This window comes from Desulfobulbus alkaliphilus (assembly GCF_016918545.1).
GTDB classification, from domain to species: Bacteria; Desulfobacterota; Desulfobulbia; order Desulfobulbales; family Desulfobulbaceae; genus Desulfobulbus; species Desulfobulbus alkaliphilus.
The window spans coordinates 57,672-115,342 of the sequence record NZ_JAFFQC010000004.1; the positions used below are offsets into that span (position 1 = coordinate 57,672).

Consider the following 57,671-nt stretch of genomic DNA (forward strand, 5'->3'; position numbering starts at 1 on the left):
TGATTTTTTGCCGTTCCGCACGATCAGGAATTCATTGGTAACCGGTGGCGGGTTGCATTGCAACGGTCCGGGATCAATGCCCCGTGGTTCATGATGGAGTGCTTCGATCAACTCTGTGTCCACCTCTTCCAGACAACGGCAACCTGTGTACAAGGTGTTAAGATCCTTGACATGATCGGTGGTGTAATCCTCTGCCATCAACCCGATCGCCTTGGCTTTCATCCTCAGATTGACATCCTTGGTCACCAGAACGAAGCGTCGAGAGGCCTGAGCTTGAGCCAGATGGTAGCCGATGTTGAGAATCTGATGGTCTGGCTTGCCGGGAGTGGCCGGAAAATGGTGCTGCAGGTCGTGGTGCAGGGTCTGTTCCAGCTTGATCGACACCATCCCCTTGCCCGGTCCGATGTGCACACCGCCATTGAGAAGTTTCCTGGCGCTCAGGCTGTCAAGGGTTCGGACAAACTCCCGGGCATGAAAATGCAGCGACTGATTGCCTTTCTTGAAATGATCGAGTTCCTCGAGAACAGTAATCGGAATGACGACATCATGTTCCTGAAAATTATTGATACAGGTGGAATCATGCAGGATGACATTGGTGTCCAGGATAAAGGTCTTCTTCACTGAAACGGTGGTCATGGGCGGTGGGTTCCTCGCGTCCGGTAGACATGGGGGCAAAGGGGAACTGCTGCAGACAACGCATGGGCTGGCCGGAAGGCGGTTCGACAAAAAGACAGAGTCCATCGATCAGCAAAGGGGCGGCTGATAAGGGAGAAAAGATCTCTGTCAGTGCTGCATGAATCAACTCTTTTTCTCTGCTCTCGACAAGACGGTTTGTCAGGGTGAAATGAAAACGAAACTGCTCGAAAACATAGGGATGCCCCCAGATCTCGAGGTTTCTTTTTTCCTGGCCACTGAGCACAGCCGTCTTTCGGCGAGCCAGTTCACTAGGTGACAAAGGCGCTCTGCAGTGATCAAAGGCACGGATGCAGAGCGAGGCCAGAGTCTGCAGAAGTGAGGAGTACCGGGTGGGCTGCAGACAGAAAAAGCCGTTCATCTGCGCAAGTTCCAGGCCTGGGATGGCAAATGGTCGTTGCTTGGAAACAAAATCCGACAAAACTTCAACAAGCTGACCCTCGGCTGTCTTCTCATGGAGACGAAATGGCGGGATCATGGTGGCATGAAAACCGTAATGCCTGGGGATTCTGGTCAATTCCACCATCCGTTCTGGATCGATACCACGGAGTCGTGGCGGTGTCAGGGGCTGCCCGCTTCGGGCATCCCGGCCAAGCCAACGGCTTCCCCATTGCCAGAGAGGTGAGGAGGCGGGAGGAGCGTAATAAATGGCATAACGCATGGGCACAACCAATATTGAGATTCGTTTTTCCGGCTGATCCGCGGGGAGGAAATAGAAAAGTATTTGTATATGATCATTATGAGCGCATCATTTTAGCTCCTGGTTACAAAACCATTACATTTTGATCACATTCTCAGGCTGCCGTGCACAGGATGATCAGAGTTGGCCAGCCTGTTTATCCCCTGAATCCGTGCGGACGGACGACCCGAAGGGCGGTTGGTGAAGGTCATTGTCAAGAATTCCACTACAATTATAATCTGATTACAGCAAGATATATCCAAAAAAGAACCCAGCCGTCACGGATTGAGGAGAACGACACATAGAATTTGATCAAATCATAATCAGGGGTTAACCGACCTGTAACAACTTGGGAATATATTCAAAAACAAAGAATTACGGCAGATATCCCGTTGGCCGGATTGTACTCCTCTTGATCCAACCCCGTGAAGGAATTTCACCATGTCCAAGCTGCTCTGTGTCCTTATTGATGGCCTGCGTACTGATGCCATGGCCTGCGCTCATCTCCGCTGTTTCGACCGGATCGCCCGCGAAGGGCTTGTCCGGGGCATCGAACAGCTGCCACCTTGCCTGCCACTGCCGACTCTCGTTTCCTTGTTTACCTCCCAGCTCCCCGAGGAGCACGGGGTATTGAGCAACAACGGCGACTTCAGGATTGCTCCGCGGGCTGTTTCCCTCTTTTCCCTGCTGCGTTATCGGCATCAGAATCTGTCCGCCCTCTATTCCAGCGACAACATCCGTCTGCTTTTCCCCCTGGGCTGCCTGCAGACCGGGATGTTCATCAATTCACAAGGCATCCGCAATGTTGACCGCGAACTGGCGCAGCTTGCCGGCAGGCATCTGCAGAAGGAACAACCTGATTTCTGTTTGCTGCAACTGCAGGGAGTCGCTATCTGCGGCACCCATTTCGGCTTTCATTCAGAACCATACCTGGAAAGTATCGAACAGGCTGATCAATCGCTTGAACTGGTTCTCGAGCACCTGGCTCTTGTCGGCCTGTTGCAGGACTACACCATCATGGTCTTAAGTTCCCACGACGGACACCGGCAACCAGTCAGCAGCACCCGGACCCCATCTCTGTTACCACTGCTATGCAGTGGACCTGGTATCGTCCATGATCCGGATCGAGATCAGTCTGTGTCACTGCTTGATCTGGCGCCAACCATGGCGAGAATGCTCGGTCTGGCTCCACATCCGGACTGGCAGGGCGATGCCGTCGAGGCAATGCTTCGCCAGCCGGTTCTGGAATTGATTGCTCAAGAACGGGAGATTACGACATGGCAGGCATCAAGACATCAAGACCTGGTTGACTGAGCAGGCTATACGATGAACTCTGTTGCATAAGCGATATTCAGCACCAGAACATCACTGCAAGGATGAAGCGCATCGCATCCAATATCGGACACCTTTCGAATCACCCGAACAACCTGCACGACAGGACAACACGGCACGATAGACCAGCCTTGGACCTGAATCCGTGACGGCTGGAGTCTTGTTTGGAGCACATTTTATTGTAAATAGGTTATAAATGCGGCGATTATCTTGGCAATATGCCGTCACCCGCTGCCCTTCGGGGCGTTCGTCCGTACGCCATCTTTATTGCCCGTAACCGTCCGATAAAGTTTACTTTAATCGAACGGTCACGAACAACAAAGCTGACGCACGGACAAACGCTCACGGATCCAGGTTGGAGAACAGAATCCATGATCAACATAATGACAATTAATGCCGGCAATGCAACCGGCCGCATCATCGATCAACAGCCCACATGCCTTGAGCCCTGGTATCGGAACACTCCAGATATCGTTTGTTGCCAGTCTGTCCATCGATCAGCGGAGGGCATTGTCGACACCAGTTGCCTTCCTCCCGGGTCGGCAAACATGACCTGTGGTTGCTTTGTGGCCGGCAAGCAACACGCAAACAGAAAAAAAGTGAGGAAAAAGTGCATGGAAGGTTTGGCCGTGTTCATCGGCACCGGTACATGGATGCTTAACAGCGGCAGTTTTGAGGTTTCCGGCAGCCAGGAAGATGACGAGTTGACCATCCAGTTCGCCCTGATCCGAAAAGAAACCGTGGCGATTCTGGTCATCAATCTTCAGTTTCCCACAGTACTGCGGAGCATGAAAACACAGATGCGCACACTTTTCTCTCACCCCCTGTTCAAGCAACGGTACGGGGCAGTGGTGGTCTGCGGCGACCGACAGCCTCCCTTCAACAACAGGGAACTTATAAAAATCACCACCCCTTCCAATTATTTCCTTTATGGCCGACAAACGCGGTCCGCCACCGCTGATAATAAAGGCATGCTGTGGTTACTTGCCCCCAGAGAGCAAAATATTGCCGTCACCTTGCCCCATCATCCAAGGCAAAACGCGCTCCTCCCAGGGACAGGCCTACGCCAGCCATCCAGCTTAACCATGGCCTTTGAGGTGACCAGAGCCATAGCCGATACAAACAATCGCCATTATTTGCCTTTGTCTTTCAGGGAACAATGTTTGGGCGGGAAAGAGACCGGTCGCCTCTTCGCTGCACCCTGAATTCGGTCAATATATTTACCGCAGGTTCTTGACGTAAAGTTCCTCCAAAGGCGGCGGTGGCCAGATGGAACGCCGGGCCACCACCTTGCCTTGTGTTCTACGAAAGTGCCGCGACCAACCGGTGACCAAATCACCGGTCACACGGACTGGTCAAGTCGGAGCAGCAGATCCGGGAGTTCCGCGACCGTGTCTATCACATATTGAGCTCCGGCGGTGCGTAACATCTCCGAGGCAGTCGCGCGCAAGGCCTGCACCTGCTTTTTTGACATTGATGCGAGCTCCTGCGGTGTGCGGCCCAAAATGTTGCCTGACAATGCAACCCCGATGGTGAGACTGCCGGCATTGACCCCCTCGGCGATGCCGGGCTGTGTATCGTCAACCTTCACGACGGCCGCGGCCGGCCACACCTGCAGATCGATGAAGCACTTGTACATTTGCAAAGGGCCGGGCCGTCCTTCGGGCAGATCGTCTGAACAGACAAGAGCATCCGGGGCGTAACCCTGCGCCGCTGCAAGGGGTAGTACTCGTTCCATGATCGAACGAGTGTAGCCTGTCGTTGAGCCGATTTTGAGGTCCCAACTGCGCAACCGTTCTACTGCCTCGGCACAGCCGGGCACCAGGGTAGCGTAATCGGCCACAACCTCGATGTTCATCGGCACGAAGACCTCATAGACGCGCTCGACATCGACCTCGGTGGGGGCAGCGCCATGTACCCGGGCCCATTCCGCGGACAACCGCGGCGCGGTCAACATTGCACGGATATGGTCGCGCTTCGGGGCCCCCATCGGCCCGCGGGCTTCAGCAATGGTGGCCTCGATGCCAAAACGGCGAAACGCCTCGACGAACACGCCCGTTGGCGCAAAGGAACCGAAATCGATGGTGGTTCCGGCCCAGTCGAACACTACGGCCTTGAAGTGTTTCATCCTGTCTCCTCATTTGTTGGTGTTGAAGCGCTTGGCAGCGTCATGAAGCAAAGGGTGGCAATGGTTGCAGGGGCCGCCTGACAGTGCCAATGAAGTTGCGGCCGCGTGCACCGACCGTCGCCTCGTTGAAAATAGCCGCCCATTCCTCCGTGTCGATTCCATAGTCTGCCGGGTCGAGACCGACGCCTAGTTGGTCAAGGGTGTCAGCCAGTCTCCGGGCGCCGACACGCAAATCCGGCCCGAAAATTTCGCGTAAACCCTGACCGGTCAGTCCTTCGATTTCGGCCAGGCTATCGAGGATCATCGGCAGAGTGAAGGAGCACGCAATACCGTGCGGGACCCCGTAACGCAGGGTGACGGGATAGGAAATCGCATGGGCGATCGCCGTGCGAGTGCAAGAAAAGGCAAGGCCCGCTGACAGCGACGCCGCCGCCATCCGACTGCGTGAATCGAGGTTCTCCGGATCGGCTACCAGCGCCGGAAGCGCCTCGAGGATAACGCGGGCTGCCGCAACAGCATGCGTAGCTGTGATCGAATTGACGTTGCGATTCCACAGGCTTTCGAGCGCATGGGACAGCGCGTCGAGGCCGGTTGAAACAGTCAGCGCGCACGGCATCGAGTGCATCAGGTGCGGGTCGATGACGGCGGCCTCGGGGTAGAGCATCGGATATTCGAGTGAGCGTTTGATCGATGCCTTTCGGTCCCAGACGGTTGCCCAGCAGGTGACCTCGCTACCGGTTCCGGCGGTTGTAGGGACAGCAATCAGGGGGAGCGGATTCCAGCCGGATGACGGCTTGCCGCCATCCAGGAGCGTCTCGACCGTGGCGAAGCCCTCTGCAGATGCCGCCAGAACTTTGGCACTATCGATCACCGAGCCGCCTCCCAAAGCCAGAACAACCTCGGGCTGAGTTTCGAGCATCGCAATTCCAGAGGATTGTCGCGCGAGATCAACAATGTCGGGGTCCGGAGAAACATCGGACACCATTCCTGCCGGTGGCCCCAGAAGCTCTGCCAACCGGCTGGCCAATACGGCAAAATGCGCGTCAGGATAGGTAACCAGCAGATAGGGTCGCGCGGCAACAAGAATTGCAATTCTGTCGAAGCACCCGAGACCAAAGGTAACGGCTACCGGATTATGATAGGTCCACATTTCCGATTTTTTCATTTATGCTAAGAGCTTAGCGCTCAAGGACACGCTGGCCGGATCGACCTTCTAGCGCGGTTCGGGCATGGTGCGACACCAGTTCGGAGATTACCACAAGGGCCGCGATCAGCAGGATAATGGCCGCAACCCGGTCGCTCTGAAGCTGGTCGGCAGTACGCCGCAAATACCAGCCCATACCACCGGCACCGAAGAACCCTACCACTGTAGCCGAGCGGAAGACCACGTCCCAGGTGTAAATACTGATACCGATGAAGGCAGTCCGCACCTGGGGCAACACGCCAAAAAAGAAAACCGCCTGAGAACCAGCACCTGAGGCACGCATCGCCTCGACCGGCGCGTCATCGATCGACTCTATCTCTTCTGCAAAAAGCTTGCCCGCAAAGCCGATACATCCCAGCGTGAGTGCCAGCACACCGGCAAGAACCCCGTAACCAAGCACCATGATAAAGACGATCGCCCAGATCATCTCGTGAATCGCACGTGCACCGGTGATGACAACCCGCGCTGCAGCCTGTCCGGCCCGCGGAAGTGGGCTGGCGTTGAACGCGGCAAACCAAGCAAGCGGGACGGCAAGCAACAGGCCCACCAGTGTAGCCACAAGTGCCATATGAATGGTTTCCAGAACGCTTTGCAGGAAGCGCGGACGGAGAATGTATTCGAAATCTGGCGGATAGTACCGCTCAGTAAGGAGGATGCCGAGACGATCGAAGAGTGTGGCGAACCTCTCCAACCGCACGTTCAAGTACTGCAATGTCAGCCATAGTCCCGCTCCCAAAGCAAGGAGTAGTACAAAACGCAACACCAAGCGGCGACGTCGCCTGTACAGGATCGGAGCAACATCGATGCGGTTCATGTCAGACAATCCTCCGCCGCAACTGCACCGAAATTGCCTCGCCCACGAGAATAACGGCAAGGATCGCCAGCAGCACAGTGGTAACCCCAGCATAGTTTGATGCAATCAGTTGATTGTGGAACGAAAGTCCGAGCCCGCCCGCACCGACCAGCCCCAGAACGGCAGCCCGGTTAATGTTGATGTCCCATTCGAAAATCAACGTACTCAGTCCAATGGGCAGCAGTTGCGGGATGATCGCATGACGGATCATGTCAAGCGGCGATGCCCCCTGGGCCCGCAAGGCTTCGACCTGCCGCATATCGATTCGCTCGATTGCTTCCGCCAACAGCTTGGAGACAAAACCAACCGATCGGCAAGCAAGCGCCAGAATGCCGGCAAAGGCACCCAGCCCCACAGCAGAGACGAAGATCAGGGCCCAGACGATCTCATGGATCGACCGACTCATGGTCATCAACCCACGCGCCAGTATATAACCTGGAGCACCGAGCGGTCTGAGATTTGCTGCACCCAGAAGAGCGACAGTAAGCGACATTAGTGCGCCCAGCAGTGTTCCTACGATGGCGATCAGGATTGTCTGCAGGGCAGGAGCGAAAAGCGTCGGCAGTAGTGACGGATCGGGCGGCAGGAACCGGCCAAAACCCATGAGAACCGCTGCAAAGCCATCCATGCGCCGCCAGTCGGTTCCCGGAATGACCGAGTCCTGCACCGCCCAGACCGAGAGTGCGAGCAGCAGCATGATCACCGCGAACAGGGTTATGTGTCCGCGCCTGCGTGCGTGCTGCCAACGGGCTAGTGCCGGTGGTCCTGGAGCGGCCTGTATCCCCGCAAATACGCTCATAGCTGGCTCCGGTCGGTGACGGCGTAAATCCCGCCCAGGGCTGTCTCATCCAACGCATCGAAGGGACCGTCATAGACCACGACACCCTCACGCAGCGCAATGACGCGTGAGGCGAAGCGCCGCGCCAGTGCCACATCGTGGATATTGCAAATCGCAGCGACACCACTTTCCAGCGCAAGATCACGGATCAACTCCATGATGTCGTTGGCGATACGCGGATCCAGGCTCGAAGTCGGCTCGTCCACCAGAAGCAGTTCGGGCGACTGGAAAAGCGCCCGGCAAATACCAACCCTTTGACGTTGCCCGCCACTCAAGGCATCGACCCGCTGGTCGAGAAACTCGCCCAGCCCGACTCGATCCAGCAACGACGCCGCCTCACCAATCATGGCAGCAGGGTACATTGCAAAAAGGGCCCGCAGCGCGGACTGACTTCCCACCCGACCCAACAGGACGTTGTCGAGCACCCGGTAACGCTCAATCAGATTGAATTCCTGGAAGATCATACCCATGCGGCGGCGACACTGCCGTAAGGTGCGCCCACGCAGGGTGGTCACTTCGATGTCTCCCAGCCGGATGGAGCCTGCGCTAGGCTCAACCAACCGGTTGATCGCCCGTAGAAGCGTCGACTTGCCCGACCCGGAGGCACCGATCACAGCGACAAATTCTCGCGGAGCAAGGCTTAACCTGACACCGCGCAGGACATCCTCTGTCGCACCCGGATATCGAACATGCAGGTTTTCCACTTGCAGAAGGGGTATTAACGGCGCCTCTGCAGACTCAGCACTCTGAAGGGGTGAAAGTTCAGGTAGCAACAAAATATTTTTCCCAAAGAAAAGGTGCCACCGCCCCTGTCTGGCGGGCGGAGGCAGGTTAGAAAAACTCAGTCGGCTGCAGACTGAAGCTGACGGATTAAATCGTAGTCGCTATCCTGCATGGGAACGAAGCGCGGCGAGTTGATCGCTTCGAAATAGGGGGCGAGTCCAGGGACCTCATGTGCGGTCAGAAAAGCTTCGACGATACTTTCACGCAGGTCCTCGCACAGAGTGGTACGAAAAACAAAAGGATCCTGCGGCACCACAGCCGAACGCCAGAGAATATTCACGTCATCAAGCGTGATATCGCCACGGTCGACGACATTGTCGAAGCGATGCGTTGCCACGAAGGCAACATCAACTCGCCCTTCCAGCACCGCGAGCGCTGACAGATCATGCCCACCGGTATACACGATGCGCTCATAGAAATCCTCCAGGCCCTCGCCCGTCTCTCCGGCAAATGCAACCATGGGCAGCAGGTGGCCAGAGGTGGAAGCTGGATCGACAAGGCCCAGGGTGGTACCGCGCGACTGCTCGATCGTCTCGATGCCTGAATCGGCACGTGAGATCAGGTTGGCACGATAGCCCGGCCCCTCTTCCTGCATGTGGCCTGCGTGGCGAGTATAGGTGGCGAAAACCACAATGTCGTCATTCTGTGCCTTGGCGAGGGTATAACTGGCAGGACCAAGAACGGCGATATCCACCCAGCCCGAAGCGATCGCCTCCATCACCGAAGCGTAGCTGGTGGGCGAGTAGAAATCGATGTCCTTACCGGTGATCGTGCTCAGATGCTGAATCAGCGGCTGATAGAGCTGGAGTTCGGCTGCCGTGTCTTCAGTCGGAACCAGCGAGAAGGTCAGTGTTGCCGGGTTTTCGCACGCGGCCGCAGTCGGTACGGCAAGCGCACTTATCCCGACCAGCAAAAGGGCGCAACTGAGAGCCCGCGCCAATCGGTGCAAGGGCTGTTGCAGAACAAATGTAGGGAACATGGGCGTTTCTCCTTGGTTACTGTTTAAATAAATGAGGCCGGAATCATTTCCGCACCATCTTGAAGTAGCACCAAAGATACCGTACGCAGATAAGAAATTAGTTCAGAAAGGGTTATTTTTCGATTAGCAGCAAAATTTGGCTGGATAATTCACCTACCGCTTGAGCGAAACCGTAGCGTTTTCTTGCCAGGTGTGTCCGTGGAGATAATGCCCATAGCCTTGGCCATGGATAATGCCCGCCGCAGAACCAGCCCCAACACCTCCTGGTCATACACAATGACGATTGACTCCAGGTCAGGGGGTTGAGGTAAACAATTATCTGATTTCCATAACCTGGGCAGTGACCTGTGTTGATATTGCTGGCCTGGGAAATACTTCCATCATCGTCCCCCATTGTTTCATGAAACATTACTGCCCTGCAGCCGATGGCAGAGAGCAATGCTCCATAACGACTTGGGACAATGAAGAGGAGCCAATTTCATGAATATACAGAGACGTGCCCGGCATTGCCTTGGCTTCATGCTTGGCCGTCGCTGCCTCCTCCCCCAGGTCGATACGACATGGCAGAGCCGATGGATGCACGACAACAGCGCCGACGGAAAGAGTCATTTGTTGGTATTTTCGAACAGTTCCATCCCGATCTGTGGTAGTGATGTTATTGCCGATTTGGCCATTGTAGTAGCCACCGATGCTCTCATCAAATTGGCGGAGGATGCGGCGCACAGAGAGCAGCCAGTCCGCATTACGGAAAATAACGACAAAATCATCGCCCCCGATATGGCCGATAAAATCGCTCTGTTCATCAACATTGGCAATCAGCAGGTCAGCAAGGAAACGCAGGACCTTGTCGCCGCGGCTGAAACCGAAAAAATCGTTAAAGGGCTTGAAATTGTCGAGGTCGAAATAACAGACCACAAAAAATTCAACCTGGTTGAAGAGCCGCTGCAGTTCCTGCTGGATGGGCACATTGCCCGGCAGCAGGGTCAGGGGATTGGCATGCTGGGCCCGATTGACCTGCAGTTTGGTGATCTCATGGAGCAGATCGATGAGCCGTCCCTTGCCGGCCAACCGACAGTCGTCGAGAATAATAAATTCCTCGGTGTAGAGATCAAGCGAGGTGGTGAGCCGAAAACTGACCTCTTCCAGGGCTAATTTCTTGTCCACCTGCATGACATTGTTATTAAGGAATCGAACCGCCGGAAATTTGCGGAACAGTTCCTTACCGTACAGACTGGCATAGCTGTTCATGAATTCCCGCCGCAGGACCAGTCCCAGTACCTCCTGATCATGAACGATGACGATTGATTCCAGTTCTGGCCTGGAGGTAAAAATTTCACCGACTTCTAAAAACTTGGTATTGGCCTGTACCGATATTGCCGGCCTGATGATTTTTTCAACCGTGGGAGAATCACCATTCTCCATTCTGCTGCGAACCTCCTTTCTGAATAACCCGGAGGAAATAGCCGTCGGCGGCACTTCCACAGGACGACAGAAATAATATCCCTGAACCATCTCCACGCCGATTTTACGCAAAGTGGCATATTCCCGCTCGGTCTCTACCCCCTCGGTAATCACCCTGGCCCCCAAGGCAGTGGCGGTTTTGAGAATAGCAATAACAAACTGCTGTTTGGTCCGATCCTCGTCGATCCCTTGGATGAAGTGGCGGTCGATCTTGACAATATCGGGTCGAATCTCAGACCAGAGTTTAAGCCCCGAATAGCCGGCACCGAGATCATCCAAAGCAACCCTGAACCCCATTTTCCGATAATGAATCATGGCCTGCCGCATAAGCTGCACATCTTCCACCGGACGGGTCTCAGTAAGTTCGATAATGACCTGGCTGGGATTTATTCCGGCCTGTTCAATGAGTTCCAGGGTCACTCCTTCGCGAAAAGTCTCATGAGCCAGGGAGGAAGGGTCAACGTTGATAAACAATCTTCCGGACAATCCCAGCTGGGCAAATCGTTTGATCACCACCCGACGACAGAGAAGATCAAGTTCCGCAAGACGGCCGGCACTGGTCGCCGCCTCGAACAGGCGCGTCGGCGCGTGCAGGATCGTATTGACCGGGCCACGAATCAAACCCTCATACCCGTAGATCTGGCGGGTCTGCAGATGAATGATGGGTTGGAAGAGAGCTTTGATATTTTCCTGCCGGAGCACCTCGTGCAAGAGCTTCTCACCTATTCCTGAATCCGTGACGGCTGGAATCTTGTTTCGGATATATCTTTTTGTAATCATATTAAATTTGTAGCTGAACCCTTGACAATACCTTTCACCATTCGCCCTTCGGGGCATCCGTCCGCACGCCATCTTCATTGCCCCGTAACCGTCCGATATAGTGCATTTTAATCGAAGGGTCACAGACAATAAAGCTGACGCACGGATGAACGCTCACGGATTCAGGTGATGCTTTTTATCTCAAGGCCGTGCAATCGATGGAATCCGATTCCAACAACCGTATTTTTCACGTATCTTTTTGTACAGGCCGTATGTTAGGTTTTGATCAGGATTCAGTTTCATTCAAAAAGGTGGCCTGGAGGCAGGGGCCAAATGACGAAATCGCTTGTTTGCATCCGGTCGATGATGCCCTGTCGAAAACAAAGCGATGCGTGCCAAAGCAGGATAAGCGCATGAATATAAGCCGATACATCATTGCAGGAAGCTTTATTGACGGCACTGGCGATGCGATTCGTAAACATGTCGTAATGACGATACAAAACGGCATGATCACCGCCATCAGCTCTGAGGCAGATATACCCTGCCATCATGCAACCAGGATTGACGACTTTTCCCACTGCACCATCGTACCGGCCCTGATTGACTGCAGTGTCGCCCTGTCACGATCCCCCTCCGTGGATCTCAGCAGAGGTCAGACCTCAGATGGAGAGGGCAACCTGGAGACAAGGGCAACCCTCTGCAAACGCCATATCCAGGACTGCCATGCCCATGGAGTTCTGGGGGTGGCGGACAGCGAGGATGCAACCGGCCCGACGAAACAACATCGACAAGAGCTTCTGAACGAGAGCATCATCTCAATTCGCACCTCGGGTCCGCTCTGCCGAGGCCGACATGATACGGATTCCGGCACCTGGTCAGATCATGAGCCAGATCGCGATTTTCTCAAAATCATGTACTCCGAGACTATCGAAGAGCAGGGCCACCCGTTATCACCCCCCCGCTTGGATGAAAAGGCATTGCGCGACCTTCTACGGCATCGTCGAAACAAACAAAAAGTGGTGGTCGTGGCCAATGGGCAGCAGGCGGTCGCGGACGCACTTGCCGCCGGCTGTGACGCCATTGAACAGGGATATCTGATGGGCGAGGACAACCTCAGGACTATGGCGGAAAAAAAGGTACTGTGGATTCCAAGCCTTGTCCGAGCCAAGAATCTGCTGGACGGTTCGGGCTCAGGGGGAGACGTGTGCTGCCGCTTTTCCCAGCGCTATGTCGCGCCGGGAAAAGCGGTGCCCGGGGCCGAGGCCTTGTGGAAGAAGATGCTCGCCACCCAACTCGCGCAACTTGAATTCGCTCGCGCTTTGGGGGTGACAACAGCGGTGGGGACCGGTGCCGGCAGAACCGGCATCCTGCATGGTGAATCCGTGGTCGAGGAGATGAAACTCTTCCTCAAAGCCGGCTATTCCCTTGTCGACACCATCCGGTGTGCCACGGAAAATGGAGCTCGTTTTTTTGGTATGGAAGACCTGGGGGCGTTGAAGGTCGGCCGACAGGCGACCTTCCTGATTACCAGGGGCACACCACAACAGTTACCAAGAAAGCTCGCCTACCTGGAAGGCATTTATGTGCATGGCGCCCCCAGCAGTGCCTATCGCAAAAATCCGGTCAAAGTTGTCCCCCTCGACCCGTGACGACAGGAGCCTGTTTTGATATATTGATCCCTGAATCCGTGACGGCTGGGGTCTTGCCTGGAGTGTATTTCACTGTAAATAGGTTGTAAATACGGCGATTTTCTTTGCAATATGTCGTCACCAGCCGCCCTTCGGGGTGTTCGTCCGCACGCCATCTTTATTGCCCGTAACCGTCCGATAAAGTTTACTTTAATCGAACGGCCACGAACAACAAAGCTGACGCACGGACAAACCCTCACGGATCCAGGTGATCGGCAAGATTGCCCGGCATGCGGATTCGGCATGAATCCAACGCACGACGAACGCTCACGGATCCAGGTACCGGGTATCCAGATCTCCGGAATCAAGGGGGATTGGGGATACGATAAATGAGGGCGTAATTGAGCGGAATAACGATCATGGTCAGGAGGGTGGCAAAGCTCAAGCCGCACATGATGGTCACCGCCATGGAAACATAAAAAGCGTCAAGCACCAGGGGCATCATCCCCAGTACGGTGGTAAGGGCGGCCAGGACCACCGGGCGCAGGCGGGTAACGCCGGCGTTGATCACCGCGTTGAACGGATCCTTGCCCGCGGCCTGCTGGGCATCGATTTCGTCGATCAACACGATCGCGTTCTTGATCTGCATCCCGACCAGACTCAGAAAACCCAGCAGCGCCATGAAACCGAAGGGTTGATTGAAGACCAGCAAACCGACGGTCACGCCAATGACCGTGAGCGGCACGGTAAGAAAAATCACCAGCGGCTTGCGAATCGAGTTGAACAAGGCGATGACGATCAGCACCATGCTGACCAGAATCGGCGGCATCTTGGCAACCAGCCCGGCCTGGGCGTCGCTGGAGCTTTCATGCTCACCGCCCCATTCCATGTGGTACCCTTCCGGCAGATCAGCCATGGCTTCCGTGAGCAGCGGACTGATTCGGGTAAAAGCCGATGCCGCGGTTTCCCCGGTGGTGTTGCATTTGACGGTGATAGCCAGGGAGCGATTGCGCCGATGCAGCTTGGCCTCTTCCGAGACGTTTTCAAAGCCATCGATGACCTGCGCCAGAGGGATCGGTTGATTCAGCGGTGCGCTCCAGAACCAGGCGCTGTAGAGACTGTCAGGATCGGTGGTCTCCTCCGGGGGTGCCCGCAGGATCACGGGCAGACTGTCATCGCCTTCCTTGAAGGCGGCAATCGGCACCCCGATGGTGACCGTTTTGAGCGCGGTGGCGATATCCATGCGGGTGACTCCGATATCCCGAGCGCGTGCTTCGGAAACCACCGGCCGCAGCACATCCACCCTGTTCCGCCAGTCGGTCTGGATCTCCACCAGGCGGGGATCGGCTCGCAGGATATCCAGGGCACGGTCGGCATACTGCCGCAATACCTCGGGCTCAGGCCCGAGAATACGCATCTGCAGTTTCTGGGGATCTCCCGGCCCAAGCATAAAACGCTGTGCATAGACCAACGCATCGGGTATCTCGTTCAGGGCAAAGTCGGTGATCCGTGCCGCCAGGGTATCGATGCGGTGATGGTTTTCAACATCTACCAGCAGTAGTCCATAGGCTGCATCAGGATTTTCCAGGGAATAGGTCAGCAGAAAGCGAAGGCCACCCGTGCCCACCATCTCCGTGACGGCCTGCACATCGGGCAGTCCCCGTGCGTATTCAGCAAGCTGCTTCACTCGGGCATCCGTGGCATGAATCGAGGAGCCTGCTGGCATCCACACATGGACCATGAACTGCGGACGCGTTGAGTCAGGGAAAAAACTCTGTTTGACGAACCCAAATCCATGGATGGAGGCCGCCAGCATCGTCACCAGAACAGCCACCGAGATCCAGCGATAACGAATACAGCCAATCAAAAAAGAGCGATACAGGCGATAGAAGCGCCCACTGTACGGATCCTGCCCCGTCTGTCCCTGGTCGTCTTTTTTCCGCAAAAATTGCGACGCGAGCAGGGGTGTCAGGGTGATGGCCAGTATCCAGCTTAACAGCAGCGAAATCAGGAGGACAAGAAAGAGCGAGCGACAATATTCACCCGTCGAATCCTGTGAGGCGCCGATGGGGGCAAAGGAAAGAATCGCCACCACCGTGGCGCCGAGAAGCGGCCACTGGGTCTGCTTCACCGTCGCCAGGGCAGCCTTGACCTTGTCCTGGCCCCTCTGGGCAGCGATCAGAACCCCGTCGGTGATGACAATGGCATTATCCACCAGCATCCCCAGGGCGATGATGAACGCACCCAGACTGATGCGCTCAAACAACAGCCCCAGACTCTGCATGATGAGGACGGTTCCCATGACCGTGACCACCAGCACGCCGCCGATCAACAACCCGCTTTGCATGCCCATCGCCACCAGCAGCACGGCAATGACGATCACCACCGCCTGGACCAGATTGACCACAAAGCCGCGGACGGCCAGGTTGACGTTCTCGGCTTGATGAGAAATAATCCCGAATTCGATACCAATCGGTGTTTCCACTTTCAACGCATCAAGGCGACTGTCGATGGCGGCGCCCATAGTGATCACGTTGCCGCCTTTGGTGGTGGAAATACCCAGGCCAATGCACGGATGGCCGTTGTAGCGCATCAGCGCGCGGGGCGGCTCCAGGTAGTCACGCCGGATGTTGGCGATATCACGCAAACGCACCGAGGCCTGCTCACCGGGACCTGATTTGACAAGCAACAGGTCGCCGAGTTCTTCCACCGAGGCGAGTTTTCCCGTCGGGAAGATGCGGATCATCTTGTCGCCGATCTCGAGATATCCCGCATCGGCGGCAACGTTCTGCCCTGAGACCACCTGTTGCAGCTGATTGATGGAGATACCGGTGTTGGCCAACTGTGTCCGGGTAATTTCGAGATAGATCACCTCGGGTTGTTCGCCGATCAGGGCGATCTTGGCCACATCCTCGCAAAGCAACAGTTCGCGCCGCAACATCTTGGCATACTGGCGCAGGTCGGCATGGGAATAACCGTCGCCGTAGATGGCATAGAACACCCCGTACACATCGCCGTAATCATCGACAATGACCGGTTCCTCCGTGCCTGGCGGCAACTGCCCCTGCATATCCCGCACCTTGCGGCGCAACTCGTCCCAGATCTGCGGCAAGTCCCTGGCCCCGTAGTGATCCTCCATCTCGACCATCACCACCGAACGTCCCGGATAAGAGACGCTGCTCACTTTCTTGAGCTGGCCCAACTGCTGCACAGCCACTTCAATGGGGTCGGTGACCTCGTTCATCACCTCCAGTGCGGAAGCGCCCGGATAGGCGGTAATAATCTGCGCGGATTTAATAGTGAATTCAGGGTCTTCGAGACGACTGATATGTGTGTAGGCGTACATCCCACCCAACAGAAGCGCCAGCGTCAAGGCGTAGGTCAGGACCTTGCGCTCGATGCAGAACGCAGCCAGGCTCATGGAGTAGTCTCTCCGGCCGAGGAAAGCAGACGAACCTGGTGTCCTTCAGTCAGCATCGTCAGGCCGGCAACGGCAATCAGCGTTCCAGGTTCCACGCCAAGCGCCTCGATCATGGTGCCACTGCGTCCTCCCGGCTCAATAAACTGACGCCGGACCGCGTAGACCCCTTCGATCTCCGTAGGGTCCAAAGCCCAGACAAAGGCTCGCCCATCGCTGACAAAACCCACGGCATCCGAGGGAACCAGAGGCTGAGAAGCCAAGGGAGCACTGTCCGGCGCTTCGACTTCCAGGGCGCCGGTCATCCCGGGAAGAAGGAGCATGTTGTCATCCGGCTCGAACAGGAAGCGCACCCGAAAAGTCCGGGTCGTGGCATCGGCCACGGTGGCATACTCCTTCAAGGTCGCCGGATACCGCACCTCGGGCAGGGCGTCGAAGGTTATCACGAACGGGGTTTGTTCCAGGGTGGCGGATCGTGCCCACCGTATATAGGTTTCCGGTACGGACACGGCCAGGGTCAGCTGTTTGGTGTCCTGCAGCTTCAACACGGCGCGACCGGGGTCAACGGTGTCGAACTGATTGACATAGGTCTCGGAAACGCGTCCATCAAAGCGTGCGGTCAGCACCGTGTCGGCGAGGGCCTTTTGGTGAATTGCCAGTTGCGCTTCGGCCTTCTGCACTGCCGCCGCGGCCCGGGCATATTCCTCCTGGGACACTGCATTGACGGTCAGGGCACGTTCAATGCGCGCCAGTGAACTGCGCGCCAGTTCCAGCTCCGCCTCAACGTTACGGACCTGATTGACAAAGGTGGTGGGATCAAGACGCCCCAGAACTGCTCCTTCCTCCACCACCATGCCTCGACGCACGGGAAACTCGAGCAGGCGTCCTCCCACTTCAAAGGAAAGATCGACCTCGCGGTCCGCTTCCACGGTGCCGGGAAAAAACAGCATCGGCCGGTCCGTATCCTGACCGACCACCATGTATTTAAGCGGACGAATGACCGTATCATCGGCTGGTTGCTCGGGCTCGACGCGATACAGAAACACCGCGGCAATGCCGGCGATCAACAGGATGCCGCCGATGATCCTGCCCAGCAGATTTCTCTGTTTCGATTTCATTGCATCTCCGCTTCCCATCCACCGCCGAAGGCTTTGTACACCGCCACCAAACTCGCAGCGCGCGCCCCTTGCGCCTGCGCCAGGGCATCCTGATACTGGGTCAGTTGTCGCTGCGCATCCAGCACCCGTTGAAAATCGGTCAATCCGCTGCGATACAACTCATTCACAACCACCACCGTTCGTTCCGCCGCCGTTGCCGCCTCCTGCAGGGCGTTCAATTGTGCGCCCGACTCCTTGAAACGGGACAACGCATCCTCGCATTCACCAAAAGCGGTCAAAACGCTTTGTTCATACCGGGCCAGCGCCGCTCGTGTCGCTGCCTCCTCGGCACGGATAGATTGCCGCACCTTGCCGCCGGTAAAAATGGGCAGAGAAAGGACCGGTCCGATATCAAAGGCCTGAGCCGCTGTCGAGATCAACACATCAGTATCGGTTGCAACAAAAGCAAAGCTGCCGTTGAGTGCCAGTTTCGGATACAGTTCCGCCTGAGCCACACCGATACGAGCCGTCTGCGCGGCGAGCTGCCGCTCGGCGGAACGAATGTCGGGCCGCTGTCGAATCAATTCAGCGGGCAGTACTCCCGGCAGCGTCCGGGCCGAGGGAACCGCCTGCGGCTCCCGAAGCACGTCCAAGGCGCCAGGCCAGGTCCCTGCCAGCACGCATAAGGCGTTCAAGGTCTCCTCTACCTGGGCACGCAAGGCCGGCACCTGTGCCTCTGTGGCAGCCAGGTTCATTTCTGCCTGGAACACATCGGCCTCGCCGGTCAAACCGGCGGCAAAGCGACCGCGAACCACCACCAGGGTCTCGCGCTGCAACTCGATGTTGTTGAACGCGGTGGCGAGCCGTGCCTGCAGGGTACGTAACTGGATGTACTCCGCCGCCGCCTGTGCCTGCAGCAGCACGAGCGTATGACGGACATCCTCCGCGGCTGCGTCCAGGCGGCCAAGCGCCGCTTCCTTGCTGCGCGAAACCCGGCCCCACAGATCGATCTCCCAGGTCATGGAGAAGCCGGCCTGGTAGATCCAGGTCGGATTATCAGGGATCGGTACCCCCTCCGGACGGCGGACTCGTTCGGTTTGTCGATCATAGGATACCGTGCCTTGCGCCGCGACGAACGGGAAGGCTTCCGCCCGCACCATGCCGTACTGGGCGGCGTACCGCTCCATGTTGGCGACGGCCGCGGCCAGATCGCGGTTGTTTGCCCGCAGATCAAAGAGCAGCTGATTGAGCCCGGCATCATCAAACACCAGCCACCATGCCGCCAACGACATATCGGACGTACCTGTCTCGTTCACCCAGACAGCGGGAATATCCATGTCAGGGGGATGATAGTCAGGCCCGACGGCGATGCATCCGGAGAGGAGGACTGCTAGGCCGGTGATGAAAAAATTCTGCGATTGACTCATGGAAACCGATCAATAGATATGTTCGATTCAAGGTATCCTGAATCCGTGATGGCTGGACTCTTGTTTGAATTTTATTGTATTGCAATCAAGTTATAATTGCAGCAAAATCCTTGCTGATACCCTTCACCCGCCGCCCTTTGGGGCGTGCGGACGAACGCTCACCGATCCAGGGGTACAGGTTAAAAGCGTCCGGACAGGTTGACGCCAACAATCGGTTGCGGGTCGTACTTCTCTTTCCTCAATTCATTCCCCTCGCTGTCATCGATGGTCAGTCGCCCATCCAGGGTCAAGCCGAAGTAGCCGTCAACAGCAATGGATCTGGTCGCCGCCCAACCCAGCCGCAGGAAGACAGGAACCCCTTTGAACTCGGCAAAACCTGAAGGGGCAACAGGGGCCTGGTCATCGAGTGCAAAACGTATGCTTCGATAGACGCCGCCCAGTCCGAAATCGAGGCGATCATTGTGTCGATAACTCAATTCCAGTCCTGCCGGTCCGAAGGGCCCCGGACGAAAGGGATTGCTCAGGAGCCATTGATCAGTTATCTGCCAGCGGACGAGAATCAAGGGAAAGAAGCTCGAATCTTCCAGACCGTGGACAAAACCCGCCCCAGTGCCAATGCTCAAAGCGGGGGAAAAGAAGTACATGTAGGAAAGGACCAGACTGCTGGTCCACCCTTCATCCCAGCTCGCATTCTTCTCAGTCGCACTGCCAAAACTTCCAGCCACGCTCAAGCGTCCGCTCTCACCGGCTTTCATGGTGACGGGCACGCTGATGGTGAGGAAATCAGCTCGATCCCAGGGATTCACCCCAAAATCTTTGAAATCATAGTCCAAAGTCGTATAGTTGAGTCCCAGCCCGATGGAAAAATGATTGGCAAAGGATTTGCGCGTGCTGCCATCGATGAAAAAAAGCCGGCTTGAATAGGTCCCACCACTGTCAAAATCTGCATCCGTTGACACGAGGTACCCGGTGGTGAGCCGGCTTGACCATCCAGAGTCCGCCTGGGCCGGAGAGGCAAAAGCGATAGATGTACTCAGAAAAATGAAAGCACCCAGAGCCGACAAGAGACCACGCCTGATTGTTTGCATATTGCCTCGATATAATGTTGCCTGCCGTCAACACGGCAAGGATTTGTACGACTTGTTTGCTGCTGTGCCCTCTTCCTGGATCCAGACCTGAATCCGTGACGGCTGGAGTCTTGTTTGGAGTATATTTCACTGTAAACAGATTATAAATGCGGCGATTTTCTTTGCAATATGTCATCACCAGCCGCCCTTCGGGGCGTTCGCTCACGGATCCAGGTCCAGAGGCTACTCTCTGCCAATGAAAAAAGGACGGAACGTACTCTCCGGACGCTTCAAAGCATCGTCAATGCAGGCAAGCATCCGGTCTTTATCGTGAGGCAGTTCACCAGAAAGATTGATATAATTGGTATAATGGTCGCTTCTCAGGCGGACCGCTGCCCGCATGTTTTCAACAAGGATTCTGGTCTCCCCGAGGATGGTGTGCGGACCGGCCATGATGAATTCACCGGTCTGGACCTTGCGGAGCAGAGGCGTGCCTTCCTTGGGCACAAAGGTCCGCAGCCGCACATAATCCGGCTCGATATCGTTCAATGCCGCGGCCGTCTCCAAAGCATGGGAACTCGATAGACCCTGCCCGCCGATCCCCAGCATGACATAGGTACTGTTTTCAACGCCGGCTTCTTTCAGCATCCGGCCGGCTCTGATCTGCTCGCTGCGGTCGGCCCCTTTGCGGATAGCAGCCAGAATCCCGTCATGGCCGCTTTCAAGACCCACATGCACCCTGTTCAGGCCGGCCTGGGCAAGCCGGCGCAGATCCACCTCGCCCTTGTCCAGGATGTATCTGGCCGATCCATAGACGGTCAGGCGATATGCTTCCGGAAAAAGGCGCCGTGCGGCCACCAGGATGGCTTCAAGGGTCTTGGTGGGTGCGGCAAGAGTGTTTCCCGCCGGAAAAAAAATCGTGCGCACCTGGCTGCCGAATTGCGCCCTTGCTGTTTCCAGGTCTTCAATAACTTCAGTGGCCGGCCGTACCCGATAGTACGGGCCTTTCTTATAGACCATGCAGAAACTGCACCTATTGTGGGGGCATCCGGTTGTGACCTGGACCAGCAGACTGTCAGCCTCGGAAGGCGGTCGGTATATGGGTCCTTCGTACCGCATGATGTTCTTTTTTTATCCTGAATCTCAACAATCAACATCGGACTGATCGACCTGAATCATGACACAGACCGGCAGCGCGGCGAACAGGGCTGAGCCGGCTACCTGTCTCTTTTCAAGCACTGTGTTTTGAGCGGTGAAGAGGTTGCTCCAGACCCTGTTTTTGCTGCCTTTGATAAGCGGATCCAGCATCACGCAGGTACCTGTCCAGCCCGAACCTGTCGGCAAGGAATTGCCGGGCGCGCACAAAAGCGCGCTGTGTCTGGGCACGGCCACGAAGATGCTCTGGTGATCGTTGGTCCGGGCAAAGGCAATAATATGTTCGGCCTGTGGCCCGTTGACCTCAAGGGGAATATAGCGACCGCGTAAAAACAGGTCCGGACAGGTACGACGCAGGGTCAGTAACCGCCAGAGAACAAAATGCTTCAGGCGGCTGTCCGGCCATGCCGATCCGAGCGCCATGGTCAATCTGGCCAGCTCACCATGTTCCTCGGCTTGTTTGAAGGCGTGGAGATTCTTTTTTCTGAGCGAATAATCCACCGCCCGTCGATTGTCCGGATCCACCAGGGAATCGTCCCACAACTCCGTCCCCTGGTAATTGTCCGGAGCGCCGGGCATGGTCAGACGCAGAACCATCTGGGCCAGAGAATTGCAAAAACCGGGAGCACTCATGGTGCGCACCAGTTCCTGCATATCACGCAAAAAAGGCATCGACACAGGGCTGCCATCCAGAACCTGGGCCACGAAATCGATCAGGGCCTTTTCGTATTCTTCATCGGGATTGAGCCAGGACGTGTTGATTTTGGCCTCCCGGGCAGCTTTGATCATGTAGGCCTGCAGACGATCGCGCAGGGTCGCCAGCACTGCCGGTGCCGGTGGATCATGGCCCAGGTCGGCCAGCGGCCAGACCCCCACCAGGGTCTGGTAGAACAGGTATTCGTCCCGGCTGGAAAGCCTGATAACGCCGGCAATGCCCTGGCGGGCACGCCGGTTGAGGGTCTGCCAACGCTCCACGTGCTCGGCCCACCTCGTCGGCACTTCAGAGAGGACCGCAATCCTGGCCCGGACATCTTCGCTGCGTTTGGTGTCATGGGTGGCGGTTGTCAGCATGGCCTCGGGCCAGGTGGTGGACCGGGACTCCATCTGCCGGTGGAAGTCGCCCACCGTACTGACCCGTCGATCAGGTCCCATCCCCACCTCATTCATGGACGTCAGGGGCACAACCCGATAAAAGGTGGTATCCTCCATGCCCTTGGCCATGGCTGGACCGGTGAACTGCTGAAACTTGCGGGCCAGACGCAGGACATCGGCCCGGGCCCGGCCATCGGCGCGTTTTTTCCAGGTGGCCTTCAACAGAGACTCCAACACGTCGAACAGCCGGGGATGGCTGACCGCCCGGGCCCGGCGGGCAAGACCCAGGGCCCAGTCCAGGTCGCGGCTATCCTCAATGGACGGCCCCTTGGGACCGACATAAGTCCGATAGACCGGAAACCGGCAAACGATCTCCCGCAACGCCTGACGGATTTCCGCCCGGGAAAAGTCCCGGGTGGTTGGATCGCGCTTGAGCAGGCGGTTAGTTTCCGTTGCCAGCACTTCCAGTTCCGAAGCCAGCTCCTGGTCCATGACCTGGCGTTTAGCCTGTACGCCTTCGGCATGGGCATCGGCGCTTCCCGCTCCCTCACGGGATGCATACAGGGCACGCAGAACAGCCAGACCGTCAGCGTTTACCTGTACGGCGTTGATTTCGCTCAACGCGTCGTATCCCGTGGATCCGTGCATCGACCAATGATCGCGCAGGCTTTCATGCTCTTCAAGGATTTTCTCGACATACACTGGAAAGCGCCCCGGAGTGAAGCCCAAAACCTCGGCATACGGCTCGACCAGCTTTTGCAGCTGATCCAGGTATCCGGGCGGGTCATAGAGACCGTCAATGTGATCGATGCGCAGTCCGTGTACCTGGCCTGTACTCACCAGCTGTTGGATTAAGGAGTGCGCCGCGGCAAACACTTCCGGCACCTCAACCCGCAAACCGGCCAGATCATTGATTTGAAAAAAACGACGATAGTTGATTTCGTGGCTGGCGACCCGCCAGTACGCAGGACGATAATGCTGCTGTTCGAGCACAGTGTGTAACCGTTCCAAGCCACGGCCATCAAATGCTTCAGGTCCAAAAGTTCTCTCGGTCTGTTCCAGAGCCTGGTGCAGCTCTGGAAAATCCACAACCAAACGGGAAAGAGTCTTTTTAAAGGTTTCTCCCCTGGTGCGCAAGGCTTTGCGCCTTGTCCCGGTACGAGGTTTGAACCGCAGCTGCTTGGATTCGATGAGGGCTGCATGTATATCCTCAGGGTTGGAGGTATCCAGACCGGCTTGTTCCAGGCAGGGTTGCAGAATCCGGTGGTAGCTGGACGGACAGAGAGGAAAACGATGCTCGTGGTACCAGACACTGAATGAACCGGTTACCGCTTCAAAACGTAGACGCAGTTCGCCCCGCTCCAGCACCGCACCGTACAGATCCCCCAGGACTGGCAAAAGTACTTGATCGTGAATTCCCTGGGTCTCGGGAAACCATTGAATATCAAAATAATGAGCATACCTGCTGGCGCGACCCCACTCCAGCACATCCAGCCACCACAGGTTGTCGCTGCGGCCGATACCCATGTGATTGGGGACAATATCCATGACCAGTCCCATGCCCACTTTCTGTAACGCGGTACTGAGGGCGTCAAATCCTTCACGTCCGCCCAGTTCCGGGTTCAGCGACTGATGATCAACGATATCGTAGCCATGGGTCGAACCGGGTCGAGCCGCCAGGATGGGTGAGGTATAGATATGAGAAATGCCCATATCCCGAAGATAAGGTACGATCTTCAAGGCATGGGCAAAGGTGAAACCGGCGTGGAACTGCAGCCGGTAGAAAGAGGTCGGGCTGTAGAGTTGGTTCATAAGCACCTGGGGCTGGAAGCTACCAAGAATGTGTATCTGGTGAGGTCAGGGTCCATGCTACCCCCCAGCCTCCAAGCTCAATCCCGCTTCCCTGCCGCCTGACTTCAGGTGAAAGGTAGATGATGGTGAGCGAATCAAGACCAGGATCCGCACCGGTATCAACCAGAAACGGCGTGGAGCCGAGATTGGCTGTCATGTGCAGACTTCGACCATCGACCAGAGGCCAGTTGACGGTCAACACGGCCGGATCCTGCCTGTGCCAGGTGGCGGCCCCTGGTCGGATCAAGCCCAGCAGCGGCACGATATGCTGTCGACGTCGAGCCAGCAGATCCTGGTACAGTTGCAGCCACTCAGCGTGCTTGACCGAAAAACGTTCCTCCCAGTTTAAAACGGCGCGCACGGCCGTGTCCGGATCGTTGGGGTCCGGGATACGTTCGCGCATTGCCGGATCGGCGAACTCAGGAAAGGCCGCGAACTCCCTGCGCCGGCCGTCGCGGACCGCACCGGCCAGCTCACCGTGAAAATCGCAGAAAAATGGAAAAGGCTGTTCTGTTGCCCATTCCTCGCCCATGTAGAGCAGTGGGATCTGAGGGGCAAGCAGGTACATGGCCGTCAGGGTCGTCCGTTTTTCCTCAGGAGCCAGCGAGGTCAGCCGCTCTCCCAGGGCCCGGTTACCGATCTGATCATGGTTCTGGAGAAAGGCAACAAAGGTCTCAGGCGGGAGATGGGCGCTGGGTTCCCCCCTGGCCTCACCCCCGCGATGGGCTGAAGCTTCGCCCTGATAAGCGAACCCCTGGGTCAGACACCGGCCCAGACGATCCAGCACCTGATCCGTGTAGTCCGTATAATAGCCCTGGGTTTCTCCGGTGGCCAGCACATGAAAAACGTGATGAATATCATCGTTCCATTGGGCCACATACAACCGGGGTTTGCCGTTCTGGTCCCGACCAAGGAAGCGGGCCTGATTGGCATCATTTTCCAGGACCAGATGCACCAACCGATCCTCGGGAAGAACGCTGGTTACGGTCTCAGCCAACTCCTCCAGGATATGCACAGGACTATTATCTTTAATGGCATGCACCGCGTCCAGACGCAAACCATCAAACCGATACTCCTGTAACCAGTACACAGCATTGGCGATGAAGAAATCACGTACCTGGGGCACGGAAAAATCGATGGCCGCCCCCCAGGGTGTCTGGTGGGCTTCGGTGAAGAAACCGGGAGCGTAAAGATGCAGGTAGTTGCCCTCCGGACCGAAGTGGTTGTAGACCACGTCAAGAAAAACCATCAGCCCCAGGCCGTGCGCCTCGTCGATCAGGCGCTGCAGGTCCCGGGGGGTGCCGTAGACAGAATCCGGGGCAAAGGGCAGCACACCGTCATAGCCCCAGTTGCGCCGGCCGGGAAAATCGGCCAGGGGCATCAGCTCCACGGCCGTGACCCCCAACTCCTTGAGATACGGGAGGCGGGCACGTACCCCGTCATAGGTCCCTTCAGGGGTGAACGTACCCACATGCAGCTCATACAGTATGGTTTCTGCCCAAGGCCGTCCCTGCCAATCCCGGTTCTCCCAGACAAAGTCGGCTGTGTCCACAACCTGACTTGGTCCTTGGACGTCGTCTGGCTGGAATCGTGAACCCGGATCCGGAACCAGGGTCTCGCCGTTAATTTTGAATTGATAGAGGGAACCTTCCCCAGCCTCGGGGACCAGAACCTCATACCAGCCGTCCTTGGTGGCCTGCATGGCCACACAACGGTCTTGGCCAGGCCCCACGAGGAGCACATCCACTTGCGCTGCTTCCGGCGCCCAAAGACGAAAACGCACACCGGGTTTCTCGAGACATGGACCAAAAGGAATGCTCGTGTCCATTGATTCGACCTGTCTAGGCATAGTGGTACTCCTTGATCATAGTGCATCGATATGATTCATTTTGCCTGGGCCGCCAAACGCAGCAACTGCAACGAACGGCCGCTGACAAGACGGTCCGTGCCTCCCGGCAGAGAATCGCTCTCGGGCCGACCGTCCTCGGCCACAGTATCCACCAAGGGATACCAAGCGCCAACCTCCTCATCCGGCAGGACGAAAACCACGTCTTCATGAGCGGCATTGACCAGGAGTAAAAAGGTATCATCCGCTTCCTGTTCGCCGGTTTGGGTCAGGTGGACCATACCTGCCTCCCCACTCAAACGGATGCCGAGACTCCGGGCTGTGCTCTTTTGCCAGTCCTCGGGGATCATCTCACGACCTGAGGGGTGCAGCCAGATCACGTCTTTGACGTCTGTTCCCGGGATAACCTTACCATAAAAAAAGCGGTCCCGGTGAAACACGATATGGTCATGACGTAGTTTCACCAATCGCCGGACAAAGTCTATCTGTGCTTGGCTCTGCTCGGTGATTCCTTCCCAATCAAGCCAGCTGATTTCACTGTCCTGACAGTAGACATTATTGTTACCGTTCTGGCTATGGGCAAACTCGTCTCCGGCCAGGAGCATGGGCATCCCCTGAGAAAGAAGCAATGTCGCCAGAAAGTTGCGCATCTGGCGGCGGCGCAGGGCCAGAATATCCTGGTCGTCGGTCTTACCTTCCACGCCGCAGTTCCAGGAATTGTTATTGTCCGAGCCGTCCCGGCTGTCTTCGCCATTGGCTTCGTTGTGTTTCTCGTTGTAGCTGACCAGGTCATGCAGGGTGAAACCGTCATGGGCGGTGATGAAATTAACGCTGGCCCAGGTGCGGCGACCGCGACGGTTGAAGATATCCGCGGAAGCGGAAAAACGGCCGGCAAAGCTGGCGAGCTGTTCTGCATCACCCTTCCAGAACTTGCGCATGGAATCACGGTACTGGTCGTTCCACTCGGCCCAGCCCGAAGGGAAATTACCTAACTGATACCCTCCCAGACCGGTATCCCAGGGTTCAGCGATCAGCTTGACCTGGCCCAGCACTGGATCCTGGGCCACAGCATCCAGGAAGCTGGCGTGTTCATCGTAGGGTCCTTCCACCCGGGCCAGGGTGGTAGCCAGATCAAATCGGAAACCATCCACGCCCATCACCTGAACCCAGTAGCGCAGAGAGTCCATGATCATACACAGCACCTTGGGATGGCGAAATTCCAGAGCATTCCCCGTGCCGGTAAAATCATTGTAAAAGCGCTTCTGGTCATCCATCAGATAATAATACGATTGATTATCGATGCCCCGGAAAGAAAGCGTCGGCCCCAGGTGGTTACCTTCGGCCGTATGGTTATAGACCACGTCCAGAATCACTTCGATGCCGGCGTCATGCATGTTCTGGACAAAGCTTTTGAACGAAGACAGCTCGTTTCGGGATCGCAGGTAACTTTGGTTAGGGGCAAAAAAACCAATAGTATTGTACCCCCAGTAATTACTCAGACCACGCTCGATGAGATGGCGATCCTGGAGAAAGGCATGCACGGGCAACAGTTCGATGGCCGTAACCCCTAGGTGTTTAAGGTAATCGATAACCGGTTGGGCAACCAGGCCCTGGAAGGTACCACGCAATTCCTCCGGCACTTCGGGGTGCAGCATGGTGTAGCCGCGAACATGCATTTCGTAGATCACGGTTTCGTGCCAGGGTCGGAACTCCTTGGACCGGCCCCAGGTGAAGGCCTGATCCACCACCTGGCATTTGGGCATGAACGGTGCGGAATCCCGCTTGTCAAAGGACAGGTCTTCGTCGGGATGCCCAACGGTGTAGCCGAACAGGGCATCGTCCCACTTCAGGTCTCCGATCAGCTTTCTGGCATAAGGATCCAGCAGCAGCTTATTGGCGTTGAAACGATGACCAGCCTGGGGATCGTAAGGGCCATGGACGCGGTACCCATAGAGCTGACCAGGTCGAATATCCGGCAAATAGCAGTGCCAGACCTCATGCGTATATTCCGGCATGGTGATCCGGGCGCTCTCTGTGACCCCGTCGGGATCAAACAGGCATAGTTCCACCTTTTCAGCATGCGCAGAAAACAGAGCGAAATTCACGCCTGATCCGTCCCAGGTGGCGCCCAGTGGGGTGGACGAACCAGGCCAGACTCTGACCCCATTGGAACCTTCGGCTACGTTTATCATCTCATGCTCCCACTTGATTATTTATTGCAATCAACCTGGCGAACGGCAGCACGCCGAGGGCTGAACCGTGAATTTCATCAGGCCATTTTAGCCGGCAAAAACGACAAGCACCTGGTTCGAGTTGCGAGACGATCCCGACGAAGTATCTGTATCAGGTCAGGGATTTTCCGCGCCGGTCCTGCATCAATAGTGGAGGAGCTGCTGAACCCCACCGGCCCTCATCCTATTGACTCGCCCGGAGAAATGTAATTGTCTGAAATAAGGTATTAATGTACCAGGAAAAGATCCTGCCTTCAATATCAATATACGGTGATATCCGGTTTAAAAATTTATCAAAGAGAACAGAGGAAAATGGACAATGAAATCACTTTACCTCAATAGATAAAATAGATACCTGGATCCGTGAACGTTCACCGGGTATACGCAAAAGGATGCATCACCTGAATCCGTGACGGATGGAGTCTTGTTTGGAGTACATTTTACTGTAAATAGGTTATAAATACGGTGAGTTTCTTTGCAATATGTCGTCACCAGCCGCCCTTCGGGGCGCATCCAGGTTATAGTATAGGAATGTTTTTTACACGGCAGCCTGATCGTCCGGAGACAGCGTGGTGCACAGTTACGAATTGCAGACTTAATCGTTGCCAGGACCCTTCTGCTGACCTTTTTTATACTCTTCTTCAAATGCAGTTTTAGCCTCGGAAAAACTATTCTTCCAAGATTCCCAGGAGGATTCGACACCCTGCTTCAGTTCTTCCCAAGCAGATTCTCCCGCACCTTGCAACTCCTCGATTTTATCCTCCAGCTCCTGGCGCTTTGCCCGCAATTCTTCAAGCTGCTGTTGATATTTGATTTTTGCGCCCGCCTCGGCCTGCTCCGCCTTGGCCGTCAACTTGTCAATATCAGCGTTCCATTCGTCAATCTTGGCTTTCAATTTCTGAACATACGCATCTCTTGTTTCCGACATACCTTTATACCTCCATGTCAAAAATGAACGTTGGCAAACAGACCCATCCACAAACGGCACTATTGCCAAAACTCTGTGTTGCGCCGTCTAACTGAACCCTTGGAATAATAAATATTCTTCTGATCATACCAGTACCGGTTTTGCTGAACAAGCCTCTTCAGTGGGGTTTCCGGATTTCTCATCACGTAAAACTCGCAATAAAACATATTACTTCACCAACTGCTGACTGCGAACAACGCTGTGGACAAATTCAAGCTTTTTGAGAACAGGAGGCGAGAGCACAAACGGATAGGCATGGTCATGACCCATGCTCCGGTTGAGGCTGTTCAGGGCAAAACTGACAGGTAGCCAGCGCTCGATAAGCAAGTCAAAATGCTCCTGATGATAAGGGTCGAAATCCAGCTTTGCGGATACTTCGCCAGTATTCTCAACCCTGGGATGAACTTTTATCCCGAAGAAATAAGCCGTTTCCAGGGTATCCACGATATGCAGGTAATGCGCCCAGGTTTCAGCCCAGTCCTCCCAGGGATGGCTGGATGCATAGGCACTGACAAATCGCTCCTGCCAATCCACTGGTGGACCGTTCTCGTAATGCCGTTCCAGAGCCTGGGAGTAATCCTGGGTATCGTCACCGAACAATTGGCGGCACCGTCCCAGCCAATCAGTATCCCGAATCAATCGCTCCCAATAGTAATGACCGCTTTCATGACGAAAATGGCCCAGAATGGTCCGGTAATGCTCATCCATTGTTGTGCGCATCTGTTCCCGGACAACGGGGTCCGCTTCGGCGATGTTGATGGTGATCAGCCCTTGATCGTGCCCGGTGAGTATCCGTCCTCGGTCACTGAATGGGGAGCCCTGGTCTGCCAGGAAGTCAAAAGCCACCCCATCTGGATGCGTGCTGCGTGAAAAAACCGGCAGGTCGAGGCCCAGCAACGTGAAGACCAGCCGGCGTTTTTCTATTTCCAGCCGGTGCCAGAGCGACTTGTTGCCTTCGACCTCCAGGTTGGGAATGGTTCTGTTGAGACGACAGGCTTTGCAGAACACGTCTTGCGATGCATCCTCCACCAGCCAGTTGCAGACGTCGTGATCAGCATAATTAGCGCATTGTTGAAAGGACTCTTCACGATTCCGCTCCAGGGGCAGGTCGCAATCGTAATCCTCCGGCGGGGAGATAGTAACCAGGCGCATGCCATCCGGCATAAATCCCAATCGCGCCCCGCAGCGAACACAGATAACATTTTCAAAATACAACAGGCTGCCGCAACAATCGCATGTAAAAAGTTTCATGTCATTAGTGCTCCTCGTCGCGGATCAGATCAATGACCACGACTTCGGGACGCGCGCCCACGCGCAACGGCGGACCCCAGGTCCCGGCCCCGGTGGTGACGATGAGGTGGCTGTGGTTTTGCTGAAAATGGCCGGCAAGGTACCTGTACTGGCTGGCGACGAATTTGTGGAAAGGGTAGATCTGGCCGCCGTGAGTGTGTCCCGCGACCATCAATTGGATGCCCAGGGGAACGGCTTTCTCGTCCCAGGCCCAGGGCCGATGCGTGAGGAGGATCTGAAAATGGTCTGGTGAGAGTTCGGGAGTGATCTGGTCCAGCTGGCGGATCATGAACGCACGGTCCATGTGCCCCCAGGTCGGATCGTCGATGCCGATCAACTGTATACCCGAATCCGGCAGGATCAAGGTTTCGTTGCGCAGCAGGCGGATTCCGGCCAGATCATGGAAGGCCCGGCTGGTCTGGAATCCCACGTAGAATTCATGGTTGCCCAGAACGCCGAAGACCCCCAGAGGTGGAACGAGCCGGGCTATAACGGCGGCCTTGGGTTCCAGCCATTCCGGGTGGTCATTGATCTGGTCCCCGGCCAGCAGCACCAGGTCCGGCTCGAGATCATCGATGAACGCGATCAGCCGTTCCACCCAGGCCTGCCGGGTCATCACCCCGAAGTGGGTATCACTGACCAGAACAATACGGGTGTCTTTGGCAACCAGGGGGGTGCGCAGCTCGATCCGGGGCGTATCCCATTGCGTGGCCGCGTACAGACCGTAGAGTACGATGATCGCTGTCAGGAACAGAACCACGTTCAACTGACGCCGGCCCCGGGGATACCAGCGAGTCATGGCGGCGGGCAGGACCCTGGCTGGAATGACCAGGACCAGGCTCAGGAGCTGCAGCCAGAACAGGTAAAAGAGTATGCCCATCCAGACAAAGACCAGCCACCACAGGGTACGCACCAGGGGCTGGGGCCAGTCCGCCGGGATCAGGTAGGCCAGAAACGGGGTCGCGGCCATGAACAGGACCACCGGCAGACCCGCCGACCATTTGCCAAACCCAAGATCGAGTTGCGCCCCCATGCGCCCCCAGACCAGGAGATGCATGGAGAGGTAGACCAGGGCCGCAATTATAAAAAATGTCATTTGTGCTCCTTATGCAGGGTTGTCGCACGGCCTTGCCTGACAATACCGCGCTGCTTGATCTCTTTCCTTCCGCGCTAACGCATCGCCAGGTTCGGCACCGAAAAAACAAGAAAAAATAATGAATCCACCGGAAATGATCTGATGACCCCATGGGGAGCCTCTTTGACAGTTACCCGTAACTGTTGTGTCAGTCCGTCACGAAATCCCTGGACGGTATGATTGATACATTTTGCAATCTTCTGCCATGAAAACTATGGTGAACTTTTACCCATCGCCGAGTGCGGCTATTTTACCGCCAGATCGAGAGACAGGCTTGCAAGTGTAGCACTGATCCGCCGGGATCCCCCCAGAAGGACCGGCGGCAAGGGAACAGGCGAAATATTTGTGCACTTTTCCGACCGGACTCTGCTGGCCGAGGGTCTCGTTTCTTGTCTTCCCTGACCCGTCACGCCTGCAATACAAAAGAGGAAAAAATGGTTAAGAAAACAAAGAAGAAATCATCGGCACGTCATGCGATAGTACACCAAGTCATGAAGCATATCCAACGAAGTCAGCACGGAAAATCCATTGACCTTGCAGAGATCAGACAAGCTCACGAAATGGCCGAAAACCTGGAAGCGACGGTTGTCTCGGACGACGAATTATCCGGGTTTGATCCACTACATGCGCTGTATGCCTATGCTCAGAACATAATCCAAACCTGGGCGCTTTACCTCCTCCGTTTGCCCGAGTGTCGAAAAATAGCATCAAACCTGGCTGAGGCCGATAGAGAATACATGCCGGCATACCCGCCCATGAGTCCGATCACCTCCTCCTATTTTTGTTATTGGGCATTCTTTGACCTGAAGGCCGGTCCTGGCAAGGAATCGATTGGTGACATAGTGATCAAGGTGAGTCAAAAGCTGTCATCACTCCAAAATTTGCTCACCCTCTACCAGAACATGCAGGATTCCCGCATGGGATTGTATTTCCATGAAGGAAGCAAAGGCAAGCGCATCAGGTTGAAGGAGTTGATCACCGAGAAAGAACTCACCTGTATCTCGCCAAGCGGTTATCTTGGCATGCCTGGAGAATTGTGGTTCGCAAGAATTTTGCCCGATCCGTTTCCCGCATACCCGTTTGGGTATGCCGTCGTCATTGCCACACCCTATGTCGTTGGTAAAAATGAAGGCGGATTTTTCAAGAACACCGGGTGCCTGCAAGAGTGGCTGGCCTTTTTTGAACGAACGTTGCCAAAAACAGGAGAATCGGACAGGAGAAGAGCCTATGAAATGTTGATGAAGGATGGTCTTGGTCAACATTACTGGAATGAATTCATTTTTACGAGCTACGCCAACTATACGGACAATGTTGTGTTCCTGGCAGGTATCCCCGACCTTCCGGAAAGCATGCCGCATTCAGAGCAAAATGCTCTCTATTAGTTAATGGGCGGAAGGTGACCAAGACCACTACTAACCTCGAATTGGCCAGGGAGATCGAGGCAAAACTGAAGGTCGATATTACCAGAGGCGAGCATCAACTCAATAAGAAAAATGAGGCTCCCACCTTGGGCGAGGTCTGGACGAAGTACTGGCCGTGGGCCGAGACGAACAAAAAGTCGGCCCGCTGCGACCTCTGGAGCTACCGAAAGCACTTGGCGCCCCGCTTCGAGACCAAGCGGCTCGACCAGATAACCACTTTCACCGTCGACAGTATGATCATGGCCATGAAGAAAGACGGCTACGCCCCGGCGACGATCCGCCACCAGACCATCCTCCTCAGCAGGTTGTACACCTTGGCTGATCGATGGGGTCTTTACGGTGGGCAGAACCCGTGCAAGAGGGCGAAGCGAGTCCAGGTGAATAATCAGGTCACGGAGCGCCTGGACGAAGAGCAGTTGGCGCGGCTGATGGATGTCCTCGAATCGTGGCCATGTCGGGCGTCTGCTTGCTTGGTGAAGTTCCTCCTCTTCACGGGAATTCGGAAGGGCGAGGAGTTCAAGCTGATCTGGAAGGACATCGACATGCAGCAGAAGCTGATGAAGCTGCGTGATCCGAAGGGCGGGAGAGACGTCAGCCTACCCTTGTCTGATAAGGCACTGGCCGTTCTCAAGGAGGTACCGAGGGTCGAGGATAGCCTGTATGTCTTTCCAGGCAAGGACGGACAGCAGAGGGAATGGTTCTATCACCCCTGGGCCAGGATTCGCAAGATGGCAGGTCTACCCAACGACTTCAGATTGCATGGCCTGCGTCACGCCTTCGCATCCGCCATGGTCTGCAACGGGGTTGATCTGTTCATTGTCAGCCGTCTGTTGACCCACAAGGACATCTCCACCACGCAGCGATATGCCCATCTGAGCGATCAGTCGCTGCGGGATGCCCTGAAGGTAAGCGACCGGTGCCAGACGCCGCAGGATAGCAACGTCGTGCCGCTGCGGAAGGTGGCCCAATGACGGCAGCCAGGGTTGATACCCTCAGAACGCAAAAACTGGGCACCTTGCTGGTCCGGACGTTCGATCCTGACTTAACGACCGGCGAGCTTGTGGTTCTTGTCGAGGACATCGCGAGGAAGCTCACGATCAAGCTGCCAACGGTTGACAAGACCATGGTCACGCTTCGACGTTTGCCCAAGGACACCACCATGGCCGCCGACCTGCTCCCGTTACCGAAAGGGATCGACCTGACGGACGAGGAGGCCGGTTTCTTTGCCGACATCGTTGCAGACCTGATCCTGATGGCGATCCCGGCGGCGAAGAACCTTTTCCCACCTTCACGGTAAACCGATACCCACCATCCTCAATCACAGGCTCGACATAAGCCTCTTTGCCCGCCTTGGTCGAAAGCATGAAAGCCGAAACCAGCGGCACATCCACATCAGCAAAGGCCGGGTTGGGGCTCTTGACCGTCCGCGCCCACAGCCAGGCGATGACCGTCAACTTGCGGCCGACATAGGGCTTTAGGTCCGGCCGCTCACGTGCCATTTCGGCGGTGATTTCAACCTTGGGGTAGAGGTGGCCTATGCGTCGTTGAGCCTCATCCCGCATCCACTGGCCGTAATAGCGTACATCCTCGGCCAGCCCTTGGGCACCGCACCATTTGCGCAACGACCTTTCAGCCGCGGACTTGCCCTGCCAGCCGGGGTTGACCGGTTCCCTGCCAGCAAACTTCGGCGGAATCTCGATCATCGCCTTGTTGATCAGCACCGCCACCGGGTTAAGACCCGAGGCGTAGCTTTCCAGGCCCAGGCGCTGGGCCTCCAGGGGCAAGGCCCCCCACCGGCAAAGGGATCATGGAAAGCGGGCAGCTTGTGACGATCAAAGAGTTCCTGCGCCCGGGGGTGATCAGCATTTTCAGCGCAGGTCCGTCGCCAGCTTCGCCAGATCTCGTCCCTGGCCAGCTGCAGGACCTTCTCGTTGGTGGTGTTCTCCCACTTCACCAGCTCCTCAATGATCTTGAACAATCTTTGCCGTTCCTTGTCCTGGGCCTTCTTCGTTGGAAACAGATCCGGATAGCCGGAGGGGTCATCCACCATCTGGGCGAAGATCACCGCCCGTGCCGCCGCCAGAGGCCGTCGCGCCCACCACAGGTGCAGGGTGCTGGGGTGGCCATGACGGATCGATTTCTCCCGGGCAGAGGCTGTATTGATGGCATCCAGCGGCAGGGCCACTTCAATGAGCTTCTTTTTCATGTGCTCTATCCTTGTTCTTCCTCGATCCACAGGGGGAGTGTTTGCCAGTCGTTTGCCAATCCCATGGCAACCGGGTTGATTCCAACCAGGTGTTCAATAAGTCGGCGCATTCGCCATGGCCAGGACGTTCCGGGGCTGATCAGTTTGAGCAGGTACCCCAGAACGATGATGGTATTGCCGACATACCGGTCAGCGCCGGGGTGGAGCATTGCCGCCAGCTGGATTGGGGCTTTGGGCAGCGCCATGGTAATGGTGAAACGCCTATTCCACAACCGGCCATGGTGGGCGGTGATATTGCGGACATGGGTCAGGTGGTGGAGGAAGGATCGCAGGAATTTCTCATCCAGTCCATAGGATTTGGCAATGAATTGCCGGTCACCCCTTTTCCTGAGCTTCTGGTACCACTGGGAGAGCTGGCCGAACGACATCACCTCGCAGCTTGCCCAGATCGGCGGCAGGTAGGGCTGACTATAGGTTTGGCGGTAGTGGTCGATAAAAGGTTCCCGGCTCCGGTCAATCTCCTCTCCCAGGCTGGTCAGCAGTCGGTTATGGGTTATTGTATCCGCGAAATAGCGGGTCTCCAGGAAGAAATGGCTGCCGTACCGGTACCCCAGCTGGTTGGCATACTGCGCCCGCAGGGAAACCTCAAACCGTTCAATGGCCTCCATGACAAGCAGGCGGAACTGGCGGTCGAAAATATAGAGATCAAGGACCTGATCAAAGGTTGTTCCGTTCTGGAAGGTATGGTCCGCGCTGCCAGACTGCTCAAGGGGGATCCAGTAGCCACGCAGGCGATAATAGCTGATATGGGAGAGGTAGCGGCTCGCACGGCTTCGGTTGGGGATGATCATGCCGCGGCTGATGAGCAGATTGATCTGCTCATCGATAGAAAAAGGGGGCTTGATGTAGTCCACTCAAGCCCCCAAATAAGTAACCCGCCGGGGTGCGCGTTTCAGGTCGAAACCTGCAGAGGCGTGGCGGGTGTTGTTCGGAAATGATGGAGTATATATAGCACTGATGAACCGCGTTGTCATCTGTTTTCCCATGCTCTTCCTTGGGCTTTTCCCGGCAGAACTTTGCTTGTCAATTGGGTGCCTCGGCCCGGGCGATCAGCTCGGTGAAATCATAGTTGACACTGGTGACCCCGAAATCAGGCTCCCGTTGAAACGGCCGGCGGAGATAATGGACTCGATGGTCCTTTTCATCCAGGAATTCGACAATGGCCAGGATGAAATCCTCGGGCTTGTTAAGTGAATAGAGGATTTCATTCCGGGTCACAGTGATCGATGGTGCCCCGGAAATCCGCCCCTTGACCTCGAGAAAACGGAGACGACCGGTGTCGGGGATGCGGCTTTCAATGTCATAGCCGAGTTTTTCAGTCTCCCGGTCCACCGGTTCATAGCCAAGATTACGTTCGGTGTCCATGACAATCGCCCGAGCCCGAGCTGCCGCTGCCTGGGTATCCACGGTTGGCCCCGGCATCGGTGCCCGCCCGGCCATGGTCTGGAGCAGGCCAACGGGGACCACCAGCAGGCAACCAATGACCACCGGCGGCAGGGGTGAGATCCTTGCTTCCAGGCGGAGATCCTCCAATCGCTTCTGCAACCTGCCCTGGAGTGCGTCGGCTCGTTTACGGGCCTCGCCGGAGTTGAGTCGGGCATTGGGTTTGCCGGCCTGCTCCTGGAGTTTCAGCTCCTCGGCACGGTGGTCCCAGTAGGTAATCTCCTTGGTGAGTCGTTCCTTGACCGCGGCCTCGGTCTTGGCATTGAGGGCCAGGCGTCTGGACCGGACCTCGGCCAGATGCTCGGGCACCACCTGGGCAATGGCATACCCCTGTGCTTTCTGTTCCAGTTCCCGGTTGATCCACCCACATTCCGGCCGATCAAGGATCTGCTCGAGCGTGGGGTCAGTGCTCTCGAGGGGTCGGTAGTCAAGGTAGGGTGCATACTGCAGGTGCCGGGTTTGACCGTGCTCATCCAACTCCACGTAGAGCATACGTTTGGAGATAACCCGTCGCTCGCCGGACCGGGTCAGGGAGAATAGCCTGGATAAGGAGGTCACGCAAAGGCTTGCCCTCGAACTGGAGTTTGCCGAGGACATCGAACACCTGGCCGCCCAGGGCCTGGCGGGCCTGTTCCAGCTTCTCCAGCAGTTTGCGATAGACATCCCCCTCCCGGGTTTCCTCGGCCACCAGGTTCCACAAGTGGCAGACCTCGGTCTGGCCGATACGGTGGATGCGACCAAACCGCTGCTCCAGGCGGTTGGGGTTCCAGGGCAGGTCGTAGTTCACCATCAGGTGGGCACGCTGCAGATTGATCCCCTCGCCGGCGGCATCGGTGGCCAACAAAACCTGAACCTCGGGATCGTGCTTAAAGGCCTCCTGGATTTTCATCCGCTCCTCGCGACCTATGGCCCCATGGATGACAACCACCGCCTCTGTGCGGCCCAGCAGGGTGGTGATTCTGTTTTCCAGGTAATTGAGGGTGTCGCGGTGTTCAGTAAAGATGACCAGTTTCTGGTGGGCCGAGGATTTGGGTGGATCGATGGGGCCGGCGCCGTAGGGGATGTCGGTCTCGGCGGTGACGAGGCCGGCAGTGGTGGTGAAGATCTCGTGCAGCAGGCTTGCCAGTTGCTGCCATTTAGTATCAGAGCCGCTGTTGCGGACCTTGACCGCCAATGTCTCCAGCCGTTTCAGGGTCTCGATCTCGGCCTGGAGTTCGGTGCGGGACCGGGCTGCCGTGGCCTGGTCGACAATCTGTTCCTCGGCGGTTTCCACTTCATTATCCGGGGCTTCCTCCAGGTCCTCCACATCCTCGGCATCGAGGATGGGGCCGGCAATGGCTAAAGGGGGCAGGTGATTTCCCCGCTGCAGGACTTCCAGTTCGCGCAAGCGGCTTTCCAGCCGCTCCCGCCGCCGGCGCAGGGACTGGTAGATCGCCTCTGGAGATGATGCCAGGCGGCGCTGGAGGATGGTCAGAGCGAAGCCGACCGTTCCCGCCCGTTTGTCGTTTTCCAGGGCTTCAGCCCGATTGAATTCCTCGCGGACATACTCCGTGACCGCCCGGTACAAGCTGGCCTCGTCATCCGAGAGCCGGTAGGGCACGGTATAGGCAATCCGCTTGGGGAACAGGGGGGTGCCGTCGAACTTGAGTAAACTTTCCTTGACCATGCGGCGCATGAGATCAGAGACGTCCGAGGAGTGGACCCCGTCGCGGAACCGGCCTTCAAAGCGATCTCCATCCAGCAGAGACATAAACAGCTGGAAATCAGCTTCCTTGCTATCCCAGTGGTCAGCTTTACAAAATAGACCTGGATGTTTTCTGAATTCTTCGTCAACATTGTTTGTCCCTTCGTCTCTCCATTGAGAGGTTACCGGTTTCACATTTCTTACAGGATCATGGAGGAGGGCTGAGTTGTCAACCAGAAAGCAAATATGGTGTTCATTTTATCAGTCAGTATAGGTAAATATAGCTATAGCCTCCACATAGGTAGGGGCAACCGTGACGAGCTGTTCCAGTTGTTTGGCGAGCTCAGGTTTTGGGGTGTGAAATATTACATCGCTTCCAGATACTCTCTTGCTTCTTCGATCGAAAGCAATGGATTTGACTGGACGAGAACGAGGATTTCCTCGTAGTAGCGATCGGAGGGATCTAAGGGTTTCGCCTCTGGATCGAGGAGGAATGGCGGTATCGACTCCCTCTGTTCGGCCGGCAGGTCCTCCAGCTTCGCCCCGTCGAACGCGAGGTCCAGGTAACTCTGTAAGGAAACTGGAGTCCGGTATTGAATCAGACTTTGAATAATTGGATCCATGCCAACTTGGGGGTTGGAGTCTCCGGCCAGTTCAGTGACTTGCTGTCTTGCTTTTTCAAGGGATATTCTGTTTTCTTTTATTGGTCCCAGATCGCATCGATTGCAGCGACCAGAGGATTGCCAAGGGGTATGAGGACACCTCCATAACCCTCAGCATATTTTTTAACGCAGGACCCCTGGCAGCCTACTGCGGATACGTCTGGATTCAATCCGGCCCTTCGGCGATGAACCGGAGAGCATACTCATTTTCTTCGGCAATCCGATTGGCCTCATCGATCGGGATACACAACTCGGCGGCAAAATAGCTGCTGCCCGGACAACTACCCTCAATGATCACAACCCCAAGGTCCTTCATCATCGTCCTGTTCTCCGAGAGGAAATGTTCATAAGCAGCCCCTTGCGCAGTTCCTGTCTTATAGAAGAATTCCCATTCATTATCCCAGTCAGGCTCCTCGTTCAGCCAGGCCTCGATCTGGGCATTGATCGCCTCACGGTCCTTGCCATCGGCTTGTTCAAACCAATCATACCATCCTTCCTCCACCTGTTCTTCCAACGCCTCCCTGTTCATACCGCTTGCCGGAGGCTTGCGCTGTACTGCCAGAAGAAGCTTTTGGTGATATACGTTTTTGATCCTCTCTTCGAGCGTATAGCTTCTTTCAAACGCGCCCCAATCGATATCCTCGACACGGGAATACCAGTACAGTTCTCGGCGTAATCGCGGTGCAGTGAAGTTCGCATAGGACAGGGTTCCATGTGCATCAACCTCGAACAGATCGCATGCTTTTTTCGCGTGATGCCAAGCCGTATCCACTTCCTCTTGACTGGCGTTGAGTAAATCCAACGGAAGGGTGATTGTCACTCCCAGAGAGGCAAGTGTTCTCAAAAAGGTTCTTCGATTCATGATATTCTCCTTTATACCGGATTTGCGGATATGGCTGGGCCGCACGCTGGGGTCAAATCCAGACTTCGGCCCTGATCTCTCTGGTCATCAATGTCCTGCTGCCCCAGGTCCAGCAAGGGGATGCCACGGTTCTCCCGTGCCCCTGGGTACGGACACCCAATAATCGCCACGATCGCCCGAGAGCTTGTGGTCTGAACATTCATCTGATCAGGCATGGCAGCCCTCCTTTTCAGTGGAGATAACTCGCTGGATCTGCTCCACCCGATCGGTCCGCTCCCATGGCAGGCCGTCCCTGCCGAAATGACCATAAGCGGCGGTCTGGGCATAGATGGGTCGGCAGAGGTCCAATATTGTGATGATTCCCGCCGGGGTCAGGTCGAATACCGCCCGGATTGCCTGCTCGATGGTGGTATCGTTGACCTTTCCTGTCCCGTGGGTATCAACGAACAGGCTCATCGGTTCCACCATCCCGATGGTATAGGCGATCTGGATCGTGCAGCGGTCAGCCAGACCGGCGGCGATAATATTCTTGGCCACATATCGGGCCATATAGGCGGCGGACCGGTCCACCTTGGATGGATCCTTGCCGGAGAAGGCACCGCCGCCATGGGGGCAGGCACCACCGTAGGTATCGACGATGATCTTACGCCCGGTCAGGCCAGTATCACCCTTGGGTCCGCCGATGGTGAATCGTCCGGTGGGATTGATCAGGGTCCGCATCCCCTGCTGGAGGTCCTTGGGGATGATCGGCAGAATAATCTGTTCCAGCACCTCGGTTCGCAGGATATCGAGGTTGATCTCTTCCGTATGCTGGGTGGAGAACACCACGGTCTCGACCGAAAGGGGGTGGGGGCCCCGGTAGCGGACGGTGACCTGGCTTTTGGCATCCGGCCGCAGCCAGGGGACCTTGCCGCTCTTGAGCAGGTTCGCCTGCCGTTGCACCATGCGGTGGGCAAGTATGATCGGCAGGGGCATCAGTTCTGGAGTTTCATTGCAGGCATAACCAAACATCATGCCCTGGTCGCCGGCACCGAGCCGGTCGTCCTGGTCCACCCCCCTGGAGATATCAGGCGACTGCTGGTTGAATCTGACCAGGATCTCACAGCGATCGGGATCGATCCCCGGGAAGGTGCTATCGTAGCCGGTGTCCCGCAGCACCTGGCGGACCAGGTTCGGAGCCGCTTCCCGGATGAGGTCGCTCAGACCCGGCGGGGTGGTACGGAACTCACCGGCAAGGACGACCAGGTTGTCGGCAAGGAAGGTTTCACAGGCCACCCTGGCTGTCGGGTCGCGCTCGAGAAACGCATCCAGGACGGTGTCCGAGATCCGGTCGGCGAGTTTATCGGGGTGTCCTGCAGAAACCGATTCCGAGGTGAACAGGTAGGGGCGACCGGAGATTTCACGGTCAATTGACAAGGTGGGATCTGACATGGCTCACTTCTCCTCTGCTCTGTAGTGTTGAGTGTGCGCATGGCGCCACACAGAGCAGGTCAGTGGGCCAACGCTTTAGCAGAATTTATCAGTCGCCCTGCAAGTTGTTGCTTAAATCGGCGACGCCCGGATTGCCGGACACAAAAAAAGCCCGCTTCAGCTTGACGGCCAAAGCGGGCAATTGCTTGTTTCTGATGAGCCCTCTTTTAGCAGTATTTATTAAGCGCCCGCAAGCTGAGTATCCAAATCGGCGCTGATGTTTTTATACAGAAGCCGGGCAGAGAGTTCAATATCTTTCTTTGCCCCTGTGGGCACCCGCATTCTGCGGATCAGGACTTCGTTCCGCAGAATGTGGATCGACCATCGATAGAACTGTGGGCAGCACCCCCGGGGGGCCACCCCCCATACACCCCCCGAGGGGCCCCAGGGGGGCCCATCAGAATAACCTGTAGCCTGTTGGATACCCGCGCTGAACGGCTGGCCCGTGATCACCCTTTTACTGCACCCGCATTCTAAAAAGTGGGCACAGAATGGGGACAAAATGAAGCAAAACACAAACAGCCACTTATCGACCGTTCGATAAGTGGCTGATATTATTGGTGCTCCAGGAGGGATTCGAACCCCCGGCACCAGGATTAGGAATCCTGTGCTCTATCCTGCTGAGCTACTGGAGCCTGTTGCCACATGCTTGTAAGAAATAATAGGCTATATTTGCACCTGGCTTGTGGCTGCCCGAGGGAAAATACCCAGCAACCGATTTCCTTGCAAGCATTATTACCTGCTGCAGCAGGGTTAACGCAGGTGATTCTCTGGCAGAAATCAGTTCCAGTTCTTTTGACCTGCAATCCTTTTCACAGGCCGAGGGAATCGTGTCCTCAGGTGGACTCGCCGTCGGCAAGAACCAGCTGGCCGTTGAAGGTGGGGTCGCGAAAACCGAAATTGACGATGCAATTGCGACCGACTTGCGCCCCGGCCGGTATTCTCGCTTCCTGACCAACCAGAGAGATTCCGGTATACAGATGTTTTGGGTATCTTTTATTGACCTCGGTCATATTGTCGCCCTGCCCGACCAGGGCACCGGGGCCGACATGCACCCGCTTGTCGCAGATGGTCAGGTCAACGACAGCGCCCTCTTCGATAACCGAATCATGGAAGATCACCGAATTGGTAACCATGGCGCCTTTTTTGACATGGACGCCGGGGGAAAGCACCGAATTGATCACCGTACCCTCGATGACGCATCCGGCGGCGATCATGGAAGAGGCCACCTTGCATCCGGCAAGGAACCGGACCGGTGCCCGATCCATCGCCAGACCGCTGTGTTCCGGGTTGGGATGAATTTCCCACTCCTCCGGGGCAATGCCGGAGTTTTCCCGAATAATGTCCATGTTGGCTTCCCAGTAGGACTGAATGGTCCCCACATCGCGCCAGTAGCCGTAAAAGGGGTAGGCATAGACCCGGTCCTCGTTGATGGCCCGGGGGATGATATCCATCCCGAAATCAACCTCCTGGCGATTACGGGCCAGGGTCCGGAGCAGGTAGTCGGTGTCAAAGACGTAAATCCCCATGGAAGCAAGATTGGTCCGGGGAATGGCTGGTTTTTCCTCCCATTCGACAATACGGTTGTCCGCATCGATTATACCGGTGCCGAACTGATGGATGTCCCGCTTCGGCACCACCATCATACCGATGGTGATATCCGCTTTCTTATGCAGATGATAGGAGAGCATGGCATCGAAATCCATCCGATAAATATGGTCGCCGGAAAGAACAACTACCTGGTCTGATGGATTTTTCCTGATAAAATCGATATTCTGGCGAATAGCGTCCGCTGTCCCTTTGTACCAGTCCGAATCCGATTCCCCCGTACGCGGCGGCAGGATTTTGATGCCCCGTGTCCGTCCGGTGAAATCCCAGGCTTCGCCGTTGCCGATATGGGCCATGAGCGAAAGCGGTTTGTACTGGGTGAGGACACCCACCCTGGTCAAGCCGGAATTCATGACATTGGACAGGCTGAAATCGATAATTCGATAAATTCCGCCAAAAGGCACCGCAGGCTTGGCCCGATGGCCGACAAGCAGATTCAATCGACTGCCGATACCACCAGCAAGAAGCAGCACGAGGGCATCACCGCTCTCTCTCATCGCAGTTCCTCCCCATCATTGAGATTTTTCAGTGGCCAGGATTCCGCGGCGATTCTGGGTCCCACCGTGCAACCACTGCCGATGCGAAACCCTTTGGGCACATTGTTGTTCCAACCGATAACACTGACCCTGGCGTGTTCACCGCCGTCGGGAGAGCCGATCCACACATCCTGGTTGTAAACGGTGTTGACATCGCTGACCACGCGGTTAAGCCGTGTCCCGGGATGGACGATGTTATCAAAGAAAAGGACAGAGTCGTTCACCTCGGCGCCGGCCAGCACATGCACGCCGGGAAACAGGATCGAATTACGCACGGTTCCCTCGATAATGCAGCCATTATAAGCAATGGAGTTGTCCAGGCTGCCCTGGCCACCGATCATGACCGGTTGGCGATCGGCGATATTTCGGTGCCCCAGATTGGTGCGGATCCCCCAGGCTTCCTGGTCGATTTTCGGCGCCGGGCCGAGCAGATCCATGGAGGTCTGCCAGTATTCGTCGATGGTTTTGGTGTACCCCCAGTACCCTCTGAATTTGTATCCATGAACGTTGTACTTCTCCCGCATCATCATGGGGATGATATCACGACCAAATTCGTAGGAGGTGCTTTGCTGGTTTTTTTTCAGCACATCAAAAAGAACCGAAGGCCGGAAGCAGAACACGGTGAGCGAGGCCCAGCGCCCCTTGGGCTCGGCAGGTTTTTCCTCGTAGGAGAGCATTCGGCCGCCCTCTTCATCGCCCTCTTCGATTTGAGCAACCCCGAAACGGGATGCGGATTCCGGAGCAACCTCGATAAAGGCAGCGGTCAAATCGGCATCCTGGGCGTCGTGGTAGCGGATCATTTTGCGGTAATCCATCTGATAGATATGATCACCGGATAACACCAGAATCAACGATGGACCGTAGTACTGCATGTAATCGAGGTTCTGATAGACCGCATCGGCGGAGCCACGGTACCAGTGCGGGTTATCGTAATCCTTGAAAGGCGGCAGGATGGATATGCCCCGGTTGCGGCCGATCATATCCCAGGCAGCGCCGGTGCCGATATGGTTGATCAGAGAATAAGAACGGTATTGACTGAGAATGGCAATACGCTCTATGCCGGAATGAAGCAGGTTGGAAAGAGGAAAATCAATGACCCGGGAAAAGCCGCCAAAGGGCACAGCGGATTTGGGCCGGTAATGCGTCAGAACACCCAGTTCATCGACGCGGCCTCCTGCAAGGATCATCGCCAGAGTTGAGGGTCTGTACATAAGGCACCATGCGAAAGGTTGTCACCAGCCCATGTCCGAAAACAGTTTCATGCCTCCGAAAGAAGGCTGACAGAAGAAAAGCTGTTGCCCCTCGATGATATTGCATACGCTCCAATCAAGCAAGCACTACTTGTCGCCCACCAACCGGATACTACTTGGCGGACGTGGTCAGCAGACGGATGAGAACCTTGGTGGTGAATTCCTTATTTTCCCGCAGCGGCAGGTTCTTGAGAGGGGCCTCCGCCCGGGCGGCCTCTTTGTGCCCGCCGGCGGGACCAAAACGGCCAAAACTTTTTTTGGCCAGTTTACCGGCATTCTTGCGATACCCGTCACAACGGAAAATCACCACCAGCTTGTCGCCATGGGTGCCCGAGACAATCACCCAGTCAAACGAATCGACCCGGTTGAAAAAATCGGCGATAATGACCAGAATATCGGGGGAGCTGACCTTGCCGAGGTGGACGTAAGCCCTACCCTTGCTTGTTTTCACGTCGTTGAGTGCGGTTCGGAAATATCGCAGTTCCGAGCGCCGCAATTCGGTAAGTTCGAACTTCCGCACCAGGTTGAGATTGGCGATGCCGAACAGATAACGAAAACTGATACTGTCGGCTGCCTGCATATTCTGCTTCTGGAAATTCTGGGTATCAACCTTGATGCCGTAAAACAGGGCTGTCGCCAGGGCCACCGATGGCTTGATGCCGGAAGCACGGAGATACTCGACCATCATCGATGACACGGCACCGTATTCAGGACGAATATCGATGAAATCCGCATCCCATCCGGTGGTGACCGGATGATGATCGATGACCGCATTGAAAGACATTTTTTCGAAACAGGCCAAATGGTTGGGCTGTGAATCAACGAGAATTTTTTTGGAATACTCCTTGACCGGCAGGGTATGGAGTCGTTCTATGGGGATTTTCAGCCGCTTCACCATGGTGACATTGTTGAGCCGCCGTATCTCGTTGGGATAACCGATGACCACGCTTTGCACGCGATAGCTGAGCAGACGTTTGAGGGCCATGGCTGAAGCAATGGCATCGGGATCGGCACTGATCACGATCAGCACCGTATCACTGCGCTCGAAAATGTTCCACAAGCCATTGAGCCGGGCTAAAGCGGAATTTTTACTGGCGCTGCGCGTAATATTGGTGTCAGAAATTTTTTCAAATCGTTTCTGCATACACAAAGCCTGGATCCGTGAGCGTTCGTCCGTGGGTCGGTTTCGATATCCGTGGCCGCTCGATGAAAGGACACTGTCTCGGACGGGTACGGGCAATGAAGATGGCGTGCGGATGGACGCCCCGAAGGGTGGCTGGTAAAGATATTATCAAGTATCCCACCGCAACTATAACCTGAGTACAGCACAATAAAACCCAAACAAGCGCCCAGCCGTCACGGAATCAGGACAGCGAACCTCAAGAGGGTGAGACCTTACCACAGACAACAAAGAAAGTGCAAGTGCCTGCAACAGGCAAAACCATGGTAACGCTTGACTGAATGCATCGCAGCGGGTACACCATGTGCTGATCATTTCCACTCAAGACCAACGGCGGCGCGATACCTGTACGTCCCCACAAATTCAACCCAGAAAACAGCCTCGTTCCAGCCACCCTTGCGCGATACAATCCCGTGACTCTTCTTAACCGCTACATCCTCTACAATTTCATCCGCAATCTCGGGATGATCATGGCCAGCTTCATCTCCATTTATCTGCTGATCGATTTTTTTGAAAAAATCGACAATTTTCTCGATAAAGGCAAGTCCATCGGCCTGATCGCGCAGTTTTTCCTGCTGAACATCCCTTTCATCATCGATCAGATGAGTCCGGTCTGCATTCTGCTGGCCGGTGTTGTCACCCTGGGGATTCTCAATCACAGCAACGAACTCATCGCCCTCAAGGCAAGCGGTATTCCCCTGCGCAAAATAACTTTGCCCATCATTGCCGCCTCCATGGTCTGCATCCTCCTCTTTCTGGCCATGGCCCAGTTCATCCTGCCGACAACAAACTCCACCACCAATCGTATCTGGAACCAGGAAGTGCGGGGCATGGTCCCACTGGGGATCTTTCGCCATGGTCGCTACTATTATCGCGGCCAGGAAGGTTTTTACTCCTTTGCCCGTCCGGATCCGACCAGGAATATTTTCACCTTTTTTTCATACACCACCTGGGATGAACACTATCAGGCCGACAAGGTGATCAGCGCCCAGCGGGCCGTCTGGGATAACGACACCTGGACATTGCGCCATGGCCAGACGCAGAAAGCCAGCGGGGACGGCAGGTTCACCACGGAAGTCTTCAGAACCCAGCATCCGACCCTGCCGGAACGGCCTGATCATTTTTTTGTTCCCGCCAACTACACCATGCAGTTGTCGCTGCTGGACCTGTACAGGGAAACCAGGGGCAAGGCGTCCCGTGAGGAAACCAATCGGGCCCGGGCGGAGTTTTACGGCAGGATTTCCTATACCATGCTCGGGCTGCCGCTTCTGCTGCTTGGCCTGCCGATGCTGCTGCTGATTTACAGGAAATGGGGCCGCGACCTTTCCATTGCCATTCCGGTCAGCTGCGGCATGGCCTTTGCCTGCTGGGGTGTGTGGGCCACCCTGCAATCCCTGGCCAAAGTCAGTTATCTCAATCCCATGATCGCCGCAACCTCCATTCACATCTTCATGGGTCTCGCCGGACTGTTGCTGCTGATGCGTGAGGATACCTGATGCCCGGACAGGTCGGAATCGTCGGTGTCCCCCCCCTGGTCATCATCGAAGAAATCCAACGTCGGGGGGACCTGATCATTGATCTCGACGAGCCCCAGGTTCAGGCACCAATGGATCTGAGCGCCTCCCGCATCCCGCGGGTATACTGTGCCATTCTGCGCACCGTAGTGCTGAATTGCATGCACCTCCGCCTGGACCGGCTGTACATCGATGTAGGGCCGGGAAAATGCGACTGCGCGCTCCATGTCGCGGAAATTCTTGCCGATATGCTGCCAATTCCGGTTATCCGTACCCGTAATCAGGATACCCGCTCCTTTGGTCACCCGCTCTGTACCGCGGATATGCCCCTGGTGGAAAAATTCACCCGAATCACCAGGGGAGTACAGTCAGCGGCACCCTATCCGGACCTGGATGCCTGTCAGCCTGTATGCGGCTTCTGGGGGGTCCCTCCCCGGGATTTCTCGCTGCTGTCCCTTTTTCCGCCGACCACCCATATCTTCGGCTGGACCAGGTGCATGGAAAATAAAACCCCTGCTGACCTGGCGCTGGAACAGCATTTTGACCCTGCCATTCCCACGGTTTTCTTTTCTCAGTCCTTCTGCGCCAAATCAGCGCTGGCCCAACACCTGGCGGCCAAACATCCCCGGGCCGTGGCCATTGACTGCGATGTCACCGCTGGAAGCTCAACCCGGGCGAAAATCGAGGCCTTTCTGGAATTATCAGGAATCGAACCGCAACGCGGGGGGGCAGACTGATGCTTCTCGCCGACTTCGGCACCTCCTACTGCAAAATTGTCGACACCACCAGCGACCGGGCCCCGCGGATCATGGCCACCCGGGAGCTGCAGCGCTCCTTTTGCGCTGACCTGGCAACCGGCCACAATGCCGCCCGCCGCAGTAAAAAAAGCATCAACGAATTGACCGCTCTGGCCAGAGGCGGCCGCCGCCTGATCAACCGCGGGGATTTCGTTCTTCTTGATTGCGGCAGCCGAGACATTAAATTCATCCGTTTTGAGGACGGCGAGGTGGCCGACATGGGCTGGAACGCCGAATGCGGCGCCTCCATGGGCTTCACCATCGAACTGCTGGCCGCCTATTATCGGCTGGATTATTCCGCCATTCCGGTACCGGAGACCGGATTTTCCATCACCTGCGGCGTTCTCGGCATGAGCCATATCTTTGATTCCGTGGTCATGGGTGCTTCGGAGACCGAAGCTGTGGCAAAATTCGTTCGCGGCATCGCGCTCAATGCCTATCGCTTTGCCAGGGAACCGAAAGAACTCTATCTTTCCGGCGGCCTCTGCGACAACCCGCTGTTTGTGGCCAGCTTTCCTTGCCAGGTCAACCCTTTGGGCCGTTTTGTCCTGCTGGAAGGCTTGCAGACCACCCTGGAAAAAAACTGCCTGGATCCGTGAGCGTTTGGCCGTGTGTCAGCTGTATTGCCTGTGCCCGTTCGATCAAAGTAAACTGTACAGCCGTCACGGATCCGGGAACCGGTAATCCCGCACCAACTCTCTCCGGGAGCGGATCTCGCCACCCAGGGACACTCACTCCCCACATTAGGTCCGGTGAGCCAGGATCCCGAGATGCTCCTGCCCTTGTCGGTTGAAAAGGGGCGACGACGCTGATACTAAAAAAACCGGCCATCACCCATGGTGATGGCCGGTTTTTTTGGTATCGATGCGTACCGGGCAATTATTTCTTTTTGTCTTTTTTCTTTTTTTTCTTCTTTTCGATCTTGTCCCGCAACGGACAGTCACTGCACATCTTTCCTTTCTTCAGGTAGGCTTGGCAGCACTTTTTTTTCTTTTTTTTCTTCGTCTTGCCCATATTTCGCCTCCTGTGGCAGCCGGGTCCGGCTACCGTCACCGTTCATCGATGAATCGATGACCAAGGGTGAATGAAAACCCGACAACCGGGCGCCTGACAGGAAAAGGCATTACTCCTCATCGAGGAGTGCACTGTCATCGGATTCCTGGATCTCCAGCAGTTCAACCTGAAAAATAAGCATTGATCCTGGCTCGATAACCGGCGGCACGCCTCGATCACCGTAGGCAAGGTCCGGCGGAATGTAGAGTTCATGAGTGGCTCCCACTTCCATCAGCGGCAGCGCCTCCTGCCAACCGGCGATCACCTGGTCCACCTGGAAAACCGCCGGTTCATTGCGTTTGTAGGAACTGTCGAACTCCGTTCCATCAAGCAGGGTGCCTGTGTACTGCACTTTGACCGTGTCCGTGGGTTGCGGCTTGGCCCCTCCCGCTCCTTTGTCCATCACTTTGTATTGCAGCCCCGAAGGAGTCTCGATCACACCTTCCCTATCCTTGTTGGCCTTGAGGAACTCTTCGGCTTCCTGACGATTTTTCTCGATCATGACCAGGGTTTCACGGATCTGTTTTTCCTGCTGGCTCCTGGCGAATTCCTGCTGCAGTTCCGCGATTTCAGCCGCGCTGAGCAACGGCGGATTGCCGAGATACCCATCCTTGATCCCCTGCTGCATCACATCCAGGTCAAAGGTGGCATCCAGGCTCTTGAAATACTCGCCCAGATCCAGGCCCATGGCATAACTCAACTTCTGTTCATCGCTCTGCAGGGAAGGGGCCGGCACAGCGGCAAAAGCAACCCCGGTAATACACAACAGGGCAGGCAGGCACATCAGATACGGTTTCATATACTTCTCCAAAATTTGCAAGGTGGTGATTGTTTGCTGTCCCTGTGAAGGGCCGGCAAAGGCTCGGAAACTCTGCCCCCTATACCGCGTCGGGTATTGAATCCTCGGATTTTCCGGCGCAGGGGCGACAAGGCCCGCACCTGGAATGAGAGGGGCAGGATGTTTCAAATTAAATATTTCCGTTAAACTATAAACACAAATCCTCTTTTGTGTTTCATTATTTCGCGGCAAACTGTGTTTTATAATTGCCGCTTGTCAACGACCCGATTGGCCTTGCCCTCGGAACGCTCAATGGATTTTTCCTCCACCAGTTTGACATCGACACTGACGCCCAGTTCGGCGGAGAGGCGGGATTTAATATGCTCGATGACCATCCGTTGTTTTTTCATCTCATCAAAAAACAGCGATTCCACCACCTCCACCAGCACGGTGATTGTATCGGCATGGTTTTCTCTTTCGATGACAATCTGGTAATGCGGCTCGGTTCCTTCCACTTCAAAAAGCACTTTCTCGATCTGGACCGGAAAGACATTCACCCCTTTGATGATGAGCATATCATCACTGCGGCCCATAACCCGCTGCATCCGCTTCAGGGTCCGGCCGCAGGGGCAGGGCTCCGGGATAAACCGGGTCAGGTCGCGGGTGCGGTACCTGATCATGGGAAAGGCCTCTTTGGTCAGGGTGGTGATGACCAGTTCACCGACCTCGCCTTCCGGTACCGGCTCCAGGGTGGCCGGATCGAGAATCTCGAGGAGAAAGTGATCTTCATTGATATGCAGCCCGTTGCACTCCTGACATTCACCGGAAACACCGGGACCCATGACCTCGGACAGGCCATAGTTGTCCGTGGCGATGATGCCCAGTTTCTGATGGATTTCCTGGCGCATGGCCTCTGACCACGGTTCACCGCCAAAGAGACCATAGCGCAGCGACAAGCCGTTGGGATTGACCCCCATCTCCATCATGGCATCAGCCATGACCAGGGCATAGGAAGGGGTGCAGACCAGCGCCGTGCTTTTAAAATCCTGCATGATCTGGATCTGCCGTTTGGTGTTGCCCGCGGAAATGGGGATCACCGAAGCGCCGATGAGTTCGGCACCATAGTGGAGGCCAAACCCACCGGTGAACAGCCCATAGCCAAAAGCAATCTGGATCACGTCGTTTTTGGTGACCCCGGCGGCGGTAATGACCCGGGCGACCAGATTCGACCATGTCTTGATATCATTACGGCTGTAGCCTACCACAGTGGCGCTGCCGGAGGTCCCTGAAGATGAGTGGACCCGGACCACGTCGCGCAGCGGCACGGCGAACAGGCCATAGGGATAGTTATCGCGCAGATCCTGTTTTTCGGTCAGGGGCAGCCGCTGCAGATCATTCAGCGAGCGGATATCATCGTAATTGAATTTCAGCTCATTCAATTTTTTCTTGTAAAAGGGAACATTCGTGCCCACCCGATAGAGGGTTGACTGCAGACGTTCCAGCTGCAGCTGTTCAAGGCCCTCTCTTGTCATGCATTCTATATCCGGTTCCCAAAACATAGGTTCTTCCCGTGTTCAAAGGTGGTCCATATGCAGCAGTCCGGTCCGCGACGGCCGCCGCTCATCATGGGTATGACCAGATGGTCAGGTGTGTTTATCCCGGCCGAGATAGGCCCGCTGGACATCGGAATTGGCAAGCAGATGCGCGGCCGGTCCCTGGACAATGACCTTGCCGACCTCGAGCACATAACCGCGATCGGCAACGGCCAGGGCCGCCTTGGCATTCTGTTCGATGAGCAGGACCGTATTGCCTTCCTCGCGAAGCCGGAGAATGATCTGAAAGATATCACGGACGATCAAAGGGGCCAGCCCGGTGGAGGGTTCATCCATCATCACCAGTCGCGGCCGGGACATCAGGGCCCGGGCCATGGCCAGCATCTGCTGCTCGCCGCCGGAAAGGGTTCCGGCAAGCTGGCGGCGTCGTTCCCGCAGAATGGGAAATAGTTCATACTGGTGTTCGAGTTCCTTGAGCACCGCGGCCCTGCCCTGCTCCCGCTGGAGAATATAGCCGCCGAGCTGCAGGTTCTCTTCCACCGACATCGGCGCAAAGACCTGCCGCCCTTCAGGAACCAGGGAGCAACCGGCGGCGACCATCTTGCCCACCGCTCCTCGGACACAGGTCTTGCCTATAAAATCGATCTCGCCACGCATGGGTTTCACCAGGCCGATAATGGTGTGCAGCAGGGTAGTTTTCCCTGCCCCGTTGGCCCCGATCATGGTGACAATCTCACCGCCGTCGACATGGAGCGATATGTTTTTCAGGACCCGCAGTTTACCGTAGCCGGCATCCAGATTTCTGATCCTCAGCATGGGGCGGCACAACTCCTACTGTCGCTGGTGAACGGGCCGGATCGATCACTGTGCAAAGGCATCGTCTTCTCCCAGGTATATTTTGATGACTTCTTCGTTCTGCTGGATATTAAGTGGACTATCTTCCGCCAGTTTCCGGCCGAAACTGAGGACCACGACCTCATCGGAAATGTCCATGACCAGGGACATGTCGTGTTCCACCAGCACCACCGTGATCCCCATATCCCGGATCCGCCGGATCAGGCGAGCGATTTCCGCGGTCTCGTAGATATTGAGGCCGGCAGCCGGTTCATCAAGCAGGAGCAGGCGGGGCTCCAAGGCCAGGGCCCGGGCCATTTCCACGGCGCGCTGCTGGCCAAAGGAAAGGCTGGTGGCCTCGACTCCGGCAAACTCGGCGATCTGCAGCATGTCCAGCAATTCCATGGAGGCGGCACGAATCGCCCGTTCTTCCTTCCAGGTCCAGGGCAGGTTGAACAGACCGGAGATAAAGCCGGCCCGGCTGCGCAGATGGCGGCCCACCATGACACACTCCAAGGCGGTCATCCCATGAAAGAGTTTGACATTCTGGAAGGTGCGCGCCATTCCGAGGGCTGCAGCCTGGTGCGGCTTGGTATTCTGAATTTCCTGCCCTTCAAAGCTGATGGTCCCGGAGGTGACGGGCAGATTGCCGGTAATAAGATTGAAGAGGGTGGTCTTGCCGGCCCCGTTGGGTCCTATCACCGCCTTGATGCATCCCGGTTCAACCCGGAAACTGACATCATTGACCGCATGCAGCCCACCAAACTTTTTATTGACAGATTTTAATTCAAGCACATCATCCTCGTTTTACTTCCCTCAAGACCCAGGGCTTTCTGCTGACCGGTGCTGCTTTTCCATAGGCTCGTTTCCGGACCCACGGGGAAAAAGACGATGCAGAACCGATTGTATCCGCAGGCTGAGGATACCATTGGGAGCAAAGAGCATGACCAGAATCAGGATCATGCCGAAAACGGCATCATCATAGACACCGAACACCCCACGCAGGGACAGGAAGGTCAAACCCACGCCCATGATCAAGATCCCCCAGAGATTGGTCATGCCGCCTACCGCCACCAGGGCCACATAGCGCACCGACTTCATCACCGAGGCCTCGCTGGGGCCGATACCGCCGTTATAGTGGGTCAGCATCACCCCGGCCAGAGCCGCATAAACGGCACTGAGCACAAAGACCCGCAGTTTGAAGCCCGCGGTATCGATGCCGGAAGCCTCGGCCGCTTCCCCGGAACCGTGCAGCGACCGCAATGCTCGCCCGGACCTGGAATCGATCAGGTTGAGGAGCAGAATCATGCCGATGATCAGGAAGCCAAAGGCCAAATAAAAGTTCATGACCCGCAGACCGAAGGCGCCGCTGACCACGATCGGTTCAAAGGAGCCAATGGCCGGCACCAGGGTGAAGGCCGGCACCCCGGAAATGCCATCCGCCGCACCGAAGTAGGGAGTGGCCAGCAGTATCCGGTAAATGATCATGCCAAAGCCCAGGGTCGCCATGGCCAGGTAATGCCCTTTCAGTTTGAGCACCGGAATACCAATGATCAAGGCGATCAGCGCGGCCATGCACATGGCAAAGAGACAGGCTGCCCAGGGCACAACGGTGAGCAGGGCTCCGCCGTAGAGGTCCACAGAGGGCTGCAGCAGGCCGAGGTTATCCAACAGCTCAACCAGGGGCCTGTCCTGAAAGGGCAGCAGGTTGTGGGTGGTGAGCGCCGCGGACAGATAACCTCCGATGGCGAAAAAACCGGCGTGACCAATGGAAATCTGTCCGGCATAGCCCATGAGGACACCGAGACCGATCACCAGCAGGCCGTAATAGGCGGCCATGGTCAACTGCGTCAGGTAAAATTGGGTCCCGGTCTGGGCGGTGTAGAGATGAATGCCCACCACCAGCAGGCAGAGACCGACGATACCGAGATGTTTCCGTTTTTTCATCAGAAATCCTTCAGCCGTGCTGCCTCGCTGGATCCAAATAGTCCGTGCGGCCTGATAAAGAGAATGAGCAGGAGAATGGTGATGGCCACCGCATCCTGAAAAGCCAGGGGGACCACGGAAATAGAAAAGGCTTCGAGGGTACCGAGCAGAATTCCGGCCGCCACCGCCCCGGGATAATTCCCCAGACCGCCAAGAATGGCCACCGTGAATCCCTTGATGGCCAGGGTTGTGCCTATGTCATACTGGGTATAGGTGATGGGGGACATGACGCATCCGGCCAGGGCGCCGATGCCGGCACTGAGCATGAAGGACAGGGTCACCATGTTGCGGGTACTGATCCCGCATAACAGAGCTGCTGTCCGATTAGCGGCACAGGCGCGCATTTCGCGGCCAACGGGGGTCATCTTGAAAAAGATACTCAAGGCGATCACCATCAGGCCGCAGGCTATGATCACCCAGAGCACCTGCGGCGAAAAACGGACACTGCCGATGGTAAAGGCACTGATTTCGTTCCCGTAAAAATAGGGGAGGCTGCGAATGGACTCGCCCCAGATGTGGAGGGCCGATTCCCGCAGCAGGATGGAAATCCCGATGGTGATAATGATCATCCGCAACACCGAGGGACTCTCCAGCCAACGGATGAAGCAGATTTCCATCAGAGCCCCGATCACCATGGTTATGGCTACAGCCCCGGCAATTGCCAGAGGCAGGGGCATGAAGGGCAACAGGGAAATCGAGATCATGCCGCCGAGCATGACGAACTCACCCTGAGCGAAATTGATGATCCCGGTGGTATTATAGATGATATTGAACCCTATGGCGACAATGGCATAAATGGAGCCATAGGTGATGCCGGCAAAGAGGTACTGAAAAAAAAGATCAAGACTCATGGTGAAGGAATACCCCGGTGGACACCAGCTGATGTCCACCGTTTTTATCGTACCTTATTGCCTCTCATAGAGGGTGAATTTGCCATCCTTGACGGTCAGCATGACAAAAGAATCGATGTCCAGCCCGTTGTGGTCCTCCGGTGAGAAGGAAAAAACACCGCCGATCCCAGCAAAATCCTGGAGTCCCTCGATGGCGTCGCGCACCCCTTCCCGGTCATTGCCGGCCTGGCGGATTGCCTCAACAACGATGTTGACGGCATCATAGGCATAACCACCGAAGGCCGATGCCTTTTCCTGAAACCTGGTCTCATACTCGGTTATGTACTGAATCAGCATGGCCTTCTGAGGGTCGTCTTCCGGCAGGGAATCGGCAACCAGCAGCCTGCCGCTGGGAAAGATAATGCCCTCGGCGGCAACACCGGCGGCTTCCGCATATTTGATATTGCCGAATCCATGGCTCTGGAACAGCGGCACATCCCAGCCGGACTGCCGTATATTTTTGGCAATAATGGCCTGAGCCGGGACAATGGACCAGTTTACCAGCGCACCGATATTGGGATTGGCTTTGAGCTTGGCTACCAGCGCGCTGAGATCGGTGGCCTTGCTGTCATAAGTTTCGGAAGCTGCCACCGTGATGCCGAAGGTTGGCGCCAGTTTTTCCAGCTGTTCCTTGCCGGCCTTGCCGAATCCGTCATTACCTGCGGCAATGGCAATGGTGTCGATACCGAGCCGCTGCATCTCAGCGAAGATTTTCTGGGCGGCAAAAGAATCCTTCTGCGGTGTTTTAAAAACATAGCGGGCCACCGGATCCACAATCACCTCGGCCGCGGCACAGGAAATCAGCGGGGTCCTGGCGTCTTCGGCGATTATTTTAACCGCCATGGACTCACCGGAGGTGGAAGGGCCGACGATCGCCACCACCCGCTCCTCCTCGATGAGTTGCCGGGCAAAGGAGACCGCCCGTTCGGAACTGCCGGCGGAATCCTTGATGATCAATTCAATGGGTTGGCCGTTGATGCCACCTTCCTGATTGATCTGCTCCACCAGCATTTCGGCGCTCCTGGCTGCCGGGCCGCCAAGAAAGGAGGCCGGGCCGGTCACGGCAAAGATGGCCCCTATTTTTATGGTTTCCGCCAGGGCCGACAACGACGACCCAAGCAACAGACAGACGACAGAGAGTGCTACGATAATGTATTGTATTCCTTGACTCATGCTTCCCCCTTTTTGGCGTGAATGAACGTAGAAAAACGCCGCGCCAACCTCAGCACGACGTCAATCCTGCCGGAATGTTTACAGGGCACAGATCTGCGCACCGGACAGGAGGGTAAATCCTTTGTCCCGCAGGACATCGATCGCCTTGTCCATCTCATCGAATCGAAAGATCAACACGGCGTTTTCACCGCTTTTATTGACAAAGGCGTACATATATTCGACATTGATGCCGACTTCGTTGATCTCTTTAAGTACGCTGGCCAGGCCGCCGGAACGGTCCGGTACTTCCACGGCAACCACATTGGTCTTGCCCACCGTGAAGCCGCCGGCGCGCAGAGATTCCTTGGCCTTGTCCACCTTGTCGACAATGAGGCGAAGAATGCCGAAATCGGCGGTATCGGCCACAGAAAGCGCCCGGATATTGACATCGTTTTCAGCCAGAATTCTCGTGATTTCAGCCAGGCGGCCGGATTTATTCTCCAGAAATACCGCTATCTGCTCCACGCGCATAAGTGATCCTCCAGGTTGTATTGACCGGTCGACGCTGTTGTGGTGCGTCGTGACTCAGAGCTTCCGTTTATCGATCACCCGCTGAGCCTTACCCTCCGAACGTTGGATGGAACGGGGCTCCACCAGTTTCACCTTGCAGGTGACACCGAGCATATCCTTGATATCCGCCTGGATCTTGCGGCTCAGGTTTTCCAGCACCTTGATCTCATCGGAAAAAATATGCTCGCTGACCTCGACCAGGACCGCCATGATGTCGAGGTTACCGTCCCGGGTGACCTCGATCTGGTA

General features: G+C 56.1%; 45 protein-coding genes, 1 tRNA gene and 2 pseudogenes (2 of these 48 cut by a window edge). 8 read left to right on the forward strand and 40 right to left on the reverse strand.

The annotated features are described in order from the left end of the window. Positions 1–636, reverse strand: the start of a protein-coding gene (locus JWG43_RS03325; protein ID WP_240193358.1) for a PhoH family protein. The gene continues 705 nt to the left of window position 1, outside the view; only the first 636 of its 1,341 coding nucleotides appear in the window; the start codon lies at positions 634–636; the stop codon falls past the left edge of the window. After that, entirely contained in the window at positions 578–1,354 is a 777-nt protein-coding gene (locus JWG43_RS03330) for a DUF1045 domain-containing protein (RefSeq protein ID WP_205241398.1), read from the reverse strand. Before JWG43_RS03330 ends, JWG43_RS03325 begins: the two co-directional genes overlap by 59 nt. Before the next feature lie 459 nt (positions 1,355–1,813). Between JWG43_RS03330 and JWG43_RS03335 the strand changes: the two genes are divergently transcribed. Continuing rightward, positions 1,814–2,686 carry an alkaline phosphatase family protein gene (locus tag JWG43_RS03335; RefSeq protein ID WP_205241399.1) on the forward strand — a complete coding sequence of 291 codons (873 nt, stop codon included), beginning with the start codon at positions 1,814–1,816 and terminating at the stop codon, positions 2,684–2,686. 389 nt (positions 2,687–3,075) lie between these two features. After that, on the forward strand, positions 3,076–3,909 hold the full coding sequence (locus JWG43_RS03340; protein WP_205241400.1) for a hypothetical protein: 834 nt from the start codon (positions 3,076–3,078) through the stop codon (positions 3,907–3,909). A gap of 137 nt (positions 3,910–4,046) precedes the next feature. Here the strand turns inward: JWG43_RS03340 and phnX are convergent, their stop codons facing one another. The 7 genes from phnX to JWG43_RS03375 form a co-directional block, all read right to left on the reverse strand. Then, complete coding sequence (phnX, locus tag JWG43_RS03345) at positions 4,047–4,832, reverse strand: phosphonoacetaldehyde hydrolase (protein ID WP_205241401.1); 786 nt, start codon at positions 4,830–4,832, stop codon at positions 4,047–4,049. 40 nt (positions 4,833–4,872) lie between these two features. After that, the gene (gene psrA, locus JWG43_RS03350; RefSeq protein ID WP_205241402.1) at positions 4,873–5,997 is read right to left on the reverse strand and encodes an iron-containing alcohol dehydrogenase PsrA; all 1,125 of its coding nucleotides are present in this window, start codon (positions 5,995–5,997) and stop codon (positions 4,873–4,875) included. 13 nt (positions 5,998–6,010) lie between these two features. Continuing rightward, positions 6,011–6,850, reverse strand: a complete 840-nt coding sequence (gene phnE / locus JWG43_RS03355) for a phosphonate ABC transporter, permease protein PhnE (protein WP_205241403.1) — start codon at positions 6,848–6,850, stop codon at positions 6,011–6,013. A 1-nt stretch (position 6,851) separates the two neighbouring features. Continuing rightward, complete coding sequence (gene phnE / locus JWG43_RS03360) at positions 6,852–7,688, reverse strand: phosphonate ABC transporter, permease protein PhnE (RefSeq protein WP_205241404.1); 837 nt, start codon at positions 7,686–7,688, stop codon at positions 6,852–6,854. Next, on the reverse strand, positions 7,685–8,431 hold the full coding sequence (gene phnC, locus JWG43_RS03365) for a phosphonate ABC transporter ATP-binding protein (protein WP_338033227.1): 747 nt from the start codon (positions 8,429–8,431) through the stop codon (positions 7,685–7,687). The genes phnE (JWG43_RS03360) and phnC overlap by 4 nt, the downstream gene beginning before the upstream one ends. A 137-nt stretch (positions 8,432–8,568) precedes the next feature. Continuing rightward, the gene (locus tag JWG43_RS03370) at positions 8,569–9,489 is read right to left on the reverse strand and encodes a phosphate/phosphite/phosphonate ABC transporter substrate-binding protein (protein ID WP_205241406.1); all 921 of its coding nucleotides are present in this window, start codon (positions 9,487–9,489) and stop codon (positions 8,569–8,571) included. Positions 9,490–9,897: 408 nt separating this feature from the next. Next, the gene (locus tag JWG43_RS03375; protein WP_338033228.1) at positions 9,898–11,652 is read right to left on the reverse strand and encodes a bifunctional diguanylate cyclase/phosphodiesterase; all 1,755 of its coding nucleotides are present in this window, start codon (positions 11,650–11,652) and stop codon (positions 9,898–9,900) included. Positions 11,653–12,122: 470 nt separating this feature from the next. Here JWG43_RS03375 and JWG43_RS03380 point away from each other — a divergent pair, with 470 nt between their 5' ends. Beyond that, positions 12,123–13,358: an amidohydrolase family protein gene (locus JWG43_RS03380; RefSeq protein WP_205241408.1), complete on the forward strand. Its 1,236-nt coding sequence runs from the start codon at positions 12,123–12,125 to the stop codon at positions 13,356–13,358. Positions 13,359–13,701: 343 nt separating this feature from the next. Here the strand turns inward: JWG43_RS03380 and JWG43_RS03385 are convergent, their stop codons facing one another. The 11 genes from JWG43_RS03385 to JWG43_RS03435 form a co-directional block, all read right to left on the reverse strand. Continuing rightward, positions 13,702–16,758, reverse strand: coding sequence for an efflux RND transporter permease subunit (locus tag JWG43_RS03385; protein WP_205241409.1), 3,057 nt, complete (start codon positions 16,756–16,758; stop codon positions 13,702–13,704). Continuing rightward, positions 16,755–17,873, reverse strand: a complete 1,119-nt coding sequence (locus JWG43_RS03390) for an efflux RND transporter periplasmic adaptor subunit (protein ID WP_205241410.1) — start codon at positions 17,871–17,873, stop codon at positions 16,755–16,757. The genes JWG43_RS03385 and JWG43_RS03390 overlap by 4 nt, the downstream gene beginning before the upstream one ends. After that, entirely contained in the window at positions 17,870–19,279 is a 1,410-nt protein-coding gene (locus JWG43_RS03395; RefSeq protein WP_205241411.1) for an efflux transporter outer membrane subunit, read from the reverse strand. Before JWG43_RS03395 ends, JWG43_RS03390 begins: the two co-directional genes overlap by 4 nt. A 179-nt stretch (positions 19,280–19,458) precedes the next feature. Next, positions 19,459–20,367: a hypothetical protein gene (locus JWG43_RS03400; RefSeq protein WP_205241412.1), complete on the reverse strand. Its 909-nt coding sequence runs from the start codon at positions 20,365–20,367 to the stop codon at positions 19,459–19,461. Between the two features lie 222 nt (positions 20,368–20,589). Next, positions 20,590–21,465 (reverse strand): radical SAM protein, encoded by an 876-nt coding sequence (locus tag JWG43_RS03405; protein WP_205241413.1) that lies wholly within the window; start codon positions 21,463–21,465, stop codon positions 20,590–20,592. Positions 21,466–21,489: 24 nt separating this feature from the next. Further along, positions 21,490–24,405, reverse strand: coding sequence for a malto-oligosyltrehalose synthase (gene treY / locus JWG43_RS03410; protein ID WP_205241414.1), 2,916 nt, complete (start codon positions 24,403–24,405; stop codon positions 21,490–21,492). A 19-nt stretch (positions 24,406–24,424) separates the two neighbouring features. Further along, positions 24,425–26,293, reverse strand: a complete 1,869-nt coding sequence (treZ, locus tag JWG43_RS03415) for a malto-oligosyltrehalose trehalohydrolase (RefSeq protein ID WP_205241415.1) — start codon at positions 26,291–26,293, stop codon at positions 24,425–24,427. A gap of 35 nt (positions 26,294–26,328) precedes the next feature. Beyond that, entirely contained in the window at positions 26,329–28,482 is a 2,154-nt protein-coding gene (gene glgX / locus JWG43_RS03420) for a glycogen debranching protein GlgX (RefSeq protein ID WP_205241416.1), read from the reverse strand. Positions 28,483–29,116: 634 nt separating this feature from the next. Continuing rightward, positions 29,117–29,449: a sll1863 family stress response protein gene (locus tag JWG43_RS03425; RefSeq protein WP_205241417.1), complete on the reverse strand. Its 333-nt coding sequence runs from the start codon at positions 29,447–29,449 to the stop codon at positions 29,117–29,119. A 207-nt stretch (positions 29,450–29,656) separates the two neighbouring features. Further along, the gene (locus JWG43_RS03430; protein ID WP_205241418.1) at positions 29,657–30,739 is read right to left on the reverse strand and encodes a zinc-binding metallopeptidase family protein; all 1,083 of its coding nucleotides are present in this window, start codon (positions 30,737–30,739) and stop codon (positions 29,657–29,659) included. A 4-nt stretch (positions 30,740–30,743) separates the two neighbouring features. After that, positions 30,744–31,874 carry a metallophosphoesterase gene (locus JWG43_RS03435; RefSeq protein WP_205241419.1) on the reverse strand — a complete coding sequence of 377 codons (1,131 nt, stop codon included), beginning with the start codon at positions 31,872–31,874 and terminating at the stop codon, positions 30,744–30,746. Positions 31,875–32,347: 473 nt separating this feature from the next. Between JWG43_RS03435 and JWG43_RS03440 the strand changes: the two genes are divergently transcribed. Next, positions 32,348–33,295, forward strand: a complete 948-nt coding sequence (locus JWG43_RS03440) for a hypothetical protein (RefSeq protein WP_205241420.1) — start codon at positions 32,348–32,350, stop codon at positions 33,293–33,295. Between the two features lie 14 nt (positions 33,296–33,309). Then, entirely contained in the window at positions 33,310–34,305 is a 996-nt protein-coding gene (locus JWG43_RS19540) for a tyrosine-type recombinase/integrase (RefSeq protein WP_205241421.1), read from the forward strand. Between the two features lie 261 nt (positions 34,306–34,566). Here the strand turns inward: JWG43_RS19540 and JWG43_RS20170 are convergent. From JWG43_RS20170 to JWG43_RS03505, 10 genes and pseudogenes are all read right to left on the reverse strand, one after another. Next, positions 34,567–35,540: pseudogene (locus JWG43_RS20170) on the reverse strand (DUF1156 domain-containing protein); the annotation flags it as partial. 5 nt (positions 35,541–35,545) lie between these two features. Beyond that, positions 35,546–36,454 (reverse strand): Abi family protein, encoded by a 909-nt coding sequence (locus JWG43_RS03460; RefSeq protein ID WP_338033223.1) that lies wholly within the window; start codon positions 36,452–36,454, stop codon positions 35,546–35,548. Between the two features lie 169 nt (positions 36,455–36,623). Further along, a pseudogene (locus tag JWG43_RS20175) lies at positions 36,624–38,847 on the reverse strand (helicase-related protein); the annotation flags it as partial. 245 nt (positions 38,848–39,092) lie between these two features. After that, positions 39,093–39,350: an ACP S-malonyltransferase gene (locus JWG43_RS03475; RefSeq protein ID WP_205241426.1), complete on the reverse strand. Its 258-nt coding sequence runs from the start codon at positions 39,348–39,350 to the stop codon at positions 39,093–39,095. Between the two features lie 205 nt (positions 39,351–39,555). Continuing rightward, complete coding sequence (locus JWG43_RS03480; protein ID WP_205241427.1) at positions 39,556–40,251, reverse strand: hypothetical protein; 696 nt, start codon at positions 40,249–40,251, stop codon at positions 39,556–39,558. A 207-nt stretch (positions 40,252–40,458) separates the two neighbouring features. Then, entirely contained in the window at positions 40,459–41,682 is a 1,224-nt protein-coding gene (gene metK, locus JWG43_RS03485) for a methionine adenosyltransferase (RefSeq protein ID WP_240193360.1), read from the reverse strand. 597 nt (positions 41,683–42,279) lie between these two features. After that, positions 42,280–42,356 (reverse strand) — tRNA-Arg (locus JWG43_RS03490). A 201-nt stretch (positions 42,357–42,557) separates the two neighbouring features. Further along, positions 42,558–43,826, reverse strand: a complete 1,269-nt coding sequence (locus JWG43_RS03495; protein WP_205241428.1) for a glucose-1-phosphate adenylyltransferase family protein — start codon at positions 43,824–43,826, stop codon at positions 42,558–42,560. After that, positions 43,823–45,076: a glucose-1-phosphate adenylyltransferase family protein gene (locus tag JWG43_RS03500; RefSeq protein WP_205241429.1), complete on the reverse strand. Its 1,254-nt coding sequence runs from the start codon at positions 45,074–45,076 to the stop codon at positions 43,823–43,825. The genes JWG43_RS03495 and JWG43_RS03500 overlap by 4 nt, the downstream gene beginning before the upstream one ends. Before the next feature lie 151 nt (positions 45,077–45,227). Continuing rightward, positions 45,228–46,259, reverse strand: coding sequence for a DHH family phosphoesterase (locus JWG43_RS03505; protein ID WP_205241430.1), 1,032 nt, complete (start codon positions 46,257–46,259; stop codon positions 45,228–45,230). Positions 46,260–46,708: 449 nt separating this feature from the next. On the opposite strand from JWG43_RS03505, the gene JWG43_RS03510 reads away from it, so the two are divergent. From JWG43_RS03510 to JWG43_RS03520, 3 genes are read left to right on the forward strand one after another with little or no spacing between them, the layout of a single operon-like run. After that, the gene (locus tag JWG43_RS03510) at positions 46,709–47,791 is read left to right on the forward strand and encodes an LptF/LptG family permease (RefSeq protein WP_205241431.1); all 1,083 of its coding nucleotides are present in this window, start codon (positions 46,709–46,711) and stop codon (positions 47,789–47,791) included. Next, positions 47,791–48,546, forward strand: a complete 756-nt coding sequence (locus tag JWG43_RS03515; RefSeq protein ID WP_205241432.1) for a hypothetical protein — start codon at positions 47,791–47,793, stop codon at positions 48,544–48,546. The genes JWG43_RS03510 and JWG43_RS03515 overlap by 1 nt, the downstream gene beginning before the upstream one ends. Beyond that, complete coding sequence (locus tag JWG43_RS03520) at positions 48,546–49,205, forward strand: ATPase (RefSeq protein ID WP_205241433.1); 660 nt, start codon at positions 48,546–48,548, stop codon at positions 49,203–49,205. Before JWG43_RS03515 ends, JWG43_RS03520 begins: the two co-directional genes overlap by 1 nt. A gap of 280 nt (positions 49,206–49,485) precedes the next feature. Here the strand turns inward: JWG43_RS03520 and JWG43_RS19880 are convergent, their stop codons facing one another. The 10 genes from JWG43_RS19880 to JWG43_RS03565 all read right to left on the reverse strand — a co-directional run. Beyond that, positions 49,486–49,620, reverse strand: a complete 135-nt coding sequence (locus JWG43_RS19880) for a hypothetical protein (RefSeq protein WP_275888420.1) — start codon at positions 49,618–49,620, stop codon at positions 49,486–49,488. 109 nt (positions 49,621–49,729) lie between these two features. Then, complete coding sequence (gene bamJ / locus JWG43_RS03525; RefSeq protein ID WP_205241434.1) at positions 49,730–50,458, reverse strand: BamJ family beta-barrel-assembly machinery protein; 729 nt, start codon at positions 50,456–50,458, stop codon at positions 49,730–49,732. Positions 50,459–50,697: 239 nt separating this feature from the next. Continuing rightward, positions 50,698–51,996: a phenylacetate--CoA ligase family protein gene (locus JWG43_RS03530; protein WP_205241435.1), complete on the reverse strand. Its 1,299-nt coding sequence runs from the start codon at positions 51,994–51,996 to the stop codon at positions 50,698–50,700. Positions 51,997–52,080: 84 nt separating this feature from the next. Continuing rightward, entirely contained in the window at positions 52,081–52,806 is a 726-nt protein-coding gene (locus JWG43_RS03535; protein WP_205241436.1) for an ABC transporter ATP-binding protein, read from the reverse strand. Positions 52,807–52,851: 45 nt separating this feature from the next. After that, positions 52,852–53,619 carry an ATP-binding cassette domain-containing protein gene (locus JWG43_RS03540; protein ID WP_205241437.1) on the reverse strand — a complete coding sequence of 256 codons (768 nt, stop codon included), beginning with the start codon at positions 53,617–53,619 and terminating at the stop codon, positions 52,852–52,854. A gap of 21 nt (positions 53,620–53,640) precedes the next feature. After that, positions 53,641–54,771, reverse strand: coding sequence for a branched-chain amino acid ABC transporter permease (locus JWG43_RS03545; RefSeq protein WP_205241438.1), 1,131 nt, complete (start codon positions 54,769–54,771; stop codon positions 53,641–53,643). Next, the gene (locus JWG43_RS03550) at positions 54,771–55,700 is read right to left on the reverse strand and encodes a branched-chain amino acid ABC transporter permease (RefSeq protein ID WP_338033224.1); all 930 of its coding nucleotides are present in this window, start codon (positions 55,698–55,700) and stop codon (positions 54,771–54,773) included. The genes JWG43_RS03545 and JWG43_RS03550 overlap by 1 nt, the downstream gene beginning before the upstream one ends. 15 nt (positions 55,701–55,715) lie before the next feature. Next, positions 55,716–56,873: an ABC transporter substrate-binding protein gene (locus tag JWG43_RS03555; RefSeq protein ID WP_205241439.1), complete on the reverse strand. Its 1,158-nt coding sequence runs from the start codon at positions 56,871–56,873 to the stop codon at positions 55,716–55,718. Positions 56,874–56,951: 78 nt separating this feature from the next. Further along, positions 56,952–57,383 carry an ACT domain-containing protein gene (locus tag JWG43_RS03560; RefSeq protein WP_205241440.1) on the reverse strand — a complete coding sequence of 144 codons (432 nt, stop codon included), beginning with the start codon at positions 57,381–57,383 and terminating at the stop codon, positions 56,952–56,954. A 54-nt stretch (positions 57,384–57,437) separates the two neighbouring features. Further along, positions 57,438–57,671: the 3' end of a phenylacetate--CoA ligase family protein gene (locus tag JWG43_RS03565; RefSeq protein ID WP_338033229.1), read on the reverse strand. The gene runs 1,068 nt beyond the window's last position; only the last 234 of its 1,302 coding nucleotides appear in the window; its start codon lies off the right edge, out of view — the gene reads right to left on this strand; the stop codon is at positions 57,438–57,440.

What these genes read in the sequence shown, in the direction of transcription:
- JWG43_RS03330 (WP_205241398.1), bottom strand. Translation starts at nt 1,354, where the DNA reads ATGCGTTATGCCATTTATTACGCTCCTCCCGCCTCCTCACCTCTCTGG.
- JWG43_RS03335 (WP_205241399.1), top strand. Translation starts at nt 1,814, where the DNA reads ATGTCCAAGCTGCTCTGTGTCCTTATTGATGGCCTGCGTACTGATGCC.
- JWG43_RS03340 (WP_205241400.1), top strand. Translation starts at nt 3,076, where the DNA reads ATGATCAACATAATGACAATTAATGCCGGCAATGCAACCGGCCGCATC.
- phnX (WP_205241401.1), bottom strand. Translation starts at nt 4,832, where the DNA reads ATGAAACACTTCAAGGCCGTAGTGTTCGACTGGGCCGGAACCACCATC.
- psrA (WP_205241402.1), bottom strand. Translation starts at nt 5,997, where the DNA reads ATGAAAAAATCGGAAATGTGGACCTATCATAATCCGGTAGCCGTTACC.
- phnE (WP_205241403.1), bottom strand. Translation starts at nt 6,850, where the DNA reads ATGAACCGCATCGATGTTGCTCCGATCCTGTACAGGCGACGTCGCCGC.
- phnE (WP_205241404.1), bottom strand. Translation starts at nt 7,688, where the DNA reads ATGAGCGTATTTGCGGGGATACAGGCCGCTCCAGGACCACCGGCACTA.
- JWG43_RS03370 (WP_205241406.1), bottom strand. Translation starts at nt 9,489, where the DNA reads ATGTTCCCTACATTTGTTCTGCAACAGCCCTTGCACCGATTGGCGCGG.
- JWG43_RS03380 (WP_205241408.1), top strand. Translation starts at nt 12,123, where the DNA reads ATGAATATAAGCCGATACATCATTGCAGGAAGCTTTATTGACGGCACT.
- JWG43_RS03385 (WP_205241409.1), bottom strand. Translation starts at nt 16,758, where the DNA reads ATGAGCCTGGCTGCGTTCTGCATCGAGCGCAAGGTCCTGACCTACGCC.
- JWG43_RS03390 (WP_205241410.1), bottom strand. Translation starts at nt 17,873, where the DNA reads ATGAAATCGAAACAGAGAAATCTGCTGGGCAGGATCATCGGCGGCATC.
- JWG43_RS03395 (WP_205241411.1), bottom strand. Translation starts at nt 19,279, where the DNA reads ATGAGTCAATCGCAGAATTTTTTCATCACCGGCCTAGCAGTCCTCCTC.
- JWG43_RS03400 (WP_205241412.1), bottom strand. Translation starts at nt 20,367, where the DNA reads ATGCAAACAATCAGGCGTGGTCTCTTGTCGGCTCTGGGTGCTTTCATT.
- JWG43_RS03405 (WP_205241413.1), bottom strand. Translation starts at nt 21,465, where the DNA reads ATGCGGTACGAAGGACCCATATACCGACCGCCTTCCGAGGCTGACAGT.
- treY (WP_205241414.1), bottom strand. Translation starts at nt 24,405, where the DNA reads ATGAACCAACTCTACAGCCCGACCTCTTTCTACCGGCTGCAGTTCCAC.
- treZ (WP_205241415.1), bottom strand. Translation starts at nt 26,293, where the DNA reads ATGCCTAGACAGGTCGAATCAATGGACACGAGCATTCCTTTTGGTCCA.
- glgX (WP_205241416.1), bottom strand. Translation starts at nt 28,482, where the DNA reads ATGATAAACGTAGCCGAAGGTTCCAATGGGGTCAGAGTCTGGCCTGGT.
- JWG43_RS03425 (WP_205241417.1), bottom strand. Translation starts at nt 29,449, where the DNA reads ATGTCGGAAACAAGAGATGCGTATGTTCAGAAATTGAAAGCCAAGATT.
- JWG43_RS03430 (WP_205241418.1), bottom strand. Translation starts at nt 30,739, where the DNA reads ATGAAACTTTTTACATGCGATTGTTGCGGCAGCCTGTTGTATTTTGAA.
- JWG43_RS03435 (WP_205241419.1), bottom strand. Translation starts at nt 31,874, where the DNA reads ATGACATTTTTTATAATTGCGGCCCTGGTCTACCTCTCCATGCATCTC.
- JWG43_RS03440 (WP_205241420.1), top strand. Translation starts at nt 32,348, where the DNA reads ATGGTTAAGAAAACAAAGAAGAAATCATCGGCACGTCATGCGATAGTA.
- JWG43_RS03475 (WP_205241426.1), bottom strand. Translation starts at nt 39,350, where the DNA reads ATGGATCCAATTATTCAAAGTCTGATTCAATACCGGACTCCAGTTTCC.
- JWG43_RS03480 (WP_205241427.1), bottom strand. Translation starts at nt 40,251, where the DNA reads ATGAATCGAAGAACCTTTTTGAGAACACTTGCCTCTCTGGGAGTGACA.
- metK (WP_240193360.1), bottom strand. Translation starts at nt 41,682, where the DNA reads ATGTCAGATCCCACCTTGTCAATTGACCGTGAAATCTCCGGTCGCCCC.
- JWG43_RS03495 (WP_205241428.1), bottom strand. Translation starts at nt 43,826, where the DNA reads ATGAGAGAGAGCGGTGATGCCCTCGTGCTGCTTCTTGCTGGTGGTATC.
- JWG43_RS03500 (WP_205241429.1), bottom strand. Translation starts at nt 45,076, where the DNA reads ATGTACAGACCCTCAACTCTGGCGATGATCCTTGCAGGAGGCCGCGTC.
- JWG43_RS03505 (WP_205241430.1), bottom strand. Translation starts at nt 46,259, where the DNA reads ATGCAGAAACGATTTGAAAAAATTTCTGACACCAATATTACGCGCAGC.
- JWG43_RS03515 (WP_205241432.1), top strand. Translation starts at nt 47,791, where the DNA reads ATGCCCGGACAGGTCGGAATCGTCGGTGTCCCCCCCCTGGTCATCATC.
- JWG43_RS03520 (WP_205241433.1), top strand. Translation starts at nt 48,546, where the DNA reads ATGCTTCTCGCCGACTTCGGCACCTCCTACTGCAAAATTGTCGACACC.
- JWG43_RS19880 (WP_275888420.1), bottom strand. Translation starts at nt 49,620, where the DNA reads ATGGGCAAGACGAAGAAAAAAAAGAAAAAAAAGTGCTGCCAAGCCTAC.
- bamJ (WP_205241434.1), bottom strand. Translation starts at nt 50,458, where the DNA reads ATGAAACCGTATCTGATGTGCCTGCCTGCCCTGTTGTGTATTACCGGG.
- JWG43_RS03530 (WP_205241435.1), bottom strand. Translation starts at nt 51,996, where the DNA reads ATGTTTTGGGAACCGGATATAGAATGCATGACAAGAGAGGGCCTTGAA.
- JWG43_RS03535 (WP_205241436.1), bottom strand. Translation starts at nt 52,806, where the DNA reads ATGCTGAGGATCAGAAATCTGGATGCCGGCTACGGTAAACTGCGGGTC.
- JWG43_RS03545 (WP_205241438.1), bottom strand. Translation starts at nt 54,771, where the DNA reads ATGAAAAAACGGAAACATCTCGGTATCGTCGGTCTCTGCCTGCTGGTG.
- JWG43_RS03555 (WP_205241439.1), bottom strand. Translation starts at nt 56,873, where the DNA reads ATGAGTCAAGGAATACAATACATTATCGTAGCACTCTCTGTCGTCTGT.
- JWG43_RS03560 (WP_205241440.1), bottom strand. Translation starts at nt 57,383, where the DNA reads ATGCGCGTGGAGCAGATAGCGGTATTTCTGGAGAATAAATCCGGCCGC.